At 61.1% G+C, this 57,033-nt stretch carries 49 protein-coding genes, 1 other RNA gene and 1 pseudogene (1 of these 51 only partly in view); 27 read left to right on the plus strand and 24 right to left on the minus strand.

The window, feature by feature from the left end:
• Nucleotides 1-14, minus strand: the 5' portion of a protein-coding gene (locus A7K61_RS05540) for an alpha/beta family hydrolase (protein ID WP_044275050.1). It extends 679 nt beyond the left edge of the window; the window shows 14 of its 693 coding nt (coding positions 1-14); the start codon lies at nt 12-14; the stop codon falls past the left edge of the window.
• Between the two features lie 79 nt (nt 15-93).
• On the opposite strand from A7K61_RS05540, the gene ccoN (A7K61_RS05545) reads away from it, so the two are divergent.
• From ccoN (A7K61_RS05545) to hemN, 16 genes are all read left to right on the plus strand, one after another.
• Nucleotides 94-1,518: a cytochrome-c oxidase, cbb3-type subunit I gene (ccoN, locus tag A7K61_RS05545; RefSeq protein ID WP_003193158.1), complete on the plus strand. Its 1,425-nt coding sequence runs from the start codon at nt 94-96 to the stop codon at nt 1,516-1,518.
• A gap of 10 nt (nt 1,519-1,528) precedes the next feature.
• Entirely contained in the window at nt 1,529-2,137 is a 609-nt protein-coding gene (gene ccoO, locus A7K61_RS05550) for a cytochrome-c oxidase, cbb3-type subunit II (RefSeq protein ID WP_003193159.1), read from the plus strand.
• Nucleotides 2,138-2,140: 3 nt separating this feature from the next.
• Nucleotides 2,141-2,341, plus strand: coding sequence for a cbb3-type cytochrome c oxidase subunit 3 (locus A7K61_RS05555; protein ID WP_003193161.1), 201 nt, complete (start codon nt 2,141-2,143; stop codon nt 2,339-2,341).
• Nucleotides 2,338-3,285, plus strand: coding sequence for a cytochrome-c oxidase, cbb3-type subunit III (gene ccoP, locus A7K61_RS05560; protein WP_047711544.1), 948 nt, complete (start codon nt 2,338-2,340; stop codon nt 3,283-3,285). The genes A7K61_RS05555 and ccoP (A7K61_RS05560) overlap by 4 nt, the downstream gene beginning before the upstream one ends.
• A gap of 462 nt (nt 3,286-3,747) precedes the next feature.
• Nucleotides 3,748-5,190, plus strand: coding sequence for a cytochrome-c oxidase, cbb3-type subunit I (ccoN, locus tag A7K61_RS05565; RefSeq protein ID WP_003193164.1), 1,443 nt, complete (start codon nt 3,748-3,750; stop codon nt 5,188-5,190).
• On the plus strand, nt 5,190-5,798 hold the full coding sequence (gene ccoO, locus A7K61_RS05570) for a cytochrome-c oxidase, cbb3-type subunit II (protein ID WP_003193167.1): 609 nt from the start codon (nt 5,190-5,192) through the stop codon (nt 5,796-5,798). Before ccoN (A7K61_RS05565) ends, ccoO (A7K61_RS05570) begins: the two co-directional genes overlap by 1 nt.
• 5 nt (nt 5,799-5,803) lie before the next feature.
• Nucleotides 5,804-5,989, plus strand: coding sequence for a CcoQ/FixQ family Cbb3-type cytochrome c oxidase assembly chaperone (locus A7K61_RS05575; RefSeq protein ID WP_003193169.1), 186 nt, complete (start codon nt 5,804-5,806; stop codon nt 5,987-5,989).
• A complete protein-coding gene (gene ccoP, locus A7K61_RS05580; RefSeq protein WP_069557123.1) occupies nt 5,986-6,963 on the plus strand; it encodes a cytochrome-c oxidase, cbb3-type subunit III in 978 nt (325 codons plus the stop codon). Before A7K61_RS05575 ends, ccoP (A7K61_RS05580) begins: the two co-directional genes overlap by 4 nt.
• A 166-nt stretch (nt 6,964-7,129) precedes the next feature.
• Nucleotides 7,130-7,384: a type II toxin-antitoxin system Phd/YefM family antitoxin gene (locus A7K61_RS05585; RefSeq protein WP_069557124.1), complete on the plus strand. Its 255-nt coding sequence runs from the start codon at nt 7,130-7,132 to the stop codon at nt 7,382-7,384.
• Complete coding sequence (locus tag A7K61_RS05590; RefSeq protein ID WP_032895837.1) at nt 7,384-7,794, plus strand: type II toxin-antitoxin system VapC family toxin; 411 nt, start codon at nt 7,384-7,386, stop codon at nt 7,792-7,794. Before A7K61_RS05585 ends, A7K61_RS05590 begins: the two co-directional genes overlap by 1 nt.
• A gap of 207 nt (nt 7,795-8,001) precedes the next feature.
• Complete coding sequence (gene ccoG, locus A7K61_RS05595) at nt 8,002-9,405, plus strand: cytochrome c oxidase accessory protein CcoG (protein ID WP_034128398.1); 1,404 nt, start codon at nt 8,002-8,004, stop codon at nt 9,403-9,405.
• Between the two features lie 14 nt (nt 9,406-9,419).
• Entirely contained in the window at nt 9,420-9,959 is a 540-nt protein-coding gene (locus A7K61_RS05600) for a FixH family protein (protein ID WP_032895835.1), read from the plus strand.
• 93 nt (nt 9,960-10,052) lie between these two features.
• Nucleotides 10,053-12,497, plus strand: coding sequence for a heavy metal translocating P-type ATPase (locus A7K61_RS05605; protein ID WP_069557125.1), 2,445 nt, complete (start codon nt 10,053-10,055; stop codon nt 12,495-12,497).
• Nucleotides 12,498-12,519: 22 nt separating this feature from the next.
• Nucleotides 12,520-12,732 (plus strand): cbb3-type cytochrome oxidase assembly protein CcoS, encoded by a 213-nt coding sequence (gene ccoS, locus A7K61_RS05610; protein ID WP_003193184.1) that lies wholly within the window; start codon nt 12,520-12,522, stop codon nt 12,730-12,732.
• A complete protein-coding gene (locus A7K61_RS05615; RefSeq protein ID WP_069557126.1) occupies nt 12,725-13,408 on the plus strand; it encodes a sulfite exporter TauE/SafE family protein in 684 nt (227 codons plus the stop codon). The genes ccoS and A7K61_RS05615 overlap by 8 nt, the downstream gene beginning before the upstream one ends.
• A 103-nt stretch (nt 13,409-13,511) precedes the next feature.
• On the plus strand, nt 13,512-14,894 hold the full coding sequence (hemN, locus tag A7K61_RS05620; protein ID WP_047711549.1) for an oxygen-independent coproporphyrinogen III oxidase: 1,383 nt from the start codon (nt 13,512-13,514) through the stop codon (nt 14,892-14,894).
• A gap of 6 nt (nt 14,895-14,900) precedes the next feature.
• Here hemN and A7K61_RS05625 read toward each other — a convergent pair whose 3' ends face one another.
• Nucleotides 14,901-15,362, minus strand: a complete 462-nt coding sequence (locus A7K61_RS05625) for a hypothetical protein (RefSeq protein ID WP_044275063.1) — start codon at nt 15,360-15,362, stop codon at nt 14,901-14,903.
• 154 nt (nt 15,363-15,516) lie between these two features.
• On the opposite strand from A7K61_RS05625, the gene fnr reads away from it, so the two are divergent.
• Together fnr and A7K61_RS05635 are read left to right on the plus strand one after the other, a co-directional pair.
• Nucleotides 15,517-16,251, plus strand: a complete 735-nt coding sequence (fnr, locus tag A7K61_RS05630; RefSeq protein WP_005790290.1) for a fumarate/nitrate reduction transcriptional regulator Fnr — start codon at nt 15,517-15,519, stop codon at nt 16,249-16,251.
• A gap of 76 nt (nt 16,252-16,327) precedes the next feature.
• Nucleotides 16,328-16,876, plus strand: coding sequence for an adenine phosphoribosyltransferase (locus A7K61_RS05635; protein WP_003193191.1), 549 nt, complete (start codon nt 16,328-16,330; stop codon nt 16,874-16,876).
• 111 nt (nt 16,877-16,987) lie between these two features.
• Here the strand turns inward: A7K61_RS05635 and A7K61_RS05640 are convergent, their stop codons facing one another.
• The 6 genes from A7K61_RS05640 to A7K61_RS05665 all read right to left on the minus strand — a co-directional run bounded on the left by A7K61_RS05640 (nt 16,988) and on the right by A7K61_RS05665 (nt 23,663).
• Nucleotides 16,988-18,136 (minus strand): acyl-CoA dehydrogenase family protein, encoded by a 1,149-nt coding sequence (locus A7K61_RS05640; RefSeq protein WP_003193193.1) that lies wholly within the window; start codon nt 18,134-18,136, stop codon nt 16,988-16,990.
• Nucleotides 18,137-18,343: 207 nt separating this feature from the next.
• Nucleotides 18,344-18,946: a recombination mediator RecR gene (recR, locus tag A7K61_RS05645; protein WP_032895829.1), complete on the minus strand. Its 603-nt coding sequence runs from the start codon at nt 18,944-18,946 to the stop codon at nt 18,344-18,346.
• 66 nt (nt 18,947-19,012) lie between these two features.
• Nucleotides 19,013-20,047: an NADP-dependent oxidoreductase gene (locus A7K61_RS05650; RefSeq protein ID WP_069557127.1), complete on the minus strand. Its 1,035-nt coding sequence runs from the start codon at nt 20,045-20,047 to the stop codon at nt 19,013-19,015.
• A 139-nt stretch (nt 20,048-20,186) separates the two neighbouring features.
• Nucleotides 20,187-20,525 carry a YbaB/EbfC family nucleoid-associated protein gene (locus A7K61_RS05655; RefSeq protein WP_069557128.1) on the minus strand — a complete coding sequence of 113 codons (339 nt, stop codon included), beginning with the start codon at nt 20,523-20,525 and terminating at the stop codon, nt 20,187-20,189.
• A 43-nt stretch (nt 20,526-20,568) separates the two neighbouring features.
• Entirely contained in the window at nt 20,569-22,644 is a 2,076-nt protein-coding gene (gene dnaX, locus A7K61_RS05660) for a DNA polymerase III subunit gamma/tau (protein ID WP_069557129.1), read from the minus strand.
• 77 nt (nt 22,645-22,721) lie between these two features.
• Nucleotides 22,722-23,663 carry a DMT family transporter gene (locus A7K61_RS05665; protein ID WP_069557130.1) on the minus strand — a complete coding sequence of 314 codons (942 nt, stop codon included), beginning with the start codon at nt 23,661-23,663 and terminating at the stop codon, nt 22,722-22,724.
• 98 nt (nt 23,664-23,761) lie between these two features.
• Between A7K61_RS05665 and A7K61_RS05670 the strand changes: the two genes are divergently transcribed.
• The gene (locus A7K61_RS05670) at nt 23,762-24,625 is read left to right on the plus strand and encodes a LysR family transcriptional regulator (RefSeq protein ID WP_003193202.1); all 864 of its coding nucleotides are present in this window, start codon (nt 23,762-23,764) and stop codon (nt 24,623-24,625) included.
• Nucleotides 24,626-24,746: 121 nt separating this feature from the next.
• Here the strand turns inward: A7K61_RS05670 and A7K61_RS05675 are convergent, their stop codons facing one another.
• The 5 genes from A7K61_RS05675 to A7K61_RS05695 form a co-directional block, all read right to left on the minus strand.
• Nucleotides 24,747-25,337, minus strand: coding sequence for a hypothetical protein (locus tag A7K61_RS05675; RefSeq protein WP_069557131.1), 591 nt, complete (start codon nt 25,335-25,337; stop codon nt 24,747-24,749).
• Between the two features lies 1 nt (nt 25,338).
• Nucleotides 25,339-26,385, minus strand: a complete 1,047-nt coding sequence (locus A7K61_RS05680) for an N-acetylmuramidase family protein (RefSeq protein WP_047711554.1) — start codon at nt 26,383-26,385, stop codon at nt 25,339-25,341.
• 158 nt (nt 26,386-26,543) lie between these two features.
• Entirely contained in the window at nt 26,544-28,505 is a 1,962-nt protein-coding gene (locus A7K61_RS05685) for a hypothetical protein (protein WP_069557132.1), read from the minus strand.
• A 151-nt stretch (nt 28,506-28,656) separates the two neighbouring features.
• Nucleotides 28,657-28,753: signal recognition particle sRNA small type (ffs, locus tag A7K61_RS05690), an RNA gene on the minus strand.
• Between the two features lie 98 nt (nt 28,754-28,851).
• Nucleotides 28,852-30,018 (minus strand): putative zinc-binding metallopeptidase, encoded by a 1,167-nt coding sequence (locus A7K61_RS05695; RefSeq protein ID WP_047711556.1) that lies wholly within the window; start codon nt 30,016-30,018, stop codon nt 28,852-28,854.
• 48 nt (nt 30,019-30,066) lie between these two features.
• Here A7K61_RS05695 and A7K61_RS33545 point away from each other — a divergent pair.
• Nucleotides 30,067-30,189, plus strand: a pseudogene (locus A7K61_RS33545) (outer membrane lipoprotein carrier protein LolA); the annotation flags it as partial.
• A 14-nt stretch (nt 30,190-30,203) separates the two neighbouring features.
• Here A7K61_RS33545 and ligA read toward each other — a convergent pair.
• The 4 genes from ligA to A7K61_RS05715 all read right to left on the minus strand — a co-directional run bounded on the left by ligA (nt 30,204) and on the right by A7K61_RS05715 (nt 37,930).
• The gene (gene ligA, locus A7K61_RS05700) at nt 30,204-32,570 is read right to left on the minus strand and encodes an NAD-dependent DNA ligase LigA (protein ID WP_069557133.1); all 2,367 of its coding nucleotides are present in this window, start codon (nt 32,568-32,570) and stop codon (nt 30,204-30,206) included.
• A gap of 87 nt (nt 32,571-32,657) precedes the next feature.
• Nucleotides 32,658-33,521, minus strand: coding sequence for a cell division protein ZipA (gene zipA / locus A7K61_RS05705; RefSeq protein WP_032895820.1), 864 nt, complete (start codon nt 33,519-33,521; stop codon nt 32,658-32,660).
• A 258-nt stretch (nt 33,522-33,779) separates the two neighbouring features.
• On the minus strand, nt 33,780-37,268 hold the full coding sequence (gene smc, locus A7K61_RS05710) for a chromosome segregation protein SMC (protein ID WP_069557134.1): 3,489 nt from the start codon (nt 37,266-37,268) through the stop codon (nt 33,780-33,782).
• A 2-nt stretch (nt 37,269-37,270) separates the two neighbouring features.
• The gene (locus A7K61_RS05715) at nt 37,271-37,930 is read right to left on the minus strand and encodes a GntR family transcriptional regulator (RefSeq protein ID WP_044275079.1); all 660 of its coding nucleotides are present in this window, start codon (nt 37,928-37,930) and stop codon (nt 37,271-37,273) included.
• Nucleotides 37,931-38,210: 280 nt separating this feature from the next.
• On the opposite strand from A7K61_RS05715, the gene xdhA reads away from it, so the two are divergent.
• From xdhA to guaD, 4 genes are all read left to right on the plus strand, one after another.
• Entirely contained in the window at nt 38,211-39,659 is a 1,449-nt protein-coding gene (xdhA, locus tag A7K61_RS05720) for a xanthine dehydrogenase small subunit (protein ID WP_069557135.1), read from the plus strand.
• Nucleotides 39,652-42,051, plus strand: coding sequence for a xanthine dehydrogenase molybdopterin binding subunit (gene xdhB, locus A7K61_RS05725; protein ID WP_047711560.1), 2,400 nt, complete (start codon nt 39,652-39,654; stop codon nt 42,049-42,051). Before xdhA ends, xdhB begins: the two co-directional genes overlap by 8 nt.
• A 115-nt stretch (nt 42,052-42,166) precedes the next feature.
• Nucleotides 42,167-43,006 (plus strand): xanthine dehydrogenase accessory protein XdhC, encoded by an 840-nt coding sequence (gene xdhC / locus A7K61_RS05730; protein ID WP_069557136.1) that lies wholly within the window; start codon nt 42,167-42,169, stop codon nt 43,004-43,006.
• A 12-nt stretch (nt 43,007-43,018) separates the two neighbouring features.
• Nucleotides 43,019-44,323, plus strand: a complete 1,305-nt coding sequence (guaD, locus tag A7K61_RS05735; protein WP_069557137.1) for a guanine deaminase — start codon at nt 43,019-43,021, stop codon at nt 44,321-44,323.
• Between the two features lie 140 nt (nt 44,324-44,463).
• Here guaD and A7K61_RS05740 read toward each other — a convergent pair whose 3' ends face one another.
• Entirely contained in the window at nt 44,464-45,228 is a 765-nt protein-coding gene (locus A7K61_RS05740; protein ID WP_014719469.1) for a GntR family transcriptional regulator, read from the minus strand.
• A 339-nt stretch (nt 45,229-45,567) separates the two neighbouring features.
• On the opposite strand from A7K61_RS05740, the gene A7K61_RS05745 reads away from it, so the two are divergent.
• Nucleotides 45,568-46,758, plus strand: coding sequence for a benzoate/H(+) symporter BenE family transporter (locus A7K61_RS05745; protein ID WP_019820510.1), 1,191 nt, complete (start codon nt 45,568-45,570; stop codon nt 46,756-46,758).
• Between the two features lie 37 nt (nt 46,759-46,795).
• Here A7K61_RS05745 and A7K61_RS05750 read toward each other — a convergent pair whose 3' ends face one another.
• A complete protein-coding gene (locus A7K61_RS05750; RefSeq protein ID WP_003193255.1) occupies nt 46,796-47,140 on the minus strand; it encodes a YggL family protein in 345 nt (114 codons plus the stop codon).
• A 236-nt stretch (nt 47,141-47,376) separates the two neighbouring features.
• On the opposite strand from A7K61_RS05750, the gene dacB reads away from it, so the two are divergent.
• The gene (dacB, locus tag A7K61_RS05755; RefSeq protein WP_003193256.1) at nt 47,377-48,837 is read left to right on the plus strand and encodes a D-alanyl-D-alanine carboxypeptidase/D-alanyl-D-alanine-endopeptidase; all 1,461 of its coding nucleotides are present in this window, start codon (nt 47,377-47,379) and stop codon (nt 48,835-48,837) included.
• Nucleotides 48,838-48,918: 81 nt separating this feature from the next.
• On the opposite strand, the gene A7K61_RS05760 is transcribed toward dacB, so the two are convergent.
• Together A7K61_RS05760 and rlmKL are read right to left on the minus strand one after the other, a co-directional pair.
• Nucleotides 48,919-51,330: a GGDEF domain-containing protein gene (locus tag A7K61_RS05760; RefSeq protein WP_069557138.1), complete on the minus strand. Its 2,412-nt coding sequence runs from the start codon at nt 51,328-51,330 to the stop codon at nt 48,919-48,921.
• 253 nt (nt 51,331-51,583) lie between these two features.
• Nucleotides 51,584-53,848 carry a bifunctional 23S rRNA (guanine(2069)-N(7))-methyltransferase RlmK/23S rRNA (guanine(2445)-N(2))-methyltransferase RlmL gene (gene rlmKL / locus A7K61_RS05765; protein ID WP_034128371.1) on the minus strand — a complete coding sequence of 755 codons (2,265 nt, stop codon included), beginning with the start codon at nt 53,846-53,848 and terminating at the stop codon, nt 51,584-51,586.
• Between the two features lie 532 nt (nt 53,849-54,380).
• On the opposite strand from rlmKL, the gene rmf reads away from it, so the two are divergent.
• Nucleotides 54,381-54,596, plus strand: a complete 216-nt coding sequence (gene rmf, locus A7K61_RS30995) for a ribosome modulation factor (protein WP_002553055.1) — start codon at nt 54,381-54,383, stop codon at nt 54,594-54,596.
• A gap of 121 nt (nt 54,597-54,717) precedes the next feature.
• Here rmf and A7K61_RS05770 read toward each other — a convergent pair whose 3' ends face one another.
• The 3 genes from A7K61_RS05770 to A7K61_RS05780 all read right to left on the minus strand — a co-directional run bounded on the left by A7K61_RS05770 (nt 54,718) and on the right by A7K61_RS05780 (nt 56,666).
• Nucleotides 54,718-55,737, minus strand: coding sequence for a quinone-dependent dihydroorotate dehydrogenase (locus A7K61_RS05770; RefSeq protein ID WP_069557139.1), 1,020 nt, complete (start codon nt 55,735-55,737; stop codon nt 54,718-54,720).
• Nucleotides 55,738-55,822: 85 nt separating this feature from the next.
• Entirely contained in the window at nt 55,823-56,290 is a 468-nt protein-coding gene (locus tag A7K61_RS05775; RefSeq protein ID WP_044275092.1) for a transglycosylase SLT domain-containing protein, read from the minus strand.
• A complete protein-coding gene (locus A7K61_RS05780) occupies nt 56,277-56,666 on the minus strand; it encodes a winged helix-turn-helix domain-containing protein (RefSeq protein WP_069557140.1) in 390 nt (129 codons plus the stop codon). Before A7K61_RS05780 ends, A7K61_RS05775 begins: the two co-directional genes overlap by 14 nt.
• Between the last annotated feature and the right edge of the window lie 367 nt (nt 56,667-57,033).

Below are 57,033 nucleotides of genomic sequence, written 5' to 3' on the forward strand. Positions count from 1 at the left end.
TGCTCTTTGCCCATGCTTGCCTCGCTTTTTAGTCTGCCTATAACTCCAGCCCAAGTGTCGCACTTGCTTGGGTTGAACCGTGGATGGGGAACCATGAACACTACTTTAAGTACCGCCTATAACTACAAGGTGGTCCGCCAATTCGCCATTATGACGGTGGTGTGGGGCATCGTCGGCATGGGGCTCGGGGTTTTTCTCGCCGCCCAATTGGTTTGGCCTGCGCTCAACTTCGATTTGCCTTGGACCAGCTTCGGCCGCCTGCGCCCTTTGCACACCAACGCGGTGATCTTCGCGTTCGGTGGCTGTGCGCTGTTCGCCAGCTCCTTTTACTCGGTGCAGCGCACCTGCCAGACGCAGCTGTTCGCGCCGAAAGTCGCCGCGTTCTGCTTCTGGGGCTGGCAGCTTGTGATCCTGCTGGCCGCGATCAGCCTGCCACTGGGCTACACCAGCTCCAAGGAATACGCCGAGCTGGAATGGCCGATCGACATCCTGATCACCATTGTCTGGGTCGCCTACGCCATCGTGTTCTTCGGCACGATCATGAAACGCAAGACCAAGCACATCTATGTGGGCAACTGGTTCTTCGGTGCGTTCATCATCACCGTGGCCATTTTGCATATCGTCAATAACCTGGAAATCCCGGTCAGCCTGACCAAGTCCTACTCGCTGTACGGCGGTGCGACGGATGCCATGGTGCAGTGGTGGTATGGGCATAACGCAGTAGGCTTTTTCCTCACTGCGGGCTTCCTCGGCATGATGTACTACTTCGTGCCCAAGCAGGCCGAACGCCCGGTGTATTCGTATCGCTTGTCGATCGTGCACTTCTGGGCGCTGATCACCCTGTACATCTGGGCCGGCCCGCACCACTTGCACTACACCGCCCTGCCGGACTGGGCGCAGTCCCTGGGCATGGTGATGTCACTGGTGCTGCTGGCACCGAGCTGGGGCGGCATGATCAACGGCATGATGACGCTCTCGGGCGCCTGGCATAAGCTGCGCAGCGACCCGATCCTGCGCTTTCTGGTGGTCTCCCTGGCGTTCTACGGCATGTCGACCTTCGAAGGCCCGATGATGGCGATCAAGACCGTCAACGCCCTCTCCCACTACACCGACTGGACCATCGGCCACGTACACGCCGGCGCGCTGGGCTGGGTGGCGATGATCTCCATCGGCGCGCTGTACCACATGATCCCGAAAATCTTCGGTCGCGAGCAGATGTACAGCCTCGGCCTGATCAATGCGCACTTCTGGCTGGCCACTATCGGCACCGTGCTCTACATCGCCTCGATGTGGGTCAACGGCATCGCCCAGGGCCTGATGTGGCGTGCGGTCAACGAAGACGGCACCCTCACCTACTCCTTCGTCGAAACCCTGGTGGCCAGCCACCCAGGCTTCATCGTGCGTCTGGTGGGCGGTGCGATCTTCCTCAGCGGCATGTTCCTGATGGCTTACAACACATGGCGCACCGTGCGTTCGGCGCAACCTGCCGAAGTCACCGCTGCCGCGCAGATGGCCTGAGGAGTCGATGATGAAACACGAAACGATTGAAAAGAACGTCGGCCTGTTGATGCTGCTGATGGTGCTCGCCGTGAGCATCGGTGGCCTGACCCAGATCGTCCCGCTGTTCTTCCAGGACGTGACCAACAAGCCGGTCGAAGGCATGAAGCCCTACACCGCGCTGCAACTGGAAGGCCGCGACATCTACATCCGCGAAGGCTGCGTACAGTGCCATTCGCAGATGATCCGCCCGTTCCGCGCCGAGACCGAGCGCTACGGCCACTATTCGGTGGCTGGCGAAAGCGTGTGGGACCACCCGTTCCTGTGGGGCTCCAAACGTACCGGCCCGGACCTGGCCCGCGTCGGCGCACGCTACTCGGACGACTGGCACCGCGCGCACTTGTACAACCCGCGCAACGTGGTGCCGGAGTCGAAAATGCCGGCCTACCCCTGGCTGGTCACCGCCGCCGTCGACAGCAGCCACACCGAGACCAAGCTGAAAGTGATGCGCACCCTCGGCGTGCCGTACACCGACGACGACATCAATGGCGCCGTCGCCAGCCTCAAGGGCAAGACCGAGATGGACGCGCTGGTTTCCTACCTGCAAGTGCTCGGCACTGCCATCAAGAGCAAGAGGTGAGCCATGGGATTTGAATTCGATGCAGGCACCATCCGCGGCCTGGGCACGCTGGTGGTTGCCATCGCCTTTATCGGCCTGTCGCTGTGGGTATTCAACAACCGCCGCAATGCGGAATTCGAGCAGGCGCGCCTGCTGCCGTTTGCCGATGAACCTTCCCCACCCGACGCTCAAGCAGAGCCAGCCACAAGGAGCACTCGGCCATGACTACGTTCTGGAGTACATGGATCTGCGTATTGACCCTGGGCAGCCTCATCGGCCTGACCTGGCTGTTGGTCGGCACCCGCAAGGGCGAGACCAAGGGCAGCGTCGACCAGACCATGGGCCACGCCTTCGACGGTATCGAGGAATACGACAACCCGCTGCCCCAGTGGTGGTTCATGTTGTTCGCCGGCACCCTGGTGTTTGCCGTCGGCTACCTGATCCTCTACCCGGGCCTGGGCAACTGGAAAGGCGTGCTGCCGGGCTATGAAGACGGCTGGACCCAGACCAAGGAATGGGACAAGGAAATGGCCAAGGCCGACGCCAGGTTCGGGCCGATCTTCGCCAAGTTCGCGGCCATGCCGGTGGAAGAAGTCGCCAAGGACCCGCAAGCGTTGAAAATGGGCGGTCGCCTGTTCGCCTCCAACTGTGCGGTGTGCCACGGCTCGGACGCCAAGGGCGCCTATGGCTTTCCGAACCTGGCCGACAACAACTGGCGCTGGGGCGGCTCGGCTGAGGCTATCAAGACCACCATCCTGAACGGTCGCCACGCGGCGATGCCGGCCTGGGGTGAAGTGCTGGGCGAAGACGGGGTGAAGAACGTCGCCGCTTACGTGCGCCATGACCTGGCCAAGCTGCCGTTGCCTGCAGACAACAGCGCAGACCTGGCAGCCGGGCAAGCCGCGTTCAACACCACCTGCGTGGCCTGCCACGGCCCGCAAGGCCACGGTGTGGAAGCCATGGGCGCGCCCAACCTGACCGAGCCTGCCGGGTTTATCTACGGCACCAGCCTGGCGCAGTTGCAGCAGACCATCCGCCATGGCCGCCAGGGCCAAATGCCGGCCCAGGACGTGCTGCAAGGCAATGACAAGGTGCACCTGCTGGCAGCTTACGTGTACAGCCTGTCCCATAACGCTGAAGGTGCAACGCCAGACAGCGCGACCGAGTAACCGCTGCCCCGGCCCGGGGCGGCAACCCGTTTCACTGTAGGAGCGAGCTTGCTCGCGAAAAACTTCAGAGCGCCGCGTTTATGCTGGATAAGCGTGGTGCCCTCAGGTTCTTCGCGAGCAAGCTCGCTCCTACAGGGATCCGGTGTTGTTTTCATTTGCGCGACCAAGTGTCGCACCCCTTCCAAGCCCGCCTTTCCCCTCCTCCCATTCGGGTCTACGCTTGTTCCCACAGTGGACCATTCCTGGCCTACGCGACGGTAGCCGTTGCGCCCCTGAAATTTCCTGTCCACTCGATCAGCTTTCTATTTTGGATTTTGTCCCTACGCCAAACATGGAAAGGGCGCAGAATCTGGCGTGGAACGCATTGATCCAGGTCAGCCATTGCGTTGCAATGGCCCCTCGCTTTCTACATACTTGCGACCGATTTTACCTATAAAAAAACCTAAACCGTGGAACCTTAGAATGAGCACAGCAATCAGTCCGACTGCTTATAACTATAAGGTAGTCCGCCAGTTCGCCATCATGACGGTGGTCTGGGGGATCCTTGGCATGGGGCTCGGGGTGTTCATCGCCTCGCAACTGGTTTGGCCGCAATTGAATTTCGACCTGCCCTGGACGACCTTCGGCCGCCTGCGCCCGCTGCACACCAACCTGGTGATCTTCGCCTTCGGCGGATGTGCACTGTTTGCCACCTCCTACTATGTCGTGCAGCGCACCTGCCAGACGCGACTGATCTCCGATGGCCTTGCCGCCTTCACCTTCTGGGGCTGGCAGGCGGTCATCGTCGGCGCCATCATCAGCCTGCCCCTGGGCTACACCACCACCAAGGAATACGCCGAGCTGGAATGGCCGATCGCCATTTTGCTTGCCATCGTGTGGGTGACCTACGGCCTGGTGTTCTTCGGCACCATCGTCAAGCGCAAGACCAAGCACATCTACGTGGGCAACTGGTTCTACGGCGCCTTTATCGTGGTCACGGCGATGCTGCACATCGTCAACCACGCCTCCCTGCCGGTGAACCTGTTCAAGTCCTACTCAGCCTACTCCGGTGCGACGGACGCGATGATCCAGTGGTGGTACGGCCACAACGCCGTAGGCTTCTTCCTCACCACCGGCTTTCTGGGGATGATGTACTACTTCGTGCCCAAGCAGGCCGAGCGTCCGATCTACTCGTATCGCCTGTCCATCGTGCACTTCTGGGCGTTGATCACCCTGTACATCTGGGCCGGCCCTCACCACTTGCACTACACCGCCCTGCCGGATTGGGCACAGTCCCTGGGCATGGCGATGTCGATCATCCTGCTGGCACCAAGCTGGGGCGGCATGATCAACGGCATGATGACCCTCTCGGGCGCCTGGCATAAGCTGCGCACCGACCCGATCCTGCGGTTTTTGGTGGTGTCGCTGGCGTTCTACGGCATGTCGACCTTTGAAGGGCCGATGATGGCGATCAAGACCGTCAACTCGCTGTCCCACTACACCGACTGGACCATCGGCCACGTGCACGCCGGGGCGCTGGGTTGGGTGGCGATGATCTCCATCGGCGCGCTGTACCACATGATCCCCAAATTGTTCGGCCGCGCGCAGATGCACAGCGTCGGGCTGATCAACGCGCACTTCTGGCTGGCCACCATTGGCACCGTGCTCTACATCGCCTCGATGTGGGTCAACGGCATCACCCAGGGCCTGATGTGGCGTGCGATCAACGATGACGGCACCCTCACCTACTCCTTCGTCGAAGCGCTGCAAGCCAGCCACCCGGGCTTTATCGTACGTGCCCTGGGCGGTGCGTTCTTTGCCAGCGGCATGCTGTTGATGGCCTACAACGTGTGGCGCACCGTGCGTGCCAGCGACCCTGTTGAAGCCGAAGCCGCCACCAAGATCGCCGTTGTGGGAGCTCACTGATGAAGCATGAAGTAGTCGAGAAGAACATCGGCCTGCTGGCCTTCTTCATGGTCATCGCCGTGAGCATCGGCGGCCTGACCCAAATCGTCCCGCTGTTTTTCCAGGACGTGACCAACAAGCCGGTCGAAGGCATGAAGCCGCGCACCGCCCTTGAACTGGAAGGCCGCGACGTCTACATCGCCAACGGTTGCGTGGGCTGCCACTCGCAGATGATCCGCCCCTTCCGCGCCGAAACCGAACGCTACGGCCACTACTCGGTCGCCGGTGAAAGCGTGTGGGACCACCCGTTCCTGTGGGGTTCCAAGCGCACCGGCCCGGACCTGGCCCGCGTGGGTGGGCGTTACTCCGATGACTGGCAGCGTGCGCACCTGTACAACCCGCGCAACGTCGTGCCTGAGTCGAAAATGCCGGCGTACCCGTTCCTCGTGGAAAACAAGCTCGACGGCAAGGACACCGCCAAGAAGATGGAAGTCTTGCGCACCCTGGGCGTGCCCTACACCGACGAAGACATCGCCGGTGCGGCCGCCGCCGTGAAGGGCAAGACCGAAATGGACGCATTGGTGGCCTACCTGCAAGGCCTTGGCACCATCATCAAAAGCAAACGGTGACCTACATGGATATCGGGATGATTCGTGGCCTGGGCACCGTTGTGGTGATGGTGGCCTTTATCGGCCTGGCGTTGTGGGTGTTCAGCCCACGGCGCAAGTCGGAGTTTGACGACGCGACCATGCTGCCCTTCGCAGATGACCCCGAAGCCATCAAGCACGTCGAGCAAGCTTCTAGGAGTAACAAAGAATGACTACGTTCTGGAGTCTGTACGTCACAGTCCTCAGTCTGGGTACCATCTTCGCCCTGACCTGGCTGCTGCTGTCGACCCGCAAGGGCCAGCGCACCGAGCAGACGGACGAGACCGTCGGCCACTCGTTCGACGGCATCGAGGAGTACGACAACCCGCTGCCCAAGTGGTGGTTCATGCTGTTTGTCGGCACTATCGTCTTCGCCCTTGGTTACCTGGTGCTCTACCCAGGCCTGGGCAATTGGAAGGGCCTGCTGCCGGGCTACAACTACCTCGACAACGACAAGCAAACCCCGTTCGCCAACGGCCAGACCGGCTGGACCGGCGTACACGAATGGGAAAAGGAAATGGCCAGATCGGAGGCCAAGTTCGGGCCGATCTTCGCCAAGTTCGCGTCGATGCCGATTGAAGAAGTCGCCAAGGACCCGCAAGCCTTGAAGATGGGCGGCCGCCTGTTTGCCTCCAACTGCTCGGTGTGCCACGGCTCCGACGCCAAGGGCGCCTACGGCTTCCCCAACCTGACCGACGCCGACTGGCGCTGGGGTGGCGAACCCAACACCATCAAGGAAACCATCATGAAGGGCCGCCACGCGGTGATGCCAGGCTGGGCCGAAGTCATCGGCGAGCAGGGCGTGGCCGACGTAGCAGCCTTTGTGGTGACCAACCTCGACGGCCGCAAACTGCCGGAAGGCGCCAAGGCCGACGTGGCCAACGGTGAGAAACTCTTCGCCGCCAACTGCGTGGCCTGCCACGGCCCGGCCGGTAAAGGCACCCCAGCCATGGGCGCGCCCGACCTGACGCATCCAGGTGCGTTCATCTACGGCTCAAGCTTCGCGCAACTGCAGCAGACCATCCGTTATGGCCGCCAGGGCCAGATGCCGGCGCAGGAGCAGTTGCAAGGGAATGACAAGGTGCACCTGCTTGCGGCGTATGTATATAGCTTGTCTCATGGGGATAAGAAGGCTGAGGCGCAGTAAGACCTCTGAAACAATGGAGCCCCGCGCAGCGAATGCTGGCGGGGCTTTTTTGTTCTGGCGCCGAACCTTGCAAAGCCAACTCTACCGTTCGTAACCTCAACCTTGCTGTGCGCACTCGCCAAGTAGTAACGTAACTACATTCAGTCCAGCGAAGGGGGCCTACCCCATGACCATCACGACCATTTCCAGCCGCGAATTCAATCAAGACACAAGTGGTGCCAAAAAAGCCGCCCGCAAAGGGCCGGTTTTTATCACTGATCGCGGCAAGCCTGCCCATGTACTGCTAAGCATTGAGGAGTACCAGAAGCTTACAGGTCTGAGCGCCGACATTTTCGACCTGTTGGTGATGCCGGAAGCGGCCGATATCGACTTCGAAACCGAACGTGCCGTGATCATTCATCGACCCGTGGACTTTTCTTGATGTATCTACTCGACACAAATGTGATCTCTGAACTGCGTAAACCTCAGGCTGATGCAAATGTCGTGGCTTGGGCAAAAAGCGTAGTAGCGCCGCGCATGTTTATTTCGGCGATCACGCTGAAGGAACTGGAAACCGGAGTCCTGCGAATTGAACGGCGAGACCCGGTTCAGGGGAAGGTGTTGAGAACCTGGCTCAAGCGTCATGTAATGCCCGCCTTCGATGCCAGAATCCTGCCCGTCGATGCAGCAGTCGCGTTGCGTTGCGCGCACTTGCATGTACCCGACCGGGCCAACGAAAGCGATGCATTGATTGCCGCAACCGCGCTGGTTCACGGACTCACCGTAGTCACGCGCAACGTCAGCGACTTCAAATCGAGTGGCGTGCCACTGCTCAATCCATGGGACGAATGACCGGCTTACTGGCAAAAACCGTCCATACTTGCCAAGTCAATTGATCCAGATCACGTACACCATCAATTGATTTCCCCCAACGCGACCAAAGGTCGCACCCTTTGCACACCCTCGGGGGCGTATCATTAGGCCACTGCAACACCCTTAATTTGACCCCGGTTGGCACGTACTGGCCGAGGCAAATCTCCACCGCCGTGGGATGCAATGATGAGCGACCAGATACCGGTACATGACGTTACCCCGCCTGCCAAAACCGTCGACCTCTACGCTTCAAGAGAGAAGATCTACACCCGCGCCTTCACTGGCTTGTTCCGCAACTTGCGCATGGTCGGCGGTGCCGCTCTGTTCCTGTTGTACTTCGGCACCGTGTGGCTGAACTGGGGCGGTCATCAGGCGGTGTGGTGGAACCTGCCGGAGCGTAAGTTCTTTATTTTTGGTGCGACGTTCTGGCCCCAGGATTTCATCCTGCTGTCGGGCATTCTCATTGTCGCGGCATTTGGCCTGTTCTTTATCACCGTGTACGCCGGGCGCGTGTGGTGCGGCTATACCTGCCCGCAAAGCGTGTGGACGTGGATCTTCATGTGGTGTGAAAAGGTCACCGAAGGCGACCGCAACCAGCGCATCAAGCTCGACAAGGCGCCGATGAGCGCCAACAAGTTTCTGCGCAAGTTCAGCAAGCACAGCCTGTGGCTGCTGATTGGCTTTGCCACCGGCATTACCTTTGTCGGCTACTTCTCGCCGATCCGCGAACTGGTATTCGATTTCTTCACTGGCCAGGCCGATGGCTGGTCGTATTTCTGGGTGGGTTTCTTCACCCTCGCCACCTACGGCAACGCCGGCTGGCTGCGCGAGCAGGTGTGCATCTACATGTGCCCCTATGCGCGCTTCCAGAGCGTGATGTTCGACAAGGACACCTTGATCGTGTCCTATGACCCGCGCCGTGGCGAAGTGCGTGGGCCACGTAAAAAGGGTACCGACTACAAGGCCCAGGGCCTGGGCGACTGCATCGACTGCACGATGTGCGTACAGGTGTGCCCTACCGGTATCGACATCCGCGATGGTCTGCAAATCGAATGCATCGGCTGCGCCGCCTGTATCGATGCCTGCGACAACATCATGGACAAGATGGAGTACCCACGCGGACTGATCAGCTACACCACCGAACATAACCTGTCGGGGCAGAAAACCCATAAGCTGCGCCCGCGCCTGATCGGTTACGCCCTGGTGTTGCTGGCGATGATCAGCCTGTTGGTGGCCGCCTTCTTCATGCGCTCGCTGGTGGGTTTCGACGTCAGCAAGGACCGCGTGCTGTACCGCGAAAACGCCGAAGGGCGCATCGAAAACGTCTACAGCCTGAAGATCATGAACAAAGACCAGCGCGACCACACCTACGTGCTCGACGCCGCCGGCCTGCCGGACCTCAAGCTGCAAGGCCGTCGCGAAATCAAAGTGGCCGCCGGCGATATCGTCAGCATGCCAGTGGAGTTGTCGAGTGCGCCGGAGCAGTTGCCGTCGAGCACCAACGAGGTGACCTTCATCCTCGAAGACGCCGATGACACCAGCGTCCATATTGAAGCCAAGAGCCGATTCATCGGCCCACAAGTCCGTTAACGGGGAACCTACGCATGCCCGCAACTACTGCCGCCAGCCCTTGGTACAAACACCTCTGGCCCTGGATCATCATCGCGATCCTGGCCTGCTCGGTGACCCTGACCTTGTCCATGGTGACCATCGCAGTGAACAACCCGGACAACCTGGTCAACGACAACTACTACGAGGCCGGCAAAGGCATCAACCGTTCCCTGGACCGCGAACGCCTGGCCCAGACCCTGCAACTGCGCGGCAAGCTGCACCTGGACGAATTGACCGGCGAGGTCGAGCTGCAACTGACTGGCTACAGCAATCCAAAAACCCTTGAGCTGAACCTGATCTCCCCGACCCAGCCAGAGAAGGATCGCAAGATCAACCTCACCCGCAGCGACAGCGAGCCCGGTCGTTACATCGGCCAGGTCACCGACAAGGTCGAAGGTCGCCGTTTCGTGGAACTGCTTGGCGTGGAAGGCGGCAACACCTGGCGCCTGTTCGAAGAAGAAGAGGTCAGCCACGACAAGGACTTGCTGTTGGGTGACGAACCGTTGCAGGGCGCTGAAGACCTGAAAAAATAAACAGCCTGCGCTTCGCGAGCAAGCCCGCTCGACACCCTGTGGGAGCGGGCTTGCCCGCGAAGAGGCCCTCCCAGCCACCAAAGACCTCGAACCATGACCACCCCCTGCTACCACTGCGCCCTACCCGTCCCCTCCGGCAGTCGGTTCACCGCCCAGATCCTCGGCGAACGCCGTGAACTCTGCTGCCCGGGCTGCCAGGCCGTGGCCGAGGCGATAGTGGCCGGCGGGCTGGAAAGCTATTACCAACACCGCAGCGAAGCCTCGGCCAACCCCGACGCGCTGCCCGTGCAGTTGGTGGACGAACTGGCGCTGTACGACCGCGCCGATGTGCAAAAACCCTTTGTGCGCCATCAAGGCGAGCTGGCCGAAACCACCCTGCTGATGGAAGGCATCAGTTGCGCCGCCTGCGGCTGGTTGATCGAGAAACACCTGCGCAGCCTGCCCGCCGTGGCCGAAGCGCGATTGAACCTGTCCAACCACCGCCTGCACGTGCGCTGGGCCGATGGGCAATTGCCGTTGAGCCAACTGCTCAGCGAGCTGCGCCATATCGGTTACGCCGCCCACCCTTACCAGGCCGACCGCGCCGCCGAACAATTGGCCAGCGAGAATCGCCTGGCCCTGCGACAACTGGGGGTAGCCGGTTTGCTGTGGTTCCAGGCCATGATGGCAACCATGGCCACCTGGCCGGAATTCAATATCGACCTGAGCCCGGAGCTGCACATCATCCTGCGCTGGGTTGCGATGTTTCTCACCACGCCCATCGTGTTCTACAGCTGCGCGCCCTTCTTCAAAGGCGCCCTGCGTGACCTGCGCACGCGCCACCTGACCATGGACGTCTCGGTGTCCCTGGCGATTGGCGGCGCGTACCTGGCCGGCATCTGGACCGCGATCACCGGCGTGGGCGAACTGTATTTCGATGCCGTGGGCATGTTTGCCCTGTTCCTGCTGGCCGGGCGCTACCTTGAGCGCCGCGCCCGGGAACGCACCGCCGCAGCCACCGCCCAACTGGTCAACCTGTTGCCCGCCTCCTGCCTACGACTCAAAGACGATGGCCAGAGCGAGCGCATCCTGCTTAGCGAATTGGCGCTGGGTGATCGGGTGCTGGTGCATCCCGGTGCGGTGCTGCCGGCGGATGGCGTAATTCTCGACGGCCAATCCAGCATCGATGAATCCCTGCTGACCGGCGAGTACCTGCCGCAACCTCGGCGCACGGGCGACAACGTCACGGCCGGCACGCTGAATGTCGAGGGCGCGCTGACCGTCCAAGTGCGCGCATTGGGCCATGACACGCGCTTGTCTGCCATCGTGCGCCTACTGGAGCGCGCCCAGGCCGAGAAGCCGCGCCTGGCACAGATCGCCGACCGCGCTGCGCAGTGGTTCTTGTTGTGCTCGCTGATCGCCGCCGCGCTGATCGGCTTGCTGTGGTGGGAGCTGGACCCGTCGCGGGCGTTCTGGATTGTACTGGCGATGCTGGTGGCGACCTGCCCGTGCGCGCTGTCCCTGGCCACGCCCACCGCGCTCACCGCCGCCACCGGCACCTTGCACAGCCTTGGGTTGCTGCTGACCCGCGGCCATGTGCTCGAGGGCCTGAACCAGATTGATACGGTGATTTTCGACAAGACCGGCACCCTCACCGAAGGGCGCCTGGCGTTGCGCGCCATTCGGCCCTTGAGTGCGCTGGACAGCGACCAATGCCTGGGCCTCGCTGCCGCCCTGGAGAACCGTTCCGAACACCCGATTGCCCGTGCCTTCGGCCGCGCGCCGCTGGCCGCCGATGAAGTGCTGAGCACCCCAGGCCTGGGCCTGGAAGGTCGTGTGGGCGAACGTCTGTTGCGCATCGGCCAGCCGGGTTTTGTCTGTGAACTCAGTGGCTGCGCGATTCCCGCCTCACCGGACGAGGCCGGGCAATGGCTGCTGCTGGGCGACCGCAGCGGCGCCCTGGCCTGGTTCGTACTGGATGACCGCCTGCGCAGCGACGCACCCGCCTTGCTCGCCGCCTGCAAGGCGCGGGGCTGGCGCACGCTATTGCTCTCCGGCGACAGTTCGCCGATGGTGGCCAGTGTCGCCTCTGAGCTGGGTATCGACGAAGCCCACGGCAGCCTGCGCCCTGACGATAAGCTGCAGGTGCTGCAAACCCTGCACAAGGAAGGTCGCAAAGTGCTGATGCTGGGCGATGGAGTCAATGATGTGCCGGTGCTGGCCGCCGCTGATATCAGCGTGGCGATGGGCTCGGCCACGGACCTGGCGAAAACCAGCGCCGATGCGGTGCTGTTGTCCAACCGCCTGGATGCGCTGGTGCAGGCCTTCAGCCTGGCGCGGCGTACTCGCCGGGTGATCATCGAGAACCTGTTGTGGGCCGGGTTGTACAATGGGCTTATGCTGCCGTTTGCGGCCCTGGGTTGGATCACTCCGATCTGGGCGGCGATCGGCATGTCCCTCAGTTCGTTGACCGTGGTGCTCAACGCGTTGCGCCTCACTCGCCTGCCGAGCGCGCAAGCCTCGGGCACCGCCCCAGTAACCCGCCCGCTGCCGGCCTGAGCCGCGTGGGCATGGAGTACAGATGCCAGCTCTCTACGTGATGATTCCTGCGGCACTGCTGTTAGTGGGCGTGGCCATCTACATCTTCTTCTGGGCCGTGGACAGCGGCCAGTACGAAGACCTCGATGGCCCGGCACACAGCGTGCTGTTCGACGACCAGGACCCGAACCACCTGGCCGCCATCGACGAAGCCAACAGCCCCGAGCAACCGCCCAAAGAGCCCCCTCATGCTTGAGCTGGCGCCTTTGCTGGTCTCGGCGCTGATCCTCGGCCTGCTCGGCGGCGGCCATTGCCTGGGCATGTGCGGCGGACTGATGGGCGCGCTGACCCTGGCGATCCCCAAGGAACAGCGCAGCCGCCGTTTTCGCCTGCTGCTGGCGTACAACCTGGGGCGCATCCTCAGCTATGCCACCGCCGGCTTATTGATCGGCCTGGCCGGCTGGGCGGTGGCCAACAGCCCGGCGGCGATGTTCATGCGTGTGCTGGCCGGGTTGCTGCTGATCTGTATGGGCCTGTACCTGGCCGGATGGTGGAGCGGCCTCACCCGTATCGAGAGCCTGGGGCGCGGCCTGTGGCGGCATCTGCAGCCGGTGGCCAACCGTTTGCTGCCGGTGTCCAGCCTGCCGCGAGCCTTGCTGCTGGGCGCGCTGTGGGGCTGGTTGCCGTGCGGGCTCGTCTACAGCAGCCTGCTATGGGCGGCGAGCCAGGGCAATGCGCTGGACAGTGCCTTACTGATGCTGGCGTTCGGGCTGGGCACCTGGCCGGTGCTGTTGGCCACCGGGCTGGCCGCCGAACGGGTGACAGCGTTGTTGCGCAAGCGCAGCGTGCGGGTGGCCGGTGGCGTGCTGGTGATGATCTTCGGTCTCTGGACCTTGCCCGGGCCCCATCAGCACTGGCTAATGGGGCATTAACAGGCCCTGTGGCATAGCGCCGCTCCCCGTTGATGCAAATCAAGATGCCTGCACCGCCCTGCCCCTAGACTCGGCCCACTAGCCAATCCGGGGGACCGCCCGCATGCTCGACGCCATTCGTTGGGACACAGATCTGATTCACCGCTACGACTTGGCGGGGCCGCGCTACACGTCCTACCCCACCGCCGTACAATTTGACAGCCAGGTCGGCACCTTCGACCTGCTCCACGCCCTGCGTGACAGCCGCAAGGCCGTGCGGCCACTGTCGTTGTATGTGCACGTGCCGTTCTGCGCCAACATTTGTTACTACTGCGCCTGCAACAAGGTGATCACCAAGGACCGTGGCCGCGCCCAGGCCTACCTGCAGCGCCTGGAGCAGGAAATCCAATTGGTGGCCTGCCACCTCGACCCGCAGCAGCCCGTGGAACAGTTGCACTTCGGCGGCGGTACGCCAACCTTTCTCAGCCACGATGAACTGCGCCAGGTGATGAAATGCCTGCGCCAGCATTTCAATTTGCTGGATGACGATTCGGGTGACTACGGCATCGAAATCGACCCGCGCGAAGCCGACTGGGCCACCATGGGCCTGCTGCGCGAACTGGGCTTCAACCGCGTGAGCATCGGCCTGCAAGACCTCGACCCCGAGGTGCAACGGGCGGTCAATCGCCTGCAAAGCCTGGAGGAAACCCGCGCCGTGATCGATGCAGCGCGCACCTTGCAATTTCGCTCGATCAATATCGACCTGATCTACGGCCTGCCCAAGCAGTCGCCGTTGAACTTTGCGCGCACCGTGGAAGAAGTCATCCGCTTGCAGCCTGACCGCCTGTCGGTGTTCAACTACGCGCACCTGCCGGAACGCTTCATGCCCCAGCGGCGGATCAACACCGACGACCTGCCCTCGCCGGCAGAAAAACTGTTGATGCTGCAAACCACCATCGAACAACTGACCCAGGCCGGTTACCGCTACATCGGCATGGACCACTTTGCCCTGCCCGACGACGAATTGGCGGTGGCCCAGGAAGAAGGCAAGCTGCAGCGCAACTTCCAGGGTTACACCACCCACGGGCACTGCGACCTGATTGGGCTGGGGGTGTCGGCGATCAGCCAGATCGGCGACCTGTATTGCCAGAACAGCAGTGACCTGAACCAGTATCAGAACGCTTTGGCGGGCGCGCAGTTGGCGACCAGCCGTGGTTTGGTGTGTACAACGGACGACCGTCTGCGAAGGGAGGTGATTCAGCAATTGATCTGCAATTTCAGCCTGGGCTTCGAGGCGATCGAACAGGCGTACAACATCGATTTTCGCGGCTACTTTGCCGAGTTATGGCCGCAATTGCAGACCATGGCTGATGATGGCTTGATCGAACTGGACGCCCAGAGCATTCGCGTACTGCCGGCCGGGCGCTTGCTGGTGCGCTCGGTGTGCATGGTGTTCGATGCCTACCTGGAGCACCAGAACAGGCAGCGGTTTTCGCGGGTTATCTGAAGGCCTTTACTTCATGGCCAGGCTGGCGGCCTTGACCGCATCACCGGCGCTCATGTCTTTCATGGCCTTGGCAAGGGATGCCTGGGCGCTGGTCAGGCTGGCTTGCAGCCCACTCAAGGCCGATTGCAGGCCAGAGAGTCGGGCGCGGGCCTGTTCCGGGCTGAGGGTCTTGTCGGCCATCACCGCAGCCATCTCGGCCTGTTTCTCGGCAATTTGCTTTTTAATCTCACGGATCATCTTCAGCAGGTTCTTGACGTTGTCCGCCAAGCCACTGTCGTCGATATCACTGTTTGAGGTTTTCTCAGCCGCCGCCGCTTTCATCGCAGCGCCGGAAATGGTCACTGACACCGCAGGCTTGGCTTCATCCGTCGGCGCAACCGCAGCAGCATCGGTCGCGGCCGCCTTCTTGGTTTCGGGCAGTGCCTGGATCTGGGTGCGTGAAGCCAGTTGAGTACTGAGGGATAACATGGTCTGAGCCACCGTGTTGGTATTCGATGGCAGTGCTATCGGCCGTTTCGGGCAAATCTTTACCTCGCGACAGGTTTTTGTACAGGCTGGCCTCCGTGCCCCTCAGTGCGTTACCCTTACGTCTTATGTGTGTTTTCCCACAAGGATTTAAGAAATGTCCGAGCCAGTCAAACTGCGCGCTCACAGCCAGGCCCATTGCAAGGATTGCAGCCTGGCCCCCCTCTGCCTGCCACTTTCATTGAATCTGGAAGACATGGATGCGCTGGACGACATCGTCAAACGCGGCCGCCCGCTGAAAAAAGGCGAGTTTCTGTTTCGCCAGGGCGACAAGTTTGATTCCGTCTATGCAGTACGCTCGGGCGCGTTGAAGACCTTCAGCCTCAGCGACGGCGGCGAAGAGCAAATCACCGGTTTCCACCTGCCCAGCGAGCTGGTCGGGCTGTCGGGGATGGACACCGAGATTCACCCGGTGTCGGCCCAGGCCCTGGAAACCACGTCGGTGTGCGAAATTCCTTTCGAGCGCCTGGATGAATTGGCCCTGCAACTGCCGCAGTTGCGCCGCCAGTTGATGCGCGTGATGAGCCGCGAGATTCGTGACGACCAGCAAATGATGCTGCTGCTGTCGAAGAAAACCGCCGATGAGCGCATCGCCACGTTCCTGGTCAACCTGTCGGCGCGCTTTCGTGCCCGTGGGTTCTCGGCCAACCAGTTCCGCCTGAGCATGTCGCGTAATGAAATCGGCAATTACCTGGGCCTGGCAGTGGAGACCGTGTCCCGCGTGTTTACCCGTTTCCAGCAGAACCAGTTGATTGCCGCAGAAGGTAAAGAGGTGCATATCCTCGACCCGATCCAGCTGTGTGCCTTGGCTGGCGGTTCCCTGGAGGTCTAATCCAGGCTGCGGCCGCGCCAATCGGTGAGGCCGCAGGTATACTTCGAGTCCGTTTTCCGCTCTGGACTCCTCGACGATGACCTTTGATTCGTTCGACATCAAATCCCTGATTCGCCCCGTCATCGACTTCCCCAAGCCTGGGGTGATCTTCCGTGACATCACGCCGCTGTTCCAATCGCCCCGCGCCCTGCGCCTGGTGGCCGACAGCTTTGCCCAACGCTATGTCGAAGCCGACTTCACCCATATTGGTGCAATGGATGCCCGTGGCTTCCTGATCGGCTCGATCATCGCTTACCAGCTCAACAAGCCGCTGATCCTGTTTCGCAAGCAAGGCAAGCTGCCGGCGGACGTGCTGGCCGAGGGTTACCAGACCGAGTACGGCGAAGCCTTCCTGGAAGTGCACGCCGACAGCCTGTGCGAAGGCGACTCCGTACTGATGTTCGATGACCTGATCGCCACCGGCGGCACCCTGATTGCGGCGGCGAACCTGGTGCGGCGCATGGGGGCAAAGATCTTTGAAGCGGCGGCGATTATCGATTTGCCGGAGCTGGGTGGCTCGCAGCGGTTGGCAGACATGGGCATTCCGACGTTTTGTCTGACGCAGTTTGGGCTGACTGAAAGATAAAGGTCGTCAATACTGCCGCCATCGCGGGCAAGCCCGGCTCCCACCTAGGACTGCATTCCCCTGTGGGAGCCGGGCTTGCCCGCGATGAGGCCCGAAAGAATACCCTGAACGTCAAAGCCCCATCTGCTTACTGATGATCTCATTCATCACTTCACGCGTCCCGCCACCAATCGACAGAATCCGGTTATCACGATACAGCCGCTCCACCAGACTGCCCCGCATATACCCCTGCCCGCCCAATATCTGCACCGCGTCATACGTCACCCGATCGGCAGTATCGGTGGCCAGGTTCTTGGCCATGGAAATCTCTTTGATCACACTCTTGCCAGCGGCCATCTTCGCAGCCTGCCGATAGGTGAACTCACGGGAAACCTCCACCGCGGTAGCCATTTCCGCCAGGCGATGCTTGAGCACCTGGAATTTGCCGATAGGTTTGCCGAATGCTTCACGCTGGGCGGCCCACTGAAGGCTTTCCTCCAGGGCCAGCTGTGCAGTCATGTTGGCCATCAGCGCCAAGGCCAGACGTTCACTCTGGAAGTTGCCCATGATGCAGGCAAAGCCCATGTTCTCGACGCCGATAAGGTTGCCCACAGGCACGCGGCAATCGTCAAAGAACAGCTCGGCGGTGTCCGATGCCCACCAGCCCATCTTCTTCAGTGGCTGGCCGACGGTGAAACCCGGGGTGTCTTTTTCGATCAGCAGCAGGCTGATGCCGCCAAAGCCCGGCCCGCCCGTGCGCACGGCCACGGTGTAGAAGTCAGCGCGAATGCCGCTGGTGATAAAGGTCTTGGCGCCGCTTACGCGGTAATGCTCGCCTTCCCGTACGGCGCGGGTTTGCAGGTTGGCCACATCAGAGCCGCCGCTGGGCTCGGTGACCGCCAGGGCGATGATCTTTTCGCCAGCCAGCACCAGAGGCGCTATGCGCTCACGCACGTCGGGCCGGGCCCATTTGACGATGGGCGGCAGGCCGATATCCAGGGAGCCGAGCCCTGCCACCACGCCACCGGAGCCGCAGCGCATCAGTTCTTCGCTGGCAGCGACCTTGGCGAACAGATCGCCTTCGTGGCTGCCACCCAGGGTTTCGGGGTAGCCAATGCCTAGAATCCCCGCCGCACCGGCCTTGAGGTAGAGCTCGCGAGGAAAGCTTTGCGCCTCCTCCCACTGCTCGATGCCGGGCAACATCTCGCGCTCGACGAATCGGCGCACGCTGTCGCGGACCAATTGGTGGCTGGGATCGAAGTATTCCTGATAGGCAGACATCGGCAAGCTCCATGGCGGGATGGAGCGAACTTACCAAGCGCTTGCTTGGTTATCAAGTCATGTGTCTGCGCTAACCCTGTAGGAGCGAGCTTGCTCGCGAAAACCGTCAACGATAACGCGTGCTTCCTGCGTGAACGCGGCGCCTATTGGTTTTTCGCGAGCAAGCTCGCTCCTACAGGGTTAGGAAGTCCCAGATTGCAATGGGCTTTAGAGCGCGATGGGCTTGCGGCCTGCGAACGAGTGCGCCAAGGTACCGCCATCCACCAGTTCCAACTCCCCTCCCAACGGCACGCCATGGGCAATCCGCGAAGTGATCAAGCCTTTGTTGGTCAGCAGTTGGGCAATGTAGTGCGCCGTGGCTTCACCTTCCACCGTCGGGTTGGTTGCCAGGATCACTTCAGTAAAGGTGCCCTGCTCTTGGATCCGCGCCACCAGTTGTGGAATACCGATGGCTTCCGGCCCCAGGCCATCGAGCGGCGACAGGTGGCCCTTGAGCACAAAGTAACGCCCGCGGTAACCGGTCTGCTCCACGGCGTACACATCCATCGGCCCTTCCACCACGCACAGCAACGTGTCGTCGCGACGCGGGTCGGCGCATTGTGGGCAGAGCTCTTCTTCGGTGAGGGTACGGCACTGGCGGCAGTGGCCCACGCCTTCCATGGCCTGGCTCAGGGCCTGGGCCAGGCGAGTGCCGCCGCTGCGATCACGCTCCAGCAGTTGCAGCGCCATGCGCTGGGCAGTTTTCTGGCCGACACCGGGCAAAGTGCGCAAGGCGTCGATCAGTTGGCGAATCAGGGGGCTGAAGCTCATGGGCGAAGGGTCCGACAAAACAACGAGACGCGGTTTATACCCGCGCCCCGGATTAGCGTCAAATACTCAATCCTGCGCGACGCGCACCACCAACTTGCCGAAGTTGCGCCCTTCGAGCAGGCCGATAAAGGCTTCGGGCGCCTGCTCCAGGCCATCGACCACGTCCTCGCGGAACTTGATCTTGCCCTCGCGCACCCAAGGCGCCATGGCGCTGAGGAACTCCGGCTGGCGGTCGCCGTAGTCATCGAACACGATAAAGCCCTGGATGCGCACCCGCTTGGTCAGCAAGGTGCGTTGCAGCGTCGGCAAACGGTCAGGGCCACTGGGCGCTTCATGGGCGTTATAGCCGGCGATCAACCCGCACAGCGGCACGCGCGCCTTGGGGTTGAGCAAAGGCAGCACGGCATCGAAGACTTTACCGCCGACGTTTTCAAAGTAGATGTCCACGCCTTTGAAGCAGGCCAGGGCCAGTTCATGGGCGAAATCTTCGCGCTTGTGGTCGATACAGGCGTCAAAGCCCAACTCATCCACCACATAGCGGCACTTGTCGGCGCCACCGGCAATGCCCACCACGCGCAAGCCCTTGAGCTTGGCCACCTGGCCCACCACCGACCCCACCGCGCCAGACGCAGCCGCCACCACCAGGGTTTCCCCGGCCTTGGGCTGGCCGATATCCATCAGGCCCATATAGGCGGTCATGCCCGGCATACCCAGTACGCCCAAGGCCATCGACGGGCTCGGCAGGCCCTTGGGCAGCGGGATCAGGTTTTGGCCTTCGCAAATACAGTGGCTTTGCCAGCCAGTGGCGCCGACCACCAGGTCGCCCACTTCGAATTTCGGGTTGCGCGATTGCTCGACACGGCTGACAGCCCCACCGGTCATCACCTCGCCGATTTCCACGGGTGCTGCGTAGGACGGCGCGTCACTCATGCGTCCACGCATGTAGGGGTCCAAAGACAGGTACAGCGTCTTGAGCAGCACCTGGCCGTCTGCCAGCTCCGGCAGGCTCACGCGTTCCAGGCGAAAGTTTTCCGGCGTGGGGGCGCCTTGAGGGCGTGAGACCAGAACGGTGCGTTGGTTGAGCGTCATTTCTTGAGGCATCAGCGGGGCTCCTTTATCGGTGAGTGGTTTCAACGGTATAGGGTGCAGACCATCGGTGAAGGCTTGGGGTTCGATGTTTCGACCGCGCAAAAAAATGCCAGGCGCTATGCCTGGCATTTGAGTCTAGCTAAAGCGTGTATCAGAACGGCTGTTTCATGCCCGGTGGCAGTTGCATGCCAGCGGTCACGCCGGACATTTTGTCCTGGCTGTTGGCTTCGATCTTGCGCACAGCGTCATTGACGGCTGCGGCGAACAGCGCTTCGAGCATTTCCAGGTCATCTTCACCCACGCCCGGCAATACGCTTGGGTCGATGCTGACACGCTTGATGTCGTGACGACCGGTCATCACCACGCTGACCATATCGCCACCGGCTTTACCGGTGACTTCGGCGTTGGCCAGTTCTTCCTGCATCTTGGCCATTTTTTCCTGCATCTGCTGCGCCTGCTTCATCAGGCCGGCCATGCCACCTTTCATCATGGGAATCACCTCAAAAGTACGTGGATCAATGAGTAGCCCGGAGTCATGACGCTTGGGACACCGGGGCTTCGACAGGTTCAATAGTATCGTGGCGGACGACCGCACCGAACTGTTGCATCATTTGTTGGATAAGCGGATCTGCGTGGATCGAATCCTCGGCCTCGCGCTGGCGATTAAGGCGCCGACGGGTCGCGGCCTGGGCCGGGGTTTCCTGCTCGGGCTTGATCAGCTCGATGGCAATGGTCAGCGTGCGCCCATGGTACTGGTTGAGCGCATCGTTGAGCCGGCGCTGCTGGGTGGCGTTGAACAAGGCGCTATGGGCCGGGTCCAGGTGCAGCAGCCAGTGGTCGCCTTCGATGGAAATCAGGGTGCAGTTGGCGGCGATACTGCCGGTCATACCGGAGATCGGCAATTTCGGAAACAATTCCAGCCATTGCAAGGCCAGGCCGGTAGCCGGGGCCGCGGCAGGTTCTGCCTCGGGCTCGGGCGCAGGTTCGGCGGTGTGCTCGCTGGCCAAGTCGTCCAGGTAGCTGTAGGCCGAATCCATGTCCGGCTCGATGTAGTCTTCGTCCAGCGGCGGTTCGTCGTCCAGGTCAATGCCTGGGGTGGCCGCGTCAACCTGGGCGACCGTCGGCTCGGGAACCGGTGCCGATACCCACTCAGGGGCATCCGGCACCACGCTGTCCGGAGTCGGCGCAGGCATCGGCGTCAGCTCGGGCTGCTCGCCGGTGGTTTCCAGCACGGGCTCCACGGCGGGTTGTTGCTCGGGCTCTACTTGCGCTTCGATCGGGTCATTCCAAGGCAAGTCGACCACGGGCGCAGGCTCGATGACCGGCTCGGGCTCGACCACCGGCGCTACGGCAACCGGCGCAGGTTCGGGCTCAGGTGCCGGCGCAACCGGCTCAGGCACAGCAACCGCAGGCGCAGCAACCACTGGCGCAACAACGGCCGCGCCAGCCACGGGTTTGGCGGAATCAACTGTGGCCTGGCTGATCCCCACTGGCTTTAGCGGCTGTCTCGGCGCGTCTGCCGAATCTGCTGGCCGGAACGCCAGCATGCGCAGCAGCACCATTTCAAAGCCACCCCGCGGGTCGGGTGCCAGGGGCAGGTCGCGGCGGCCGATCAGGCCCATCTGGTAGTAGAACTGTACGTCTTCGGCCGGCAAGGCTTGGGCAAGGGCCAATACGCGATCACGGTCGCCATGGCCGTTGTCCACGCCTTCCGGCAGGGCCTGGGCGATGGCGACGCGGTGCAATACGTTGAGAATTTCCGAGAGCACACCGTTCCAGTCCGGGCCTTGCTCCGACAGGTGGCGCACGGCCTCGAGCAACGCCTTGGCGTCACCCTCGATCAGCGCGTGCAGCACGTCGAACACCTGGCCGTGGTCCAGGGTACCGAGCATGGCGCGCACGTCGGCGGCCATGACCTTGCCTTCACCAAACGCGATGGCCTGGTCGGTGAGGCTCATGGCATCGCGCATCGAACCATCGGCGGCACGGCCCAGCAACCACAGCGCGTCGTCTTCGAACGGTACGTTCTCGACGCCCAGCACATGGGTCAAATGCTCGACCACACGCTCGGGGGTCATGTTTTTCAGGGAGAACTGCAAGCACCGCGACAAAATCGTTGCCGGAAGTTTCTGCGGGTCGGTGGTGGCCAGGATGAACTTGACGTAGGGCGGCGGCTCTTCCAGGGTTTTCAACAAGGCGTTGAAGGAGTGGCTGGACAGCATGTGCACTTCGTCGATCAGGTAGACCTTGAAGCGGCCACGGCTCGGCGCGTACTGCACGTTGTCCAGCAGCTCGCGGGTGTCTTCGACCTTGGTACGGCTCGCGGCGTCGATCTCGATCAGGTCGACGAAACGCCCTTCGTCGATCTCACGGCACACCGAACAGGTGCCACAAGGCGTCGAGGTGATACCGGTTTCACAATTCAGGCACTTGGCGATGATGCGCGCAATCGTGGTCTTGCCCACCCCGCGTGTACCGGTGAACAGGTAGGCGTGGTGCAGCCGTTGGCTGTCCAAGGCATTGATCAGAGCCTTGAGCACATGGGTCTGGCCGACCATTTCGCGGAACGAGCGCGGGCGCCATTTACGTGCAAGAACCTGATAACTCATCGAAAACCGTCGCAACTGGGAAGCGGAAGCCGGTAATGCTAGCGGAGCAAGGGGGAAATTGCATCCGGCACGCTCGTCTAATCTGACGAAGCTTGTTCAATTGGCCTCCCGGAGGGCACCTGCGGGCGATTTGCTGGCACCTTGGAGCGCCCACGCCCTTCCAGACTGATAGCGGCGACACTTGCCAGCACGATCACTGCGCCCAGCATCACCTGCAGGGTGACGTGTTCGCCAAGCAGCGTGGCGGCCATCAGCATGGCAACCGGTGGAATCAGGTACATCGCCACCGACGCACGACTGACCTCGACGTGCTTCAACACGTAACCCCAGGCCAGATAAGCCAAGGCACTGGGGAAAATACCCAGCACCAGCACGGCAAGATTCTCCACCATCGGTGCCTGCACGATGGCGACGGGCAGGCCCGGCAGGTTCACGCACAGCATCAGGGTGCCAGACCACACCATGTAGCACGCCATGGTCAACGGGCTGTAGCGCTGGGCATGATGCCGCTGGATGGCGAAGTACACACTCCATGAGCAGGCCGCCAACAAGATCAGCAAACCCCGTGGGTTGATATCGCCTATGCCCCGGTCGCCCCAGATCACCACCACTACTCCGGCCAACCCCAACAGCACGCAGCCCCAGCGCCAGGCGCTGACCCGCTCTTTCAAGCACAAAAACGCGATCAACACACTGAACAACGGCGCCGACTGCGCCAACACACTCGACGCTGCCGCCGTCACCCATTGTTGCCCATAGTTGAGACTGGTGTGGTGCAGGAACACCCCGAAAAAGCCCAGCACCAACAGCCACGGCACGTCGCGCAACGGTGGCCGTCCAATGCCCACCACCCAGGCCACACCGCCCATGAATACCGACGCGATCAGAAACCGCAGCAGCGCCAATTGGCCGGGGCTATAACTGTGCAGCCCCATGTGCACGCCGATCGGCGAATACGCCCAACAGAGGATAACGCTGGCAATGACTAGCGTAAGCTTTAGAGGTGACGGAGTATTCATCGACAGCATCCACGCAAAAGGAATGCTGCCAGTCTTGGCCCACGCCAGGCATAGGACAATTAAGCGTTTCTGACTTCTGAAATCACTGGAACTGAGCAATGGAACTGGCCCAACTGAAAATGGTGCGAGCCGTGGCGCAAACCGGCAGCGTGGCCCAGGCTGCGCTGCAATTGCACTGCGTGCCGTCCAACATCACCACGCGCATCAAGCAGCTGGAAAGCGAGTTGGGCACGCCGTTGTTTATCCGTGCTGGCCGAGGGCTGGCGATCAGCGCTGCGGGAGAGATCTTCCTGGATTACTGCGAACGTATCCTGGCGCTGGTGGATGAATCCAAACGCGCGGTGGATGCCAACGCCATTCCCCGTGGCACCTTGCGCATCGGTGCGGTGGAATCCAGTGCCAGCGGGCGCCTGCCGCCATTGCTGGCGGAATACCACCGGCGTTATCCCGATGTCAGCCTGGAACTGGTCACCGGTGCCTGGGCGCAACTGCTGGACGACCTGCAACACCACCGCCTGGATGTGGCACTGGTGGCCGCCGGCGGCAAACGCACGAAGCTGGAACAGAGCGTGGTCTACAGTGAACGCCTGGTGCTGATCGCCAGCGCGTGCAGCGCACCTATCAACAGCGCCGAGGACTTGGCCGGCCGTACATTGCTGGTATGGCCGCCGGGCTGCCCTTATCGCGCCGCCCTGGAAAACTGGCTCAAGCCCCACGACGTCAAGCCTGCGATCGCCAGCTATGCCAGTTGGGGCACGATCATCGGATGCGTCAGTGCGGGGATTGGCGTGGCGTTGGCACCCGAGGGGATCCTGGCGCGCTATGAGCAGGCCAATCAGCTGGCGTCGTATCGCTTTGAAGCGCTGGCGCCCGTGGACAACCTGTTGTTCTGGCACACGGACACCCAGCGGCACCTGGCGCGAGATGCGTTTGCCGGGCTACTGCGCGAGACCTTTGGCTGACTCGCCCTAATACCCCTAATGTAGGAGCGAGCTTGCTCGCGAAAAACTCACAGGCGCCGCGTTTATTCAGAAAGCACGCGTTATCGTTGAGGTTTTTCGCGAGCAAGCTCGCTCCTACAATTCAGGGCTTGGGCGCAGCCAATCGTGCGTACTGGGCCTGGCTGATCCAGCCCGTGAACGAACGGTCGTCAGCGTTGATAAATTCCACCTGCGCCCAGCCGTCCTTGAATGCCAGTACGCCCACCACGTCATGCTTGACGATGTAGGGCCGCTTTGCCGCTTTGGCGCCCGGCGTTTTCAGCAGGTAAGCCTTGTCGGCAGACACCGTCACCAAGCCGATCCATTGCTTGCTGGCGGTCTGGCTCAACTCCAGGCCGGTAGCGATTTCCGGCATCAGCACATTGATGCAGCCAGGGTGCTGGCGGCCCTGCTCCACCGTCAGGGTCACCCCGTCGGGCGCCGCGGCCACACTGCCTGGGTAGGCAGCGTCCAGCCAGGTGGTGAGCGCCTCTGGCTTGCCTTGGAGGTAGAACGTGCAACCACGGGCCACACCCTCGCCCATCGACTCCTGATAGAACCCCTCGACCTGATGCCCAGGCGTCACCGCCAGCATCAGCCCTTCATATTTACCTGAATGCAACGCCGCCGAGCCGGCCAACGCGGGCGCCACGGCGCACCACGACAACACTCCCATCGCCAGATAACGAATCATCTTATTTCTTCCCTTCAAAGGCTTCGTAGGCTTGTTTCATCAGGACGTCATAGTTGCCGTAATCATCGCCGTTATAGTTACGCGCCATGGCGGTGAAATCCTTGTTTTTCATCGCGCTCAACAATGCCGAGTTGTGGCTGCAGAGGCTGAGATAGGCCTTGAGTTGGTTACCGGCATTGATCTTCAATGACGCCACGAACTCAAACACGGTCTTGAATCCGCACGCCGCAAAATTGAACCCCATGATCTGAAACATGCCCCAGGAGGCCGACATCAGCGCGGCTTCCTGGTCCAGCGCAAAGGCAGTGGCCATGGTCTCCCAGGCCTTGACCTGATCCTTGTTGTTCGTCTGCCATTGCGGGCCGGCTTTTTTCTTGTAGACATACGACAGCAGCGGCTGCGACTGATCGTAGATGTGCTTGGTGTACTTGCGAAAGTGGTGCCCTTCAAAGGCGATGATCGGCAACTTGGCGGGCCCGAAACCCACCTTCCCGCCCGACTCCACCGTGGCGAACGCCTTGACCACATTCACCGAAATGCCGTTGCCCAATAGCTTGGCGGCATTCTGGAAATCCGTATCGCTCAAGGTTGTCCCGCCGTCGCAGGTGGACTGCATCATCAACTGCCGGTTACGCCGCTCAGCCTCGATGACCGCACGCACGCGGTCCAGGTACACATTGACCGTGGCCTGCACCGCATCGACGTTGTTATTGCCAAAGATATTGAGAAACGTCGGAATGCGCGTAGTGGGAAAAGCCCGCACCGGCACCTTCAGTGCCTCTTCGATCAGACTGTTGAACGTGCGCCCGGTGGGGTCGATCACGCCATCGGGATGGGCGTACTTGAGATGGCGAAACTGATACTGGCTGATGCACTGCACCAACTGGCCGTCGCACTTGCCGTTTTCGAGCAAGGCAAACCCCATCTTGGGAATGATCAAATTGAATAAATACTGGATGCACTGAACATCGGCGGGCAAGTTGCGGGCTTTGCCGGGCGTCCCTACCGGAGCACTGATAAGACGAGGCAACCCTTGCAGGCTTTTCATGACAGACATCCTTGTGAGTGAAAGAAGCGATAGCACTTCAATATCAAATCCATGCCCTTGTCATACTCTGAAACAAGTGGCCGGCGCAAGCTAACAAGGCGGTCTGCGGGTTGTCCAGAGGGCTTTATGAAAGTTGTGAAACAGCCGGATTAAATTGCTTAGTAACCGTGGGATTCACGGGTCTTTTGATACTTGTGGTAGTCGAGCCACTCGACCACATCGTAGGGCAGATACAACTGCACCCTGGCCCGTGAAATCGCGATATACACCGCGCAGAGTCGTTGATCGAACGCGTAGGCGTCCTGGAACTTCACATTGGTCAACAGTTCCGGGGTGAGCAGTACTCGGTCGAACTCCATGCCGCCCGCGTCCTGCGCCAGCATCAGCAGGACGCGCTCGTCCGGATGGCCGCTCAACCGGTTCAACCGCGTGACATCCGCCACGTTGAAGCCTTTTTCCAGCTCGGCCTCGACCCACACAAACGCCTCATCGAACTGGCAGGCTTCGCGCACCTGCTGCCAATCGGCCATATCGCTGAAAAACGGATGGGGGCCGAGGTCATTGAACTCATTGCTATAGAAATCGGGTTTGAACAACGCGATGACCGTGTCCATGAAGTGCTTGAGCGACTGCTGGGCCTCTTTGCTCGCCAGGCCGAACGCACAACGGGCGTGGCTCAGTTGGATCGCCCACTGCATGGTGTCCCAATGGGAGGCGGTCAACACCACGCAACCTTGCGGGGGCACAAAACCCTGGGGGTAAAACTCAATACCCACGTCGGCATCGCGGGCGCCCTCGAAAAGCGATTTGGTTTTTTCCGAGTGCAAGCTGATCAATGGGTTGACCAGGCGCTCGACATTGCGCCCGGAACGCACGGAGTAGCACACGTCGGTATGGCGAACCTCACGGGCGCGCTTGACCACGCCGCCGCTGGCCTGCTGATACTCATCCCCCAGGGTGATCAGCACCTGGCGGCCGCGCTCGATGATTTGCAGCAGCGGCGCCGGAATATCCTGGCTCTCATCGATCAGCACATGGGTATAGCGCTCGGGCACCACGCAGCCTGCCAGGCTCGCGCGTTTGATCATCAACAAGGCTTCAAACCCGGTGTGGCGGCCCCAGGCCGGGTTCGCCTCAAGGTAGCCCCACAACCGGCTGGAATATTCGAGCAGCACCCTGGCATCGACGCCGGCGAGCGGTTGCTTGAAATGCGGCAAATGCTGGGCCGACAGGCTGTACTCCCAAGAGCGGCAGTAGGCCTCAAGCACCTTGAGGCACACCTCCACCACCGCCTGCCCTTCCAGGCGGCGAAAACCAAAGATATTCAGTTCTTGAGCGAGCGCCTGTTTGGTCGGCACCCTCGCCGGCGTATTCAGCGGCTGTGGCCTGGGGCCATGCAACAGGGCATGGGCAAAGCCCTGGAAGGTATGCCCGGCCTTACGCTCCCGTACACCCACCATGCGGGCACGCAGGGTTTCGAGTTTTGCCGGGGTACGCGCCAGCAACAAGGTCTTTTCCGGGCGCAGGTGCTCCAGCAAGGCCACCAGTAGGTGACTCTTGCCAATGCCGGCGTAGCCTTGCACATGCAGGTCTTCGTTCAGGTTGGCGCGGAAGGTTCTGAGCAGCTTGTCCTGCTCGGCGCTCAACCAGCGTTCGCGGTGCCTGGGCGTGATCGCCTGCTGGCTGAACGGGTCATTGGCCTTGAGGTGGCGGACTTTATACTCGACGTCCCATTTGCCACTGGGCAACAGATAGTCCCGCGCCTGTACTTCCTCCTCCAGCAGAAAGCGCAGCTTCAAGCTTTTGACCACATTGAGGCCGAAGTACAACTTCCTCTGATCAAACAGCCGCTGCGCTTCAGAGAGCAGGGACACACTGGCCGAATGGCAGGCATCTACTGCCCAGTCAATCAGCTTGGCCAACACTTTTTCCGCACCGCTGGCGCTCAGGTCGCTTTCCGGCACCTGCGCCAGGTTCTGGATCACCAGCACCGCCGCCAATTGCGGCTCACTCAGGGCTACAAGCGCATCGAAACCCTTGCTGCCCAACAAACCCGCGCAGGTTTGCTCCGTGATCGGCAAGAAAACAGGGCTGGATAAGTCGAAATGTTCCGAGTGCATAGAGCCTCGTAGCCAGGGGGAAGAGACGCTTGGGAGTATGCCACTAGATGCGAAATGACCGTCATGCACTGTGCAATAAGCATCACAGATGACTGGCTGAAAATAACTTGGGTTTTAGAAGGGACTGCAGAAGGGAGCGTTATGGAGGCAACCCCACCAGCCACACCCCGGCACACAATGTTCCCGCTGTGGCTGCTGCCTTCCGGCTCTGACCAGGTTCACGGGTAATCGTTGCGGGGGGACCGATGGGGTCACCATAACGACGCTGCCTCTCGGCAAGCCGCGCCATTGTACCCATCTCATCGGAAGTTACAACCGTTGGTTCCGGATTAAAAAATGAGAAGGCTCAAGCACTTGCCATAACCCCATCGGCCCTGCCGCCTTCTTCCTGGATGACCAGGTGAATAAAGTGCAGCTTGGCAATCACCGCGGGCGGCAGCACAAAGGGATAGAAATCCGGCTGGCCCATGGCACGGGACAGTTCGTTGAGCATGCCGGCCAGTTCGATCCAGGCATTGACGAAGCAGAGGAATGCCGGGCCGCCAGGGTGTTGAGGGTCGTAGAGCGTGGTCAGGGGGAATGGCTGGTAATCCAGGTCCATCTCGCGGGCGCTCATGCCAAAGCCCAGGGCCGTGTCCACGGCGTCCATCATGTGCAGGTAGTGGGCCCAGGTTTCGGCCCAGTCTTCCCAGGGGTGCATGGTGGCGTAGGCGCTCACGCAGGTGAGTTGCCAGTCCGGGCGCGGGCCGTTCTGGTAGTGCCGGTCGAGGGCCTCGGCATAACTGGCGCGTTCGTCGCCGAACAGGTCGCGAAAAGGGCTAAGCCAGTGACCGTTGGCGATCAGGCGATCCCAGTAGTAATGGCCGACTTCATGGCGAAAATGGCCGAGCAAGGTGCGGTACGGCTCGCGCATCTGTACCCGGACTTTTTCGCGGTGGGCGTCATCGGCTTCCTTGATATCCAGGGTGATCAGCCCATTGGCGTGGCCGGTGGTGGGCGCGTTGCCTTCCAGGTCGATACCGATAAAGTCGAAGGCCAGGCCAGTCTCTTCGTCAACGCTCTTGGGCACCACTTGCAGGCCCAGGCTGATCAGTTGCGCCACCAGTCGGCGCTTGGCGGTTTCGACTTTGCGCCAGCGTTCGGGGTTTTCCGCAACGGAAAGATCAGGGATGGTGCGGTTCAGGCTACAGGCCACGCACAACGGCGCGGTGCTGTGGGCAGGAATCAGCCAGTTGCACGCGGCCGGTGAATCGAGGTTGGCGCAGCGCCGGAAAGCGCCGGCATCGAGATTGTCGTCGGCCAGCCACGTACCGACCACCGGCCCAGGTTGCAGGGACGACAGGCGGCTTTGCTGCGGCTGGTAACCCAACGCCGCCTGACAGGCCAGGCATTGGCTGTTGCGAAAGAACAGCGACTGGCCACACCGGCATTGCCACACCTTGCTGTTGCGCGAGGTTTCGGCCATGAACGGAGCGGCGATGCGCGTGCTGAGTTGCTCGAAGTAGCGGAACATGGCGATCTCTCCCTGGGGTGACAGAGACTAGATCATTTCTCGTGAGAGATCGTTCAACTACTCCCTGTAGGAGCGAGCTTGCTCGCGAAGATCGTCAACGATAACGCGGGCTGCCTGGTTCACAGCGGCGCCCTCCGGTTCTTCGCGAGCAAGCTCGCTCCTACAGTGTGGAGAGATCGCTCCGTTCAGACGGTGATGTTGTGCTTGGCCAGGAAGGCGACGAAGGCTTCCTCGTCCAGTACTTTCAGGCCCAGCTCATTGGCCTTGGCCAATTTCGAACCGGCGCCCGGCCCGGCCACCACGCAGTGGGTTTTCGCCGAAACGGAACCGGCCACCTTGGCCCCCAGGCTTTCGAGCTTGTCCTTGGCCACATCGCGACTCATCAGCTCCAGGGAGCCGGTGAGTACCCAGGTGTGCCCGGCTTCAGGTAAACCTTCGACGAGCTTTTTCTCGCTCTGCCAGTGCATGCCAAAGTCCTTGAGCTGTTGCTCGATAGCCAGGGCATGGTTGGCGTTGTCGGCATTGTCGAAAAACTCCCGTACAGCCTTGGCTTGCTTCTCGGGCAGCGCCTGGCGCATGTCGAGCCAGTCAGCCTTGATGACGCCTTCCAGCGAACCGAACTTGTCCGCGAGCTTCTGCGCCGCGCCTGGCCCCACCGACGGTACGTGCAGCTTGTCGAGCAAACCGCCCAAGGTGGTGCTGGCGGCGAATTCGGCGCTGAGTTCGCCTTGCTCCTGCAATTGCAGGCCGCATTCGTCCGGCGACAACAGCGCGCCAATCACCTGCTGGTTGTGGCCGTCTTCAAAGAAGCTATGGATCTCATGGGCCACTTCCAGCCCGACATCCGGCAAGTACGTCAGCACTTCTGGCAGCGCCTTTTGTACGCGCTCCAGGGACGCCAGCGAGCGCGCCAGAACCTTGGCCGTCTCCTCGCCCACATCGGGAATGCCCAAGGCGTAGATGAAGCGTGCCAGGGTCGGGGTCTTGCTGCTTTCGATGGCGCCGATCAGCTTCTTGCTGGAGATATCGGCAAAGCCTTCCAGGTCGATGATCTGTTCGTATTTGAGCTTGTAGAGATCGGCCGGCGAACCGATGAGCTGTTCATCCACCAGTTGCTCGATGGTCTTGTCACCCAGGCCGTCGATGTCCATGGCCCGGCGCGAGACGAAATGAATGATCGCCTGCTTGAGCTGCGCACCGCAGGCCAGCCGCCCGACGCAACGGTACACCGCGCCTTCGCTGACGGTTTCCTTGCCTTTGCTGCGCTTGACCAGTTGCGTGCGCTCCACATGGGATCCACACACCGGGCAATTTTGCGGGATCTGCACGGCGCGGGCGTTTTCCGGGCGGCGTTCAGTGACCACCGAGACCACCTGCGGAATCACATCACCGGCGCGGCGGATGATCACGGTGTCGCCGATCATCAGCCCCAGGCGTGCCACTTCGTCCATGTTGTGCAGGGTGGCATTGGACACGGTCACGCCGGCCACCTTGACCGGTTTGAGGCGCGCCACCGGCGTCACCGCACCGGTACGGCCGACCTGGAATTCCACGTCGAGCAGTTCGGTGAGTTCTTCCATGGCCGGGAATTTGTGCGCGATCGCCCAGCGCGGCTCGCGGGCGCGGAAGCCCAGTTCACGCTGGTAGGCAATGCTGTTGACCTTGAACACCACGCCGTCGATTTCGTAGCCCAGCGCATTGCGGCGCTCGCCGATGTCGCGGTAGTAGTCCAGGCATTCCTGGATACCCTTGGCCAGCTTCAATTCGTGGCTGATCGGCATGCCCCACTTCTGCAACTGCTTGAGGTTGCCGATATGGGTGTCGCTGATATCCGCGGTCACTTGGCCGATGCCATAGCAGCAGAACTCCAGCGGGCGACTGGCGGTAATCTTCGAGTCCAGTTGGCGCAGGCTGCCTGCTGCGGCGTTGCGCGGGTTGGCGAAGGTCTTGCCGCCCACTTCCAGTTGCGAGGCGTTCAATCGCTCGAAACCGGCCTTGGACATGAACACTTCACCGCGCACTTCCAGGGTGGCCGGCCAGCCCGTGCCGTGCAGTTTCAGAGGGATATTGCGCACGGTGCGCACATTGACGCTGATGTCCTCGCCGGTGGTGCCATCACCCCGGGTAGCACCGCGCACCAACTCGCCATCCTGGTACAGCAGGCTGACCGCCAGGCCGTCCAGCTTCGGCTCGCAGCTGTATTCCACCGCCGCGCCAGCGCCAAACAGATCGCCCACCGGCAGATCAAGGCCCTCGGTGACCCGGCGATCAAACTCCAGCATGGTGGTTTCATCAAAGGCGTTGCCCAGGCTGAGCATCGGGATTTCGTGCTTGACCTGGGTGAACGCCGACAACGCCGCACTGCCAACCCGCTGCGTCGGCGAATCACGCGTCACCAGTTCCGGGTGCTCGGCCTCCAGGGCCTTGAGCTCGTGGAACAGGCGGTCGTACTCGGCGTCCGGAATGCTCGGCTCGTCGAGGACGTGGTAACGGTAGTTGTGCTGATCCAGTTCAGCGCGCAGTTCGAGAATGCGGGTATGGGCGGCGGTCATGGGTGTTCTCTCATAAAGCAAAAGAGCAGCCGAAGCTGCTCAATATGTTAGTGCACGGATTCTACAGACAACGCTTAAGATCGATCCTCAGCGTTTCTGTGTCAGGGCGCGACGCTCGAACTCGACGATGCGCTGACGGTAGTGTTCGATGGTCTGGGCGGTAAGCACGCTGCGTTGGTCGTCCTTGAGCTCGCCGTTGAGTTCCTGGGACAGCTTGCGGGCGGCGGCCACCATCACGTCGAACGCTTGTTTGGGGTGACGCGGGCCTGGCAGGCCAAGGAAGAAGCTCACCGCCGGGGTGCTGAACAGGTCGATATCGTCCAGATCGAAGGTGCCCGGCTTGACCGCGTTGGCCATGGAGAACAGCACTTCGCCGTTACCGGCCATGCTTTCGTGACGATGGAAGATATCCATCTCGCCGAAACGCAGGCCGCTTTCGAGGATGTTCTGCAAGAGTGCCGGGCCTTTGAAACCGCCGGCGTCGCGGCAGATCACGCTGATGACCAGGACTTCTTCGGCCGCCGGCTGATCGTTCACCGATTGGCGTGCCGCGCTCTTGCTGGACGTCTCGTCCGGGAAATCGTCATCGCGGCTGCTGAAGCTCGGGCCATCATCGACGTCGAGGTTGAGGTCGCCCTGATGCGGCTCGGCAACCGCCGCGCTACCACGCTTGCCACGCTTGGACGACGGTTCGCGGGCTTCACGCAGCGGTGCGCTCATCGACGGCAAATCATGCTCGTCCAGTTGCGGCTCTTTGTGGGTATCCAGCACACGGGGCGGCCCCAGCAGCTCGGCGGCGCCGTCGTCGTCAGGCAAGTTGGACAGGTTTCGGTCCAGACGGAACTTGAGCTTGCCCTTGCCACCGCGCATGCGGCGCCAGCCATCAAAAAGAATACCGGCAATGACAATAATGCCGATGACGATCAGCCACTCGCGCAGACCGATTTCCATGTAATCCCGTGCCTCTAATAAAAAATGCTGAAAAATAAGGGGGTTAGCACCGTGCAAACCGCTTTAAAACGTGGCGCCAACTCTATGTTCTGACTGACGTTTTGCCCACGCACACGAAAAATTGACATTAAACTAGCACGACCAAAGATAACTTTACACCGTCTGTCAAAATGCCTTGAACAAATATGTCCATTTGCCACTTTCCCCAGACCGGTAAATCGCCCTACGCCGCGCTGTAAATTCTCTCTCCGGCATGGCTCAGGATTCCACCATCGCCATCGCCTCTTCCACATCCACTGCTACCAATCGCGAACAGCCCGGCTCATGCATCGTCACGCCCATCAACTGGTCGGCCATTTCCATGGCGATCTTGTTGTGGGTGATATAGATGAACTGCACGGTCTGGGACATCTCTTTAACCAACCGAGCGTAGCGTCCAACGTTAGCGTCATCCAGCGGTGCGTCAACTTCGTCGAGCATGCAGAACGGCGCCGGGTTCAACTTGAAGATGGCAAATACCAGGGCCAATGCGGTCAGGGCTTTTTCGCCGCCGGACAACAAATGGATGGTGCTGTTCTTCTTGCCCGGAGGCCGCGCCATGATCGTTACCCCTGTATCGAGTAGATCTTCGCCCGTCAGTTCCAAGTAGGCGCTGCCACCACCGAAAACTTTTGGGAATAACGCCTGTAAACCGCCATTAATCTGATCAAAGGTATCTTTGAAGCGGTTACGGGTTTCCTTGTCGATCTTGCGGATCACGTTTTCCAACGTGTCCAGGGCTTCAACCAGATCGGCGTCCTGGGCATCCAGATAACGTTTACGCTCGGACTGCTGCTGGTACTCATCGATGGCGGCGAGGTTGATCGCGCCCAGGCGTTGAATACGTGCGGCAATCCGTTCAAGTTCTTCTTCGGCGTCTTTCTCGTTGGCCTGGGCGGTCAGGGTGTTGAGTACGCCGTGCAGGTCATAGCCGTCTTCCAGCAATTGGTCTTGCAAGGTCTTGCGGCGCACGGTGAGGGCTTGCCATTCCATGCGTTGTTGTTCGAGCTGGCCGCGGATCAACTGGGACTGCTGCTCGGCCATGGTGCGGCGCTTTTCGGCGTCGCGTAGTTCGCGGTCGGCGTCTTCCAGGGCGATCTGTGCGGTCTTGAGTTCGACGTCGACGGTCATGCGCTTGTCGAGCAATTCCTCAAGCTTGAGGCGCAGCTCTTCCAGCGGCGCCTCGCCCTCCTCCAGGTTGAGGCTCAGTTGCTCGCGCTTTTCGGTCAGGCGTTCGGACTGCATCTCCAGGCGCTCAAGGGCCTGGCGCGTGGAATCGTGCTGGGCGCGCAACGAGCCCAGGCGTACGGCCAACTGATGGGCGTGATCCTTGTGCTGCCGGGCTTCCTGGCGCACGCGGTCAAGGCGCTCACGCAGGCTGTCGCGCTGGGCCAACAGCAATTCGCGCTGTTCGGTATCCAGGGCCATGCTGTCGAGGGCTTCCTGCAAGTGCAGGCGCGCTTCACCGATCTGTTCGTGTTCCAGGGCGCGCTGTTCGCCCATCTCGGCTACTTCTTCGTCAAGACGGGTGCGGCGCAGGGTCAATTGTTCGACCTTGGCCCTGCTCGCCGACAGTTGGGCTTTCAACTCGCCTTGCTGGCGCGCTTCGTCCTGCAACAGACGACGCAGGTGTTCGCGGCCGGTTTCCTGCTGACGCTGGGTGGCGCGCAGGGTTTGCAATTCAGTTTCCAGGCTTTCCAGGGTGGCTTCGCGTTCTTCACGCTCGGCGCTCAGGTTGACGATTTCCTGGCCACGGGCTAACACGCCACTTTCCGCTTCACTGGCGCGGCGCACCCGCAGGAAGTGGCGGCCGACCCAATAGCCATCGCGGCTGATCAGGCTTTCACCGGCCGCCAATTGCCCGCGTTGGGCCAGGGCTTGCTCAAGGGACTCCACCGGCCTGACCTGGCCCAGCCAGGGCGACAGATCTATCGCCGCCTCGACCTTGTCCAGCAAACTGCCCGGCACCCGCGTGCCGTCGGCCGCCGGGCTGAGCAGGCGCAAATCGCCCTGGGCAAACCCGGCCAGGTCGAAGCCGCCGAAATCATCCACCAGCACCGCTTGCAGATCGGCACCCAGCACGGTTTCCACCGCCAGTTCCCAGCCGGCTTCGACTTTCAAGCCTTCGGCCAGGCGCGGACGCTCGGCCAAATGCTGGTCGCGCAGCCATTCGGCGGTGCCGGTACCGGGGTCGAGCGCGGCTTGCTGCAAGGCTTCCAGCGAAGCCAACCGACCATTGAGCCGCTGCAAATCGCCTTGGGCCTGCTGCTGCGCCTGGGTCGCGGTGTGCAATTGCTGACGCAGTTGCTCCAGGCGCTCCACTTGCTGTTCTTCGCTGGCCTCCAGCTCTTCCAGGGTCATTTCGCTTTCGGCCAGTTGCTCGCTCAACTGCATGATTGCCGCGTCTTCCGGGTCGGCGGCGAGCAGTACGCGCTCTTCCTGCAGCCGGCGCTGGCGCTCGGCCAGGCGTTCCATGCTGGTTTCCAACTGCTGGATGCGCGACTGCTGCACCTCGGCCTGGCGGCGTGGCTCGGCGGAACGCAGGTTGAAAGCGTCCCACTGTTCCTGCCAACCGTGCATGGTAGTTTCGGATTCTTCCAGGGCCGCGGCGGCTTCTTCGGCGGCGGCGCTGGTGATTTCCTGCTCGGGGGTGAGCATATCCAGCTCTTCGCCCAGGGTCAGCAGCAAGGTGCGGTCATGGCCCAGGTGCGATTCGGTTTCCAGGCGTGCGCGTTCGGCTTCCTTCAAGTCGTCCTGCAACTGGCGCAAACGCTGCTGGCCGTGCTGGATACTCTGCTCGACCCGAGCAATGTCACCGCCCACCGAATAGAAGCGGCCCTGCACCAGATTGAAGCGTTCGGACAACTCATGGTGGCCGTCACGCAGGCGTTCAATGCTGGCGTCGGCGTTACGCTGCTCGGCCACCAGTGCTTCAAAGCTGACTTCCTGGGTGCCAATAATCGCTTCGCGCTGGCCCACCTGATCATTCAATGCCTGCCAGCGCAGGGCCGACAGTTGCGCCTTGAGCTGGCGCTCCTCGCCCTTGTATTCCTGATACTTCTCGGCGGCCTGGGCCTGGCGGTGCAGGCGTTCGAGCTGGCGCTCCAGCTCTTCACGCAGGTCGGTCAGGCGGGCGAGGTTTTCATGGGTACGGCGAATACGGTTTTCGGTCTCGCGGCGGCGCTCCTTGTATTTGGAGATGCCGGCCGCTTCTTCGATAAAGTTACGCAGGTCTTCGGGCTTGGCTTCGATCAGCTTGGAGATCATGCCCTGCTCGATGATCGAGTAGCTGCGCGGGCCCAGGCCGGTGCCGAGGAAAATATCGGTGATATCGCGACGGCGACACTTGGTGCCGTTGAGGAAGTAACTGTTCTGGCTGTCGCGGGTGACTTTACGACGGATGGAGATTTCCGCGTAGGCCGCGTATTCGCCGATCAGGGTGCCGTCGGAATTATCGAATACCAGCTCGATACTGGCCTGGCTCACCGGCTTGCGGCTGGTGGAGCCGTTGAAGATGACGTCGGTCATCGACTCGCCGCGCAGGTTTTTCGCCGAGCTCTCGCCCATCACCCAACGCACGGCGTCGATGATGTTCGACTTGCCGCAGCCATTGGGCCCCACCACCGCCGCCATGTTGCTGGGGAAGTTCACGGTGGTGGGGTCGACGAAGGATTTGAACCCCGCCAACTTGATGCACTTGAGCCGCACGCTTAGGCGTCCGCCAAGGCTGCGATGACCAGCGAACTGCTGCGCTGGCAATAGGCTGTGAGCACCAGGCGAATCTGCACCAGGTCACGGGCAAGCACCGCAGCGAGCAATTGCGCGAACAGCGCCTGGAACTCGCTCATGGACGCCTTGCGCTGATCCAGGGCCAGGTAATAAGCACGGTTCATCGCCGGTTGCAGGTTTTCGACAGTTTCCTGCAAATACGGGTTGTTGGCGAAGGGGTACGCAGCGCGCATCACGTTGAAGCTTTCTTCGACGAAGGCGCGGATGTCCTCGCGCTCCAGGCTCAGTTGCAGGCGTTGCTGGATCTGCAGGAACGGCGCCATGTCGGCCTGGGTCTGCCAGCCTTCGGCAACCGCATTGCCGAGCAGGATGTACATCTCGCCCATCAACGTACACAGGCTCTGCACCTTGTGCGCGGTGAGTTCGGTGACGTGGGCGCCACGGCGCGGCAGGATCGCAATCAGATGGCGGCGCTCAAGGATCAGCAAGGCTTCGCGCACGGAACCACGGCTGACGTTGAGCGCCAGCGTGACCTTCTGTTCCTGGATCCGCTCCCCAGGCTTGAGATCGCCGCGAATGATACGTTCGGCGAGGTGGTGAGCAATTTGCTCGGCGAGACTGTCCGGCGCCTTGAACGTCATGTTTTCCCTTCAAAATCTGCTATCGGTACAAGCGCCGCAGTGTAGCGCATTGGCCCGCTGATGGCGCTACGCCCACCGTGGCGAATTTGGCATGAAATAAGCAACGTTGAAAGCCTGTAAGCCGCCAAAAACGCCGGTTCCAGAAGACTGGACCATAATTGAACGTGTTGCGACCGCATTTTCTTGACCCTTAGGTCAGAAAACCATTGACCGAAAAGTCAGACATGACTAGATTCGGCGCAAAGCGGTTAACAACAATAATGAGTCTGCGAGGCCTTCCGTGATCCAGTTTTTACTTAACCAGGAACTCCGTAGCGAGCACGCCCTGGACCCCAACCTGACCGTGCTCAATTATCTGCGCGAGCATGTGGGCAAACCCGGTACCAAGGAAGGCTGCGCCAGCGGCGACTGTGGCGCGTGCACCGTGGTGGTCGGCGAGCTGCACACCGACGAGCACGGCGCCGAGCAGATTCGTTATCGCAGCCTCAATTCCTGCCTGACGTTCGTGTCGTCACTGCACGGCAAACAACTGATCAGCGTCGAAGACCTCAAGCACCAGGGCCAACTGCACAGCGTGCAACAGGCCATGGTCGAGTGCCACGGTTCGCAGTGCGGCTTTTGCACCCCAGGTTTTGTGATGTCGCTGTTTGCCCTGCAAAAAAACAGCGACGCCCCCGACAGCCAGAAAGCCCATGAAGCCCTGGCCGGCAACCTGTGTCGCTGCACCGGTTATCGCCCGATCCTCGCCGCCGCCGAACAGGCCTGCTGCAACAAGCCCCAGGATCAGTTCGACAGCCGCCAGGCTGAAACCATCGCACGCCTTAAAGCCATCGCGCCGACCCAGACCGGTGAACTCAACAGCGGTGACAAGCGCTGCCTGGTGCCGTTGACCGTCGCCGACCTGGCCGACCTCTATGACGCCTACCCGCAGGCCCGCCTGCTGGCCGGTGGCACTGACCTGGCGCTGGAAGTCACCCAGTTCCACCGCACCCTGCCGGTGATGATCTACGTGGGCAACATTGAAGCCATGAAACGCATCGAGCAGTTCGACGACCGCCTGGAAATCGGCGCAGCCACCGCCCTCTCCGACTGCTACGCCGCGCTGCACCACGAATACCCGGACTTCGGCGAACTGCTGCACCGCTTCGCCTCCCTGCAAATTCGCAACCAGGGCACCCTGGGCGGCAATATCGGCAACGCTTCGCCCATTGGTGATTCGCCGCCGCTGCTGATTGCCCTGGGCGCACAGATCGTACTGTGCAAGGGCAACACCCGCCGTACCCTGGCGCTGGAAGACTACTTCATCGACTACCGCGTCACCGCCCGCCAGGACAGTGAGTTCATCGAGACCATCATCGTGCCCAAGGGCCACACGCTGTTTCGGGCCTACAAGGTGTCCAAGCGTCTGGACGACGATATTTCCGCCGTGTGCGCAGCGTTCAACCTGAAGATCGACAACGGTGTGATCAGCGAGGCTCGCGTTGCCTTCGGAGGCATGGCCGCCACACCAAAACGCGCAAAAAATTGCGAGGCCGCGTTGTTGGGCGCCATCTGGAACTTGGCCACGGTCGAGAAAGCCTGCGCCGCCCTGGCACAGGACTTCACCCCACTGTCGGACTTTCGCGCCAGCAAGGAATACCGCCTGCTCAGCGCGCAAAACCTGCTGCGCAAATACTTCATCGAACTGCAAACGCCGCACATCGAGACTCGGGTGACCGCTTATGTCTAACCATCACGCCGTGGTAAAAACCCAGGCCGAACTTGCCGCACTGTTTGCCCAGGACCTCACCACCGGGGTCGGTCGCAGCGTCAAGCATGACAGCGCCGCCAAGCACGTCAGCGGTGAAGCGCAGTACATCGACGACCGCTTGGAATTCCCCAACCAGTTGCACCTGTATGCGCGCATGTCCGACCGTGCCCACGCCCGCATCATCAGCATCGACACCGCGCCCTGCTATGCCTTCGACGGCGTACGCATAGTCATCACCCACGAAGACGTGCCAGGCCTGAAAGACATCGGCCCGCTGATGCCCGGCGACCCGCTGCTGGCCATCGACACCGTGCAGTTCGTCGGCCAGGTGGTCCTGGCGGTAGCGGCCCGTGACCTGGAAACCGCGCGCAAGGCGGCGATGGCGGCGGTGATCGAATATGAAGACCTGGAGCCAGTGCTGGATGTGGTCGAGGCGTTTCGCAACAAGCACTTCGTGCTCGACAGCCACACCCACCAGCGCGGCGATTCGGCCGCTGCGCTGGCAAGTGCCAAGCACCGTATTCAGGGCACCTTGCATATCGGTGGCCAGGAACACTTCTATCTGGAAACCCAGATTTCTTCGGTGATGCCCACCGAAGATGGCGGCATGATCGTCTATTGCTCCACGCAAAACCCCACCGAAGTGCAGAAGCTGGTGGCGGAGGTGCTGGATGTGTCGATGAACAAGATTGTGGTGGACATGCGCCGCATGGGCGGTGGCTTTGGCGGCAAGGAAACCCAGGCCGCCAGCCCGGCGTGCCTGTGCGCCGTGGTGGCGCGCCTCACTGGCCAGCCGACCAAGATGCGCCTGCCACGGGTCGAAGACATGCTGATGACCGGCAAGCGCCACCCCTTCTATATCGAATACGACGTGGGCTTTGACGACAACGGCCGCCTGCACGGCATCAACCTGGAGCTGGCGGGTAACTGCGGCTGTTCGCCGGACCTGTCCAACTCGATTGTCGACCGCGCCATGTTCCACGCCGACAACTCCTATTACCTGGGCGACGCCACGGTCAACGGCCATCGCTGCAAGACCAACACCGCCTCCAACACCGCCTATCGCGGCTTCGGCGGCCCCCAGGGCATGGTCGCCATCGAAGAGGTGATGGACGCCATCGCGCGCCATCTGGGCCAAGACCCGCTGGCCGTGCGCAAGGCCAACTACTACGGCAAGACCGAGCGCAACGTTACCCACTACTACCAGACCGTCGAGCACAACATGCTCGAAGAAATGACCGCCGAGTTGGAAGCCAGCAGCCAATATGCCGAGCGCCGCGAAGCGATCCGCCTGTACAACGCCCACAGCCCGATCCTGAAAAAGGGCTTGGCGCTGACCCCGGTGAAATTCGGTATTTCCTTCACTGCCAGCTTCCTCAACCAGGCTGGCGCACTGATCCATATCTACACCGACGGCAGCATCCACCTGAACCACGGCGGCACCGAGATGGGCCAGGGCTTGAATACCAAGGTCGCGCAAGTCGTGGCCGAGGTATTCCAGGTCGACATCGACCGCGTCCAGATCACCGCCACCAACACCGACAAGGTGCCTAACACCTCGCCCACCGCGGCCTCCAGCGGCGCCGACCTGAACGGCAAGGCCGCACAGAATGCGGCCGAAACCATCAAGCAGCGCCTGGTGGAATTTGCGGCGCGCAAGTACGACGTGAGCGAGGCGGACGTGGAGTTTCGCAACGGCCATGTGCGCGTGCGCGAGCAGATCCTCAGCTTCGAAGCGTTGATCCAGCAGGCGTATTTCGCCCAGGTGTCGCTCTCCAGCACAGGTTTCTACAAGACCCCGAAAATCTTCTACGACCGCAGCCAGTCACGCGGGCGGCCGTTCTACTACTACGCGTTCGGCGCGGCCTGCTGCGAAGTGATCGTCGACACCCTGACCGGCGAATACAAAATGCTGCGCACCGACATCCTGCACGATGTGGGCGCCTCGCTGAACCCGGCCATCGACATCGGCCAGGTCGAAGGCGGCTTCATTCAGGGCATGGGCTGGCTGACCATGGAAGAGCTGGTGTGGAACAACAAGGGCAAGCTGATGACCAACGGCCCGGCCAGCTACAAGATCCCGGCGGTGGCCGACATGCCGCTGGACCTGCGGGTGAAGCTGGTAGAGAACCGCAAGAACCCGGAAGACACAGTGTTCCATTCCAAGGCCGTGGGTGAGCCGCCGTTCATGCTCGGCATTGCGTCGTGGTGTGCGATCAAGGATGCGGTGGCGAGCCTCGGTGATTATCGCCATCAGCCCCACATTGATGCGCCAGCGACGCCCGAGCGGGTGTTGTGGGGGTGTGAGCAGATGCGGCAGTTACAGGTGGCGAAAGCTGTCGAGGCTGACACCGAGATGGCTTCGCTCTAGACCCAGGCGCCGCCTTCGCGAGCAAGCCCGCTCCCACACTTGAAATGCATTCCCATGTGGGAGCGGGCTTGCTCGCGAAGGCGGCCGAACTAACAGCAGAAATGTTGAGGTAGACATGGACAACTGGATCAGCGCCCTCGCCACCTTGCAAAACCAGGGCGAACCCTGCGTGCTCGTCACCATCATCGAAGAACTCGGCTCCACCCCGCGCAACGCCGGTTCCAAGATGGTCATCAGCGCCGCGCAGGCCTTCGACACTATCGGCGGCGGGCACCTGGAATACAAGGCGATGCAGATCGCCCGGGACATGTTGGTGCGCGGCCAGCAGAACACTCACCTGGAGCGCTTCAGCCTCGGCGCCAGCCTGGGCCAATGCTGCGGCGGCGTGACCGTGCTGCTGTTCGAGCCCATGGGCCAGGCGCAGGCGCACATCGCTGTATTTGGCGCCGGCCATGTCGGCCGTGCGTTGGTGCCATTGCTGGCAAGCCTGCCCTGCCGGGTGCACTGGATCGATTCCCGCGAGCAGGAATTCCCACAGCACATCCCCCAAGGCGTGCGTAAAATCGTCAGCGAAGAGCCGGTCGACGAAATTGCCGACTTGCCAGCAGGCAGTTACTGCATCGTCATGACCCACAACCACGCGCTGGACCTGGAACTGACCGCCGCCCTGCTCAAGCGCAACGACTTCGCCTACTTCGGCCTGATCGGCTCGAAAACCAAGCGGGTCAAATTCGAACACCGCCTGCGTGACCGTGGCTTTGATGCCACGCAGTTACAGCGCATGCGTTGCCCCATGGGCCTCCCCGAGGTCAAGGGCAAGCTACCGGTGGAGATCGCCATCTCCATCGCCGGCGAAATCATCGCCACCTATAACGCCAATTTCGGCCAGCACCTTGCCGGCGCCGAACCTATTGCCAAACTGCTGCCGGCTTCGCGCCGCAGCCACGCTATCTAAGTTGAGACGATCATGCCTTTGACTCGCAAAGCCTACCGTGCCGCCATCCTGCACAGCATCGCCGACCCTGCCGTTGTTGGGATCGATGCCTCCTACGAATATTTCGAGGACGGCCTGCTGGTGATCGATAACGGCCAGATCAGCGCCCTTGGCCACGCCAGCGACCTGCTGCCGAGCCTGCCCGCCGATATCGACATCACCCATTACCAGGATGCGTTGATCACCCCTGGTTTGATCGACACCCATATTCACCTGCCGCAAACCGGGATGGTCGGCGCCTATGGCGAGCAACTGCTGGACTGGCTCAACACCTACACCTTCCCCTGTGAAAGCCAGTTTGCCGACCAGGCTCACGCTGAAGAAGTCGCCAACATCTTCATCAAGGAACTGCTGCGCAACGGCACCACCACGGCGCTGGTGTTCGGCAGCGTGCACCCGCAATCGGTGAATGCATTCTTTGAAGCGGCCGAGAAACTCGACCTGCGCATGATCGCCGGCAAGGTGATGATGGACCGCAACGCACCGGACTACCTGACCGACACCGCCGAATCCGGCTACCAGGAAAGCAAGGCGCTGATCGAACGCTGGCACGGTAAGGGCCGCCTGCATTACGCGGTGACGCCACGCTTCGCGCCTACCAGCACGCCGGAGCAACTGACGCTGGCCGGGCAGCTGCTGGGCGAGTACCCGGATTTGTACATGCAGACCCACATCAGCGAAAACAAGCAGGAAATCGAGTGGGTAAACGAGCTGTTCCCGGAGCGCAACGGCTACCTGGATGTCTACGACCATTACAAGCTGCTCGGCGAGCGCTCGGTGTTTGCCCACGGCGTACACCTGTGTGATGACGAATGCGCACGGCTGGCAGAGACTGGCTCGGCGGTGGCGTTCTGCCCGACTTCGAACTTCTTCCTCGGTAGTGGGTTGTTCAACCTGCCGATGGCCGAGAAACACAACTTGAACGTGGGCCTGGGCACCGACGTGGGTGGCGGCACCAGCTTCTCGCTGCTGCAAACCCTGAACGAAGCGTACAAGGTCATGCAGTTGCAAGGTGCGCGCTTGAGCCCGTTCAAGTCGCTGTACCTGGCAACCCTGGGCGGCGCACGGGCGCTGCGCCTGGAAGACAGGATCGGCACCTTGCAGCCGGGCACCGATGCGGACTTCCTAGTGTTGGATTACAACGCCACGCCACTGCTGAGCTATCGCCTGAAACAGGCCAATAACATTGCCGAGACGTTGTTTGTGCTGATGACGTTGGGGGATGACCGGACGGTGCTGCAAACCTATGCAGCCGGGCAGCTCGTGCACCAGCGCTGATTTCGGATACACCATCGAAACAAATGTGGGAGCGGGCTTGCTCGCGAATGCGCAGTGTCAGTCTCTAGGTATATTGACTGATCCACCGCATTCGCGAGCAAGCCCGCTCCCACAATTTTGTTCTCAGTGAGCCAGGGAAACTAGAGTTTTACTGAAGAACGCCCTGGCTTCTTGGTCTGCAACAAATGCGAAAACACCGCATGCAAATCATCCGACGCACTCTCTTCATCGAGGTTGAGCTTGCTGTCGATGTGATCCATGTGATGCATCATCAAGTTCACCGCCAACGTCGCATCCCGTGCTTCGATCGCGTCGATCAACTGGGTGTGTTCATCGTAGGAACAGTGCGAGCGGTTGCCGCTTTCGTACTGGGCGATGATCAATGACGTCTGCGACACTAGGCTGCGCTGGAAGCTGATCAGCGGCGCGTTCTTCGCGGCTTCGGCCAGCTTCAAGTGGAATTCGCCGGAGAGACGGATACCGGCGCCGCGATCACCGCGCGAAAAGCTGTCGCGCTCGTCGTTGACCATCTGGCGCAACTCGGCCAACTGCTCGGCCGTGGCGTGCTGCACCGCCAACTCCGTGATCGCCCGCTCCACCAGGCGCCGGGCCATGAACACCTGGCGCGCTTCTTCGACGCTTGGGCTGGCAACCACCGCACCGCGATTGGGCCGCAGCAGTACCACGCTTTCATGGGCCAGGCGCGACAGCGCGCGGCGAATGATGGTGCGGCTCACGCCGAAGATCTCGCCCAGTGCCTCTTCACTCAATTTGGTTCCGGGCGCCAGGCGTTGTTCAAGGATCGCCTCGAAGATATGCGCATAGACGATATCGTCCTGGGTTCCGCTGCGACCGGCCTTGCCGGCTCGCGGTTGTTTCTTGAGAGGTTGCAACTGTTCGTTCATGGGCACTCGGGTTTGAGAACGGCGAATTAACGGTAATACGGCAACAGCGTGTCGCTGGCAAGTATCACCTAAAAACAGCGCACATTGTACACAACCCATTGCGCCAACACACTGTACGGCTGTTTGCGGCCACGGCTGTATTGCAATGACTCGTTACGTTTGAGTTTAGGCTTGATTCCACGATTTCCCATGAACGACATCCCACTGTAGGAGCGAGCTTGCTCGCGAAGAACCCAAGGGCGCCGCGTTTAATCTGATTGCCCGCGTTATCGTCGGCGATTTTCGCGAGCAAGCTCGCTCCTACAGCGTGCGGAGTCAGGTAAAAAGGAACACCTCTCCATGACCGACGCCACCCAAGCGCCCTTGCGCCCACTGGCCGACACTTCTGCGTCGGCCGTCGTCGCCGGCTTTATCGCCATGATGACCGGCTACACCAGCTCCCTGGTGCTGATGTTCCAGGCCGGCCAGGCCGCCGGTTTGACCACGGCGCAGATTTCTTCGTGGATCTGGGCGATTTCCATCGGCATGGCGGTGTGCAGCATCGGCCTGTCCCTGCGTTATCGCACCCCCATCACCATCGCCTGGTCCACCCCTGGCGCGGCGCTGCTGATCACCAGCCTGGGCGGCGTGAGCTATGGCGAGGCCATCGGTGCCTACATCACTTGCGCGGTACTGGTGACGCTCTGCGGGTTGACCGGCAGCTTTGAGAAGCTGGTCAAGCGGATTCCGGCCTCACTGGCGGCGGCGCTGCTGGCGGGGATTCTGTTCAAGATCGGCAGCGAAATTTTCGTCGCCGCCCAGCACCGTACCGGGCTGGTGCTGGGGATGTTTTTCACCTACCTGATCATCAAGCGCCTGTCGCCGCGTTATGCCGTGCTGGCCGCCTTGCTCATCGGCACCGCTTTGTCAGGGCTGATGGGGCTGCTGGACTTCAGCGGCTTTCATCTGGAAGTGGCGACGCCCGTGTGGACCACGCCACACTTCTCGCTGGCGGCGACCATCAGCATCGGCATCCCGCTGTTCGTGGTGGCCATGACCTCGCAGAACATGCCCGGCGTTGCGGTGCTGCGGGCCGACGGTTACACCGTGCCGGCTTCGCCGTTGATCACCACCACCGGCCTGGCCTCGTTGGTGCTGGCACCGTTCGGCTCCCACGGCATCAACCTGGCGGCGATCAGCGCCGCGATCTGCACCGGGCCGCACGCCCATGAAGACCGCAACAAGCGCTACACCGCCGCGGTGTGGTGTGGAGTGTTCTACGGGATTGCCGGGGTATTCGGCGCGACCTTGGCGGCGTTGTTCGCGGCGCTGCCCAAGGAGTTGGTGCTGTCGATTGCGGCGTTGGCGTTGTTTGGCTCGATCATCAATGGCTTGAGCATCGCCATGAATGAGCCGAAGGAACGGGAAGCGGCGCTGATCACCTTTATGGTCACCGCGTCAGGCTTGACGTTGTTTTCCATCGGGTCGGCGTTCTGGGGGATTGTGGCGGGGGTGTTGACGCTGCTGATTCTGAATTGGCGCAAGGCATAAAAAAACGGCGACCCTCAGGTCGCCGTTTTTTTCAGTATCACTTAGCCGCGTTGATCGGCTTTTCTGGATACCACACGTCCAGCAACGGGCTGACTTCAGCCTTGGTCAGCTCGGAACGGGTTTTCAGCCAGGCTTCGACCGCAGCACGCTGCTCTTCGGAGACCGAGCCACGCTTCTGCAGGCAAACCAGACCGTAGTCATCGCCGCCCACATAGCCCAGGCCATTGGCTTCCATGGCTTCTTTGATGAATGCTTCGAGGAAAGCGTCGATAGCTTCTTCACTCAGGCCTTCGTTGAAGTCCAGGTTCAGTTCGAAACCCAGCTCTTGAAATTCATCAACGCACAGTTTTTTGCGCAGACGCTGGGAACGGTTAGTCGCCATTGGAACAATCCTCATAAGTATTAACGGGCGGCACTTTAGCAGTTTAAGGCGGCAATTGCCCGACTCTCTGGGACCGACGGGCAAATGCGCGCAAAAAAACCACGATTAGCAGCTATCGTTCAGCTACACGTGGCGCCAGCTTGGGGCATAATGCCGACACTTTCGTGACCACTGAGGGATTTTCTTCCATACCCCTCGCCTTTTTCACCCTCCTCAGCAGTAGGGTTTTATTTCTTATGATCAAATCTTTGCGTTCAGTGTTACTTGCCAGTGTTGTCTTGCCCCTGGCCTTTTCCGTTTGCGCCGCTCCCGTCAATAACACCCTGCCACCCAGCGTTGCCCAGGCCTTGCAGAAGGCCAAGCTGCAAAATACCGCGCTGTCCCTGGTGATGCTGCCCCTGAACGGCCCTGGTACCCCTACGGTTTTCAACGCCGACGTCTCGGTGAACCCGGCCTCCACCATGAAGCTGGTCACCACTTACGCGGCCCTGGAAATGCTCGGCCCCAACCATCAGTGGAAGACCGAGTTCTACACCGATGGCACCCTCAGCGGCGGCGTGTTGCGCGGCAACCTGTACCTCAAGGGCGGTGGCGATCCCAAGCTGAACATGGAAAAACTCTGGCTGCTGATGCGCGACCTGCGCGCCAATGGCGTGCAGCAAGTCACCGGCGACCTGGTGCTGGACCGTAACTTCTTCAACCAGCCGCAATTGCCCGAGTTCAATGACGACGGCAACGACGAAAACAAGCCGTTCCTGGTCAAGCCCGACGCCTTGCTTGTCAACCTCAAGGCCCTGCGCTTCGTGACCCGCAATGATTCAGGACGGGTGATCGTATCGGTCGAACCGCCGATTGCCAGCATCCGCATCGACAATCAGGTGAAAGTCACCAACGCCAAACAGTGCACCGGTGACGTGCGCTACAGCCCGGTGACCGCCGCCGACGGCAGCGTGACCGTGACCGTCAGCGGCCAACTGGGTGATGGCTGCAGCTCGCAGACCTACCTGTCGCTGCTCGACCACGCCACCTACACCGCAGGCGCCGTGCGGGCGATCTGGAAGGAGTTGGGCGGCACCATCCAGGGCCGTGATATCCAGGCACCGGTGCCCAAGGATGCAAAAGTCCTGGCTCGCGCCTTCTCACCGGACCTGGCGGAGATCATCCGTGACATCAACAAATACAGTAACAACACCATGGCCCAGCAGTTGTTCCTGAGCCTGGGTGCACAGTTTCGCAACGATGCCGATGGCGACGATGCCAAGGCCGCGCAACGTGTCGTGCGCCAGTGGCTGGCCAAAAAAGGCATCACCGCGCCGCACCTGGTGATGGAAAACGGCTCCGGCCTGTCCCGCGCCGAACGGGTCAGCGCCCGCGAGATGGCGGCCATGCTGCAAGCCGCGTGGAAAAGCCCTTATGCGGCGGAGTACATCAGCTCGATGCCGATCGCCGGCACCGACGGCACCATGCGTAAACGCCTGAAAACCACCGCCCTGCGCGGCGAAGCCCATGTGAAGACCGGCACCTTGAACACCGTACGCGCCATCGCCGGCTACAGCCGCGACAACAATGGCAATACCTGGGCGGTGGTGGCGATTCTCAACGACCCCAAGCCTTGGGGAGCCTCGTCGGTGTTGGATCAGGTGCTGCTGGACCTGTATCGCCAGCCGAAGGCCGTTGCCGCCGCGCCGGTCCTCTAAAGCCTAACATTGCCCTGTAGGAGCGAGCTTGCTCGCGAAAAACGTCAACGATAGCGTGTGCTTACTGAATAAACGCGGCGTCTATGGTTTTTTCGCGAGCAAGCTCGCTCCTACGGGCATAAGGGCTTCCTCGACCCGATCCCTGCCCGCCTGCTTGGCCACGTACACCGCCGAATCCGCGCGCAGCAGCAACCCATCGATACCTTCATCGACTCGCCAACTGGCCACGCCAAAACTGGCGGTAACCACCCCCACCGGTTCCATCGCCGCATCGCGCAGCGACTGCCACAACTGCATCGCCAGGCTGTAGGCCTGGGCGCCATCGGTGTTGGGGCACAGCACCACAAACTCTTCCCCGCCGATCCGGCAAAATACATCGGTGCGGCGCAAGCGTTGGCCGATACGCTTGCACAACTCCTGCAGCACGCCGTCGCCCACGGCATGGCCGTGCTGATCGTTGATGCGCTTGAAGTGGTCGATATCGAGCATGATCAACGACAGCGCGCCAGACATACGGTTGAGCCGGAGCATTTCGCCCTTGAGGCGATCCTGGAAATAGCGGCGGTTATAGATCCCTGTCAGAGAGTCGGTGATGGACAGCGCACGCAGTTCTTCCTCGACCCGTTTGAGATCCGAAATATCCGAGACATAACCGTGCCAAAGCGTACCGCCTCCCGGCAACTCTTCCGGCGTCGCTTCGCCGCGAATCCAGCGCAGGCCTCGTTGGGGTAATTGCACGCGGTACTCTTCACGCCAATGGCTCAGTTGCAACGCAGAAAGGCGTATCGACGCACGCACGCGCTCCAGGTCCAAAGGATGAATGCGCTCCAGGACACTGCTCCCATCCTGCTGCAGCACGCCCAACTCGATTTCATAGATATCGCGCATGCCTTCGCTGGCATAGATGAAACGCCAGGTGTCCTGGGGTTCCAGGGTGAACTGGAAGATCCCACCCGGCACATGGGCGCTGAGTTTTTTCAGCAGGCGGTCGCGTACGGCAAGGGCCTCATAGGCGCGCTTTTGCTCGGTGACATCCAGGTAAATCGCCAGGTGCCCGACCCACAGGCCATGGTCATCCAAGAGCACGGTCGGCAACATGTTGACCGTCAGTTGGCTGCCGTCCTTGCGCACCAGCGTCCACTCACGTCCTTCATGTTGACTGTCCGGGCTCTCCACCAGCATCGCCTGGCTCGCGGGGATGCGCTTGCCCAGCGCCCTGCTCAACGGCTCAGCGCGGGCGTCGAGTTCCATGGCTACGTGCAGACGGTCCAAGGTCATATGCCCCAGCACCTCCTCGGCCGTAAAGCCCAGCATCTGTTCGGCACCGGCATTGAAGGTGTTGATCACGCCGCGCAGGTCCGTGGCAATGATCGCCACTTGAGTCGCCGCATTCAGCACACTGCGCAGTTGCCCATGGGCGCCACGCAACTCCTGCTCACGGGCACGCAATTGCACGGTGCGTTGCTCCACCAGTTTCAGTGCGCGCTGGCGCTGGCTCACCAGCATGTAAAGCAGCGCACTGAGCAAGGCGCTGAGCAACACGCCCATCGCCAGAATGGCGTGCATCGAAGAATGGTTGGCCCTGTCGAACACTTCGCTGGCGCTCAGGCTCAGGGCATAGACATGGTCGCCCAGGGTGAGGCGGCGCGCAGCCGTCAAGCCGCTGCTGCCCAAGGTGTTGCTGGAGGCATACAACACCCGTTGCTGGGTGTCGGAAGTGTCTACGATCTGCATCACCAGGTTGTCCCGGTTGGGCCTGGGCAACCCCTCGGCTACCAGCTGACGCATGCTGATCACCGCCATCACATAGCCGTAGGGCTCGACACCTGCGAGCTTGCTCACGGGCGCCACCAACAACACGCCTGCCGCATAAGCGGGTTCCACCCCCACCAGTTGCATGGGTTGCGACACCGCCAACTGGCCGCTTTGTTGCGCACGCTCCAGGGCTGAGCGACGCAGGGGTTGGGCCAGCAGATCAAAGCCCAGCGGCGAGCCCAGCAGACTTTGTGTCTGGCTGTACAGCACCGGTACGTATTCATCGCGTTCGGCCGCTGGCGCCAACTCACCTGCAGTATTCAGTTCGCGGATACTGAAAGGAATGCCGCGCTGGCGAGAAATGTCCTGCTCAAACAGGCTGCGCTGCGTGCGAAATATCCGTGGAGCCCAGGCATAAGCACGGGCATGCAACAACAGCGGTTTGGCGAAACCGTCGAACTCGGCGCGAGACACCTCGCCGGAATTGACGAAAAAGCGCTGCAAGCTGCCCAGGCGTTGCTCCTGGTCTTCGAAACGTTCCTGAATGCGGGTGTAGCGCTCGTTGACCAGCAACTGGAACCGCTGGCGCACCTGTTGCTGATATAAGTCGGATGCCGCCCACGCGACAACCACCGTCAGCGCGCTACCGATTAATAACACCACCAATGCCACCAGCCAAGCCGATGCCTGCTCACTGATAAAACCAAGGATTTTCGGGCGAACGACTTGCATCGGCATAGGCAACACTCACAGCGCCAGTGTGCGGGGGTGTCACTTTGGCTAGGGCTTAAGTTATAGCCATCGGTCAGGGGTTTGACCAGTGCAAAACCGTCAACAGGCTTATTGGGGCGAGGGAGCAAGCTCTCTCGCCCCAGAGGCTTACCGTAGGAGCGAGCTTGCTCGCGAAAAACTCACAGGCACCGCGTTCATCCAGGATATCCGCGTTACCGTTGACGATCTTCGCGAGCAAGCTCGCTCCTACAGGGGAAAATCAGCGTGCGGTGATTTTCCAGGCGCGGTGGATCTTGGCATTGCGCGCAAAATCCGGGTCGATGGTCTTGTCGCTGATTTCCTCGACCGCATAGCGTTCGCTGAGGTTGTCTTCCAGCTGGAACTTGCGGAAGTTGTTGGAGAAGTACAACACGCCACCCGGCGCCAGGCGCGCCATGGCCAGGTCGAGCAACTGCACATGGTCACGCTGCACGTCGAAGATGCCTTCCATGCGCTTGGAGTTGGAGAAGGTCGGCGGGTCGATGAAGATCATGTCGAATTCATCGCGGCTCGCTTCCAGCCACGCCATCACGTCACCCTGTTCCAGGCGGTTCTTGTCGGAAAAGCCGTTGAGGGAGAAGTTGCGACGCGCCCAGTCCAGGTAGGTCTTGGACAGGTCGACGCTGGTGGTGCTGCGCGCGCCGCCCTTGGCAGCATGCACACTGGCGGTGGCGGTGTAGCAATACAGATTGAGGAAACGCTTGCCCGCCGCTTCCTTCTGAATGCGCATGCGCATCGGGCGATGGTCGAGGAACAGGCCGGTGTCCAGGTAATCGGTGAGGTTGACCAGCAACTTCACACCGCCTTCGCTGACCTCGGTGAATTTACCTTGGGCGCTCTGACGCTCGTATTGCTTGGTGCCGCTCTGACGCTCACGACGCTTGACCACCACACGGCTCTTGTCGACGTTCAATGCCTGGGGAATGGCCGCCAGGGCATCGAACATGCGGGCCGAGGCTTTTTCAGGGTCGATGGATTTAGGCGCGGCGTATTCCTGCACGTGCACCCAATCGTGGTACAGGTCGATGGCCATGGAGTACTCAGGCATGTCGGCGTCATACACACGGTAGCAATCCACGCCTTCGCGCTTGGCCCATTTGCCCAACAGCTTGAGGTTCTTCTGCAGGCGGTTGGCAAACATCTGCCCGCCTTCGCTCAAGCGCGCCTGCTCCACCACGGGGGCCGGGGCGGGTTTGATCGGGTTGCCGTTCTTGTTGTACTGACGCTCTGCCGGCTCGCTCGGGGCCTGGTCGTAAGCCGCTTGCTCACGTTCGGCCTGGCGCTGCTCAGGGGTGCGGCGCTCGCCAGTGACGAACTGATCCGGGTTGACCTTGATCAGCAGCAACTTGCACGGCAATGCGCCGTTCCAGAACGAATACTGTTTGTGGCTACGGATCCCCATGCGCTTGCCCAGGTCTGGCGCGCCGGTAAACACCGCCGCCTCCCAGCCCATGCAGGCCTGGCGCAGACGCTCGCCGAGGTTCTGGTAGAGGTACAACAGGCTGGCTTCATCACCCAGGCGCTCGCCGTAAGGCGGGTTGCAGATGACCAGGCCTTTCTGGTTCTGGTCCGGGCGCGGCTCGAACGTGCCGACTTCGCCCTGGTACACCTTGATCCAATGACTCAGCCCGGCGCGCTCGATGTTATTGCGCGCAGGCTGGATCAGGCGTGGGTCGGCTTCATAGCCACGTACCCACAACGGCGGCTTGTTCATGCCGATGGCGGCACGCTCAGTGGCTTCTGCGTGCAGTTTTTTCCACAGCGCCGGGACGTGGCCCAGCCAGGTAGTGAACCCCCAGAGTTCACGGTTGAGGTTGGGGGCCATGTCGGCGGCAATCATCGCGCCCTCGACCAGAAAGGTACCCACACCGCACATCGGGTCTGTGAGTGCGCCGCCTTCGGCTGCAATACGCGGCCAACCGGCGCGGATCAGGATCGCCGCCGCCAGGTTTTCCTTCAGGGGTGCCGCGCCCTGCTGCAGGCGGTAGCCGCGCTGGTGCAGGCTGTGGCCGGAAAGGTCCAGGGACAGGATGGCTTCGCCACGGTCCAGGCGCAGGTGAATGCGCAGGTCAGGGTTGATCTTGTCGATGGACGGACGTTCGCCGGTCGGGGTGCGCAGTTTGTCGACGATCGCATCCTTGACCTTCAGCGCGCCGAAGTGGGTGTTGTCGATGCCCGAGCCATGGCCGCTGAACTCCACCGCGAGGGTACCGTCGGGGACCATGTGGTCAGCCCATTCGATGTCCAGCACGCCGTGGTAAAGATCCTCGGCGTCCTTCATCGGGAAGCGCTTGAGCACCAGCAACACACGGTTGGCCAGGCGCGACCAGAGGCACAAGCGGTAGGCGGTTTCCATGTCGGCCATGCCGCGCACGGCCGAGGTGTGCTCGCGGGCTTCCTCAAGGCCAAGCCCGACGGCTTCCTCGATCAGCAGGCCTTCGAGGCCCTTGGGGCAGGTGAGGAAGAGTTCAAAACGGTCCGACATGGGGCATTCCAGGCTTTTCAGCAATAAGTGAACAGGCGACGCATCGCCGGTTCGGTTTTCAATCAAGCACTTTTCTCGAAGAGTGCTCGCGTGGCACGAATGTGCCGTTCCACCCCGTCTGGCGGGCTCTTGAGCCTTTATTGGCGAGGCAGAAGAAGAATGTTGCGCAACAAAAAGAAATATTCCGACCCTTCGTCGAATAATAACCGACTGCAACAGGCGGGCATTCTCACTAAGGAATTAAACCTTTCCTCTTTGCAGGGCACATCATAGCTGGCTTTGCCCTATAAAAGGGGCGAATAACCAGCGCAGCTTATGGCTATAGCATCGTTATCGTTACGTGCTTATGACAAAACGATCATTGAATACATGTGACCTATTGGTTAGAACTCAACACAGGTTGGCGCCGTAACGGTGCCAACACATCGGCTCGCCACGCCGGCAGCGAGCCCACCAACGGCAGAAAAACTCTGCCCGGCCTTGGACAAGGCCGAAGGATATCTAGACAGTCAACAAGTGAGGGAAACACCCTATGAGAAGACTTAAGCGTGATCCGTTGGAAAGAGCATTTTTACGCGGATATCAATATGGCGTTCATGGAAAATCCCGTGAGCTTTGCCCATTTACTCTACCGTCGGTACGCCAAGCCTGGATCAACGGCTGGCGAGAAGGACGCGGCGACAACTGGGACGGTATGACTGGCACTGCGGGCATCCACAGACTCAACGAACTTCACGCCGTCGGCTAATCAGGGGATTTAATTGCGACACACACATCTTTGAATCTGTAACGACTTAACCACGCGCGCCCCATCCGGGCGGCGGGCTTCGGCCCAGGGGCTCCTTCATGGAGCCCTTTTTATTGCCTGCTCAGCGCAAGGCAGCGATGGCGTCCACCGACTGGCGAATCAGCGCCGGCCCCTTGTAGATAAAGCCGGAGTACAACTGCACCAGGCTGGCGCCGGCCGCGATCTTCTCAGCCGCGTGTTTGCCTTCGGTGATACCGCCCACCGCGATGATCGGCAAACGCCCGGCCAACTCGGCTGCCAGCACCTTGACGATATGGGTGCTCTTGTCACGCACCGGCGCGCCCGACAGGCCGCCCGCCTCGTCACCATGAGCCAGGCCTTCGACGCCCACGCGGCTGAGGGTGGTGTTGGTCGCAATCACCGCATCCATCCCTGAATCCACCAGGGCCTGGGCCACCAGTATGGTTTCTTCATCGCTCATGTCCGGCGCTATCTTGATAGCCAGCGGCACACGCTTGCCATGACGCACGGCCAAGTCTTCCTGGCGCTGGCGCAAGGCTTCGAGCAGTTGCTTGAGGGAATCACCAAATTGCAGGCTGCGCAGGCCCGGGGTGTTGGGCGAGCTGACGTTGACGGTGACATAGCTGGCGTGGGCGTAGACCTTGTCCAGGCAAATCAGGTAGTCATCCACCGCACGCTCCACCGGCGTGTCGAAGTTCTTGCCGATGTTGATACCGAGGATGCCGGTGTACTTCGCCGCCTGAACCCGCGATAGCAGATGGTCGACCCCGAGGTTGTTAAAGCCCATGCGATTGATGATCGCCTCCGCTTCCGGCAGGCGGAAAATGCGCGGCTTGGGGTTGCCCGGTTGCGGCCGCGGCGTCACGGTGCCGATTTCGACAAAGCCGAAACCCAACTGCGCAAAACCGTCGATGGCCGCGCCGTTCTTGTCCAGACCGGCTGCCAGCCCGACCGGGTTGGGGAAGTTCAGCCCCATCACCGACACCGGCACTTTCGCCGGTGCCTTGCATACCAGGCCATTGAGCCCCAGGCGGCCACCGGCACCGATCAGGTCCAGGGACAGATCGTGGGAGGTTTCCGGGGAGAGTTTGAACAACAGCTGGCGGGCCAGGGTATACATGGGCGGGCTAGACTCGGATGGCGACAAAAGGTGGCGGTGATTATAGCCAGGGTGGCGGCCTGCATGCGAGGCGTGCCACCTGATCTCATTGACGTTGCGCCGTCAACGCCTCATAACGCACCCAGATCCTTTCGGCGTAGCGCAGACGCAATGCCTCACGCTGTGGCCCGGGCCCCGGCCCCACGTTGTAAGCTCCCACCGCCGTCCAGTTGTAGCCAAACCGCTGGATGAATTCGGCAAGAATCGAGGCGCCTACTTCCACCGACAGGCAAGGCTCGCTCAACAGCCGTTCTTCGGTAATGCCCTGCTTGAGCAAGCGCGGCAAGTGGATGCTGTTGATTTGCATCAAGCCGATATCCCGCGTGCCATTGCGGTTGGTGTAGTTCATCGCTTGGGCCCGGTAACCCGATTCGACCGAGGCGATAGCTTGCAGCAACTCCGGCTCAAGGTCGTAGCGGCTGGCCGCCTCTTCCCAGCAAAAGGCCCAGGCCTGGCTGCTGCCCATCAATACCCCGAGCATCAGGCCTTTGCCCCATGCCTTAACCCTGGACATTGCTGGCCTGACCACAGACGGCGCACACGTGTGCCACTGCCCTGGGTTGATCACCTGTGCGCACCGGGCAGGTAAAGCGATAGCCCTTGCCATAAATCGTCTTGATAAAGCCTTTGTCGGCCCTCAAGTGCTTGCGCAGGGAATAGATACACCGCGTGAGTGACTCTTCGGCCACTTCACCCCGAGGCCAGGCCAGCTCCAGCAAACGGTCCTTGGTCATCAGCGCGCCACCGGAGGCCAGCAGCAACCGCAGCACGTGCCCCTCCTTGGGAGGCAACTGAATATCCGCCTCCACGCCCGTCAATCGGCCGTCGCCATGCAAGGTCCAACGCGCGAAAACCAGGGACGTCGTCGCTTCATCCGTCACGACGGCCATACGCACCTCTGTAGTCGACTACTGACATTCAAATCCTTACTGTGTGACCAGCTCATCTGCCATTGGCACGACTATAAAAAACCGGCTCGAAGACCCGCGTTAGGAAAAAACCCATTCATTCGCCTTTTTTTGGCCACTGCCGGTCAGACAATTCGCTAACGCACCCTTATCGCGGCATAGGTATCTACACAACTTTGGTGCGACGCTGGACCTGCGGCGAGAGAGCTTGCTCCCGTGACGACCGGATAGCCGACGCTGTTCTAACTGACGCCCCGCGATCCAAATGTGGGAGCTGGCTTGCCTGCGATAGCGACCTGACAGTCGACACAGTTGGATTGTGTACATATCCATTCCTGCGGTAACGGCC

Source organism: Pseudomonas sp. AP42 (assembly GCF_001728935.1).
GTDB classification, from domain to species: Bacteria; Pseudomonadota; Gammaproteobacteria; order Pseudomonadales; family Pseudomonadaceae; genus Aquipseudomonas; species Aquipseudomonas lactis.

Coding starts and splice junctions, on each gene's coding strand:
- fnr (WP_005790290.1), top strand. CDS start 15,517: ATGTCCGAGCCAGTCAAACTGCGCGCTCACAGCCAGGCCCATTGCAAG.
- A7K61_RS05575 (WP_003193169.1), top strand. CDS start 5,804: ATGGATATCGGGATGATTCGTGGCCTGGGCACCGTTGTGGTGATGGTG.
- ccoN (WP_003193158.1), top strand. CDS start 94: ATGAACACTACTTTAAGTACCGCCTATAACTACAAGGTGGTCCGCCAA.
- A7K61_RS05780 (WP_069557140.1), bottom strand. CDS start 56,666: ATGGCCGTCGTGACGGATGAAGCGACGACGTCCCTGGTTTTCGCGCGT.
- xdhB (WP_047711560.1), top strand. CDS start 39,652: ATGTCTAACCATCACGCCGTGGTAAAAACCCAGGCCGAACTTGCCGCA.
- ccoN (WP_003193164.1), top strand. CDS start 3,748: ATGAGCACAGCAATCAGTCCGACTGCTTATAACTATAAGGTAGTCCGC.
- A7K61_RS05760 (WP_069557138.1), bottom strand. CDS start 51,330: ATGCCGATGCAAGTCGTTCGCCCGAAAATCCTTGGTTTTATCAGTGAG.
- ccoS (WP_003193184.1), top strand. CDS start 12,520: ATGCCAGCTCTCTACGTGATGATTCCTGCGGCACTGCTGTTAGTGGGC.
- hemN (WP_047711549.1), top strand. CDS start 13,512: ATGCTCGACGCCATTCGTTGGGACACAGATCTGATTCACCGCTACGAC.
- A7K61_RS05585 (WP_069557124.1), top strand. CDS start 7,130: ATGACCATCACGACCATTTCCAGCCGCGAATTCAATCAAGACACAAGT.
- xdhC (WP_069557136.1), top strand. CDS start 42,167: ATGGACAACTGGATCAGCGCCCTCGCCACCTTGCAAAACCAGGGCGAA.
- A7K61_RS05670 (WP_003193202.1), top strand. CDS start 23,762: ATGGAACTGGCCCAACTGAAAATGGTGCGAGCCGTGGCGCAAACCGGC.
- ccoO (WP_003193159.1), top strand. CDS start 1,529: ATGAAACACGAAACGATTGAAAAGAACGTCGGCCTGTTGATGCTGCTG.
- A7K61_RS05600 (WP_032895835.1), top strand. CDS start 9,420: ATGCCCGCAACTACTGCCGCCAGCCCTTGGTACAAACACCTCTGGCCC.
- A7K61_RS05590 (WP_032895837.1), top strand. CDS start 7,384: ATGTATCTACTCGACACAAATGTGATCTCTGAACTGCGTAAACCTCAG.
- A7K61_RS05650 (WP_069557127.1), bottom strand. CDS start 20,047: ATGCCTCAAGAAATGACGCTCAACCAACGCACCGTTCTGGTCTCACGC.
- A7K61_RS05655 (WP_069557128.1), bottom strand. CDS start 20,525: ATGATGAAAGGTGGCATGGCCGGCCTGATGAAGCAGGCGCAGCAGATG.
- rlmKL (WP_034128371.1), bottom strand. CDS start 53,848: ATGTCGGACCGTTTTGAACTCTTCCTCACCTGCCCCAAGGGCCTCGAA.
- A7K61_RS05625 (WP_044275063.1), bottom strand. CDS start 15,362: ATGTTATCCCTCAGTACTCAACTGGCTTCACGCACCCAGATCCAGGCA.
- A7K61_RS05740 (WP_014719469.1), bottom strand. CDS start 45,228: ATGAACGAACAGTTGCAACCTCTCAAGAAACAACCGCGAGCCGGCAAG.
- A7K61_RS05695 (WP_047711556.1), bottom strand. CDS start 30,018: ATGTTCCGCTACTTCGAGCAACTCAGCACGCGCATCGCCGCTCCGTTC.
- A7K61_RS05605 (WP_069557125.1), top strand. CDS start 10,053: ATGACCACCCCCTGCTACCACTGCGCCCTACCCGTCCCCTCCGGCAGT.
- ccoP (WP_047711544.1), top strand. CDS start 2,338: ATGACTACGTTCTGGAGTACATGGATCTGCGTATTGACCCTGGGCAGC.
- A7K61_RS05665 (WP_069557130.1), bottom strand. CDS start 23,663: ATGAATACTCCGTCACCTCTAAAGCTTACGCTAGTCATTGCCAGCGTT.
- dnaX (WP_069557129.1), bottom strand. CDS start 22,644: ATGAGTTATCAGGTTCTTGCACGTAAATGGCGCCCGCGCTCGTTCCGC.
- ccoP (WP_069557123.1), top strand. CDS start 5,986: ATGACTACGTTCTGGAGTCTGTACGTCACAGTCCTCAGTCTGGGTACC.
- A7K61_RS05675 (WP_069557131.1), bottom strand. CDS start 25,337: ATGATTCGTTATCTGGCGATGGGAGTGTTGTCGTGGTGCGCCGTGGCG.
- guaD (WP_069557137.1), top strand. CDS start 43,019: ATGCCTTTGACTCGCAAAGCCTACCGTGCCGCCATCCTGCACAGCATC.
- A7K61_RS05770 (WP_069557139.1), bottom strand. CDS start 55,737: ATGTATACCCTGGCCCGCCAGCTGTTGTTCAAACTCTCCCCGGAAACC.
- recR (WP_032895829.1), bottom strand. CDS start 18,946: ATGAGCTTCAGCCCCCTGATTCGCCAACTGATCGACGCCTTGCGCACT.
- ccoG (WP_034128398.1), top strand. CDS start 8,002: ATGAGCGACCAGATACCGGTACATGACGTTACCCCGCCTGCCAAAACC.
- A7K61_RS05685 (WP_069557132.1), bottom strand. CDS start 28,505: ATGCACTCGGAACATTTCGACTTATCCAGCCCTGTTTTCTTGCCGATC.
- A7K61_RS05615 (WP_069557126.1), top strand. CDS start 12,725: ATGCTTGAGCTGGCGCCTTTGCTGGTCTCGGCGCTGATCCTCGGCCTG.
- rmf (WP_002553055.1), top strand. CDS start 54,381: ATGAGAAGACTTAAGCGTGATCCGTTGGAAAGAGCATTTTTACGCGGA.
- A7K61_RS05750 (WP_003193255.1), bottom strand. CDS start 47,140: ATGGCGACTAACCGTTCCCAGCGTCTGCGCAAAAAACTGTGCGTTGAT.
- A7K61_RS05640 (WP_003193193.1), bottom strand. CDS start 18,136: ATGTCTGCCTATCAGGAATACTTCGATCCCAGCCACCAATTGGTCCGC.
- ligA (WP_069557133.1), bottom strand. CDS start 32,570: ATGACCGCCGCCCATACCCGCATTCTCGAACTGCGCGCTGAACTGGAT.
- A7K61_RS05635 (WP_003193191.1), top strand. CDS start 16,328: ATGACCTTTGATTCGTTCGACATCAAATCCCTGATTCGCCCCGTCATC.
- A7K61_RS05555 (WP_003193161.1), top strand. CDS start 2,141: ATGGGATTTGAATTCGATGCAGGCACCATCCGCGGCCTGGGCACGCTG.
- A7K61_RS05680 (WP_047711554.1), bottom strand. CDS start 26,385: ATGAAAAGCCTGCAAGGGTTGCCTCGTCTTATCAGTGCTCCGGTAGGG.
- ccoO (WP_003193167.1), top strand. CDS start 5,190: ATGAAGCATGAAGTAGTCGAGAAGAACATCGGCCTGCTGGCCTTCTTC.
- A7K61_RS05745 (WP_019820510.1), top strand. CDS start 45,568: ATGACCGACGCCACCCAAGCGCCCTTGCGCCCACTGGCCGACACTTCT.
- A7K61_RS05715 (WP_044275079.1), bottom strand. CDS start 37,930: ATGACGTTCAAGGCGCCGGACAGTCTCGCCGAGCAAATTGCTCACCAC.
- dacB (WP_003193256.1), top strand. CDS start 47,377: ATGATCAAATCTTTGCGTTCAGTGTTACTTGCCAGTGTTGTCTTGCCC.
- zipA (WP_032895820.1), bottom strand. CDS start 33,521: ATGGAAATCGGTCTGCGCGAGTGGCTGATCGTCATCGGCATTATTGTC.
- A7K61_RS05775 (WP_044275092.1), bottom strand. CDS start 56,290: ATGTCCAGGGTTAAGGCATGGGGCAAAGGCCTGATGCTCGGGGTATTG.